The 56,951-nt window shown below is 36.4% G+C and carries 57 protein-coding genes and 2 tRNA genes (1 of these 59 running past the window's edge); 32 read left to right on the top strand and 27 right to left on the bottom strand.

Going from position 1 to position 56,951, the window contains the following annotated elements; all coding sequences use genetic code 11:
- From ACSVH9_RS09700 to ACSVH9_RS09685, 4 genes are all read left to right on the top strand, one after another.
- Positions 1 to 525, top strand: partial view of a hypothetical protein gene (locus tag ACSVH9_RS09700; protein ID WP_438063544.1) — the 3' end only. It extends 1,782 nt beyond the left edge of the window; 525 of the gene's 2,307 nt are visible here — the last part of the coding sequence; its start codon lies beyond the left edge, outside the window; the stop codon is at positions 523 to 525.
- A gap of 32 nt (positions 526 to 557) precedes the next feature.
- Positions 558 to 959: a methylmalonyl-CoA epimerase gene (gene mce / locus ACSVH9_RS09695; protein ID WP_438063543.1), complete on the top strand. Its 402-nt coding sequence runs from the start codon at positions 558 to 560 to the stop codon at positions 957 to 959.
- A gap of 138 nt (positions 960 to 1,097) precedes the next feature.
- Positions 1,098 to 1,171 (top strand) — tRNA-Ile (locus tag ACSVH9_RS09690).
- 138 nt (positions 1,172 to 1,309) lie between these two features.
- Positions 1,310 to 1,522: a hypothetical protein gene (locus ACSVH9_RS09685; protein WP_438063542.1), complete on the top strand. Its 213-nt coding sequence runs from the start codon at positions 1,310 to 1,312 to the stop codon at positions 1,520 to 1,522.
- Positions 1,523 to 1,574: 52 nt separating this feature from the next.
- Here the strand turns inward: ACSVH9_RS09685 and ACSVH9_RS09680 are convergent, their stop codons facing one another.
- A complete protein-coding gene (locus ACSVH9_RS09680; RefSeq protein ID WP_438063541.1) occupies positions 1,575 to 2,162 on the bottom strand; it encodes a riboflavin synthase in 588 nt (195 codons plus the stop codon).
- Between the two features lie 56 nt (positions 2,163 to 2,218).
- On the opposite strand from ACSVH9_RS09680, the gene pdxA reads away from it, so the two are divergent.
- The 6 genes from pdxA (at position 2,219) to accC (ending at position 7,238) form a co-directional block, all read left to right on the top strand.
- The gene (gene pdxA, locus ACSVH9_RS09675; protein WP_438063540.1) at positions 2,219 to 3,268 is read left to right on the top strand and encodes a 4-hydroxythreonine-4-phosphate dehydrogenase PdxA; all 1,050 of its coding nucleotides are present in this window, start codon (positions 2,219 to 2,221) and stop codon (positions 3,266 to 3,268) included.
- Positions 3,269 to 3,363: 95 nt separating this feature from the next.
- Positions 3,364 to 3,927 carry a YceD family protein gene (locus tag ACSVH9_RS09670; protein ID WP_438063539.1) on the top strand — a complete coding sequence of 188 codons (564 nt, stop codon included), beginning with the start codon at positions 3,364 to 3,366 and terminating at the stop codon, positions 3,925 to 3,927.
- A gap of 9 nt (positions 3,928 to 3,936) precedes the next feature.
- Complete coding sequence (gene rpmF, locus ACSVH9_RS09665; protein ID WP_159689777.1) at positions 3,937 to 4,131, top strand: 50S ribosomal protein L32; 195 nt, start codon at positions 3,937 to 3,939, stop codon at positions 4,129 to 4,131.
- A 173-nt stretch (positions 4,132 to 4,304) separates the two neighbouring features.
- Positions 4,305 to 5,303: a beta-ketoacyl-ACP synthase III gene (locus tag ACSVH9_RS09660; protein ID WP_438063538.1), complete on the top strand. Its 999-nt coding sequence runs from the start codon at positions 4,305 to 4,307 to the stop codon at positions 5,301 to 5,303.
- Between the two features lie 24 nt (positions 5,304 to 5,327).
- Positions 5,328 to 5,807, top strand: a complete 480-nt coding sequence (gene accB, locus ACSVH9_RS09655) for an acetyl-CoA carboxylase biotin carboxyl carrier protein (RefSeq protein ID WP_064715720.1) — start codon at positions 5,328 to 5,330, stop codon at positions 5,805 to 5,807.
- Positions 5,808 to 5,891: 84 nt separating this feature from the next.
- On the top strand, positions 5,892 to 7,238 hold the full coding sequence (gene accC, locus ACSVH9_RS09650) for an acetyl-CoA carboxylase biotin carboxylase subunit (RefSeq protein ID WP_438063537.1): 1,347 nt from the start codon (positions 5,892 to 5,894) through the stop codon (positions 7,236 to 7,238).
- 57 nt (positions 7,239 to 7,295) lie between these two features.
- On the opposite strand, the gene ACSVH9_RS09645 is transcribed toward accC, so the two are convergent.
- Positions 7,296 to 9,197 (bottom strand): alpha/beta fold hydrolase, encoded by a 1,902-nt coding sequence (locus ACSVH9_RS09645; protein ID WP_438063536.1) that lies wholly within the window; start codon positions 9,195 to 9,197, stop codon positions 7,296 to 7,298.
- 387 nt (positions 9,198 to 9,584) lie between these two features.
- Between ACSVH9_RS09645 and ACSVH9_RS09640 the strand changes: the two genes are divergently transcribed.
- From ACSVH9_RS09640 to ACSVH9_RS09625, 4 genes are all read left to right on the top strand, one after another.
- Positions 9,585 to 10,697 carry an NAD(P)/FAD-dependent oxidoreductase gene (locus ACSVH9_RS09640; protein WP_438063535.1) on the top strand — a complete coding sequence of 371 codons (1,113 nt, stop codon included), beginning with the start codon at positions 9,585 to 9,587 and terminating at the stop codon, positions 10,695 to 10,697.
- On the top strand, positions 10,697 to 11,446 hold the full coding sequence (gene mtgA, locus ACSVH9_RS09635) for a monofunctional biosynthetic peptidoglycan transglycosylase (protein WP_438063534.1): 750 nt from the start codon (positions 10,697 to 10,699) through the stop codon (positions 11,444 to 11,446). The genes ACSVH9_RS09640 and mtgA overlap by 1 nt, the downstream gene beginning before the upstream one ends.
- Positions 11,443 to 12,387 carry a lipid A deacylase LpxR family protein gene (locus ACSVH9_RS09630; RefSeq protein ID WP_438063533.1) on the top strand — a complete coding sequence of 315 codons (945 nt, stop codon included), beginning with the start codon at positions 11,443 to 11,445 and terminating at the stop codon, positions 12,385 to 12,387. The genes mtgA and ACSVH9_RS09630 overlap by 4 nt, the downstream gene beginning before the upstream one ends.
- A gap of 222 nt (positions 12,388 to 12,609) precedes the next feature.
- Entirely contained in the window at positions 12,610 to 13,032 is a 423-nt protein-coding gene (locus ACSVH9_RS09625; RefSeq protein ID WP_438063532.1) for a hypothetical protein, read from the top strand.
- A 171-nt stretch (positions 13,033 to 13,203) separates the two neighbouring features.
- Here ACSVH9_RS09625 and ACSVH9_RS09620 read toward each other — a convergent pair.
- A tRNA-Ala gene (locus tag ACSVH9_RS09620) sits at positions 13,204 to 13,277 on the bottom strand.
- Positions 13,278 to 13,406: 129 nt separating this feature from the next.
- Between ACSVH9_RS09620 and ACSVH9_RS09615 the strand changes: the two genes are divergently transcribed.
- The 4 genes from ACSVH9_RS09615 (at position 13,407) to ACSVH9_RS09600 (ending at position 15,662) form a co-directional block, all read left to right on the top strand.
- Positions 13,407 to 14,174: an enoyl-CoA hydratase/isomerase family protein gene (locus ACSVH9_RS09615; RefSeq protein ID WP_438063531.1), complete on the top strand. Its 768-nt coding sequence runs from the start codon at positions 13,407 to 13,409 to the stop codon at positions 14,172 to 14,174.
- 5 nt (positions 14,175 to 14,179) lie between these two features.
- Positions 14,180 to 14,353, top strand: a complete 174-nt coding sequence (locus ACSVH9_RS09610; RefSeq protein WP_438063530.1) for a hypothetical protein — start codon at positions 14,180 to 14,182, stop codon at positions 14,351 to 14,353.
- 33 nt (positions 14,354 to 14,386) lie between these two features.
- Positions 14,387 to 14,839 carry a 6-pyruvoyl trahydropterin synthase family protein gene (locus ACSVH9_RS09605; protein ID WP_438063529.1) on the top strand — a complete coding sequence of 151 codons (453 nt, stop codon included), beginning with the start codon at positions 14,387 to 14,389 and terminating at the stop codon, positions 14,837 to 14,839.
- A gap of 61 nt (positions 14,840 to 14,900) precedes the next feature.
- Positions 14,901 to 15,662: a UDP-2,3-diacylglucosamine diphosphatase gene (locus tag ACSVH9_RS09600; RefSeq protein ID WP_438063528.1), complete on the top strand. Its 762-nt coding sequence runs from the start codon at positions 14,901 to 14,903 to the stop codon at positions 15,660 to 15,662.
- A 67-nt stretch (positions 15,663 to 15,729) separates the two neighbouring features.
- Here the strand turns inward: ACSVH9_RS09600 and ACSVH9_RS09595 are convergent, their stop codons facing one another.
- The 6 genes from ACSVH9_RS09595 to ACSVH9_RS09570 form a co-directional block, all read right to left on the bottom strand.
- The gene (locus ACSVH9_RS09595; RefSeq protein WP_438063527.1) at positions 15,730 to 16,995 is read right to left on the bottom strand and encodes an MFS transporter; all 1,266 of its coding nucleotides are present in this window, start codon (positions 16,993 to 16,995) and stop codon (positions 15,730 to 15,732) included.
- 2 nt (positions 16,996 to 16,997) lie between these two features.
- A complete protein-coding gene (gene recJ, locus ACSVH9_RS09590) occupies positions 16,998 to 18,689 on the bottom strand; it encodes a single-stranded-DNA-specific exonuclease RecJ (protein WP_438063526.1) in 1,692 nt (563 codons plus the stop codon).
- A gap of 272 nt (positions 18,690 to 18,961) precedes the next feature.
- Positions 18,962 to 19,312, bottom strand: coding sequence for a HopJ type III effector protein (locus ACSVH9_RS09585; protein WP_438063525.1), 351 nt, complete (start codon positions 19,310 to 19,312; stop codon positions 18,962 to 18,964).
- Between the two features lie 14 nt (positions 19,313 to 19,326).
- The gene (locus ACSVH9_RS09580) at positions 19,327 to 20,382 is read right to left on the bottom strand and encodes a flavin monoamine oxidase family protein (protein ID WP_438063524.1); all 1,056 of its coding nucleotides are present in this window, start codon (positions 20,380 to 20,382) and stop codon (positions 19,327 to 19,329) included.
- Positions 20,383 to 21,102 carry a 16S rRNA (cytidine(1402)-2'-O)-methyltransferase gene (gene rsmI / locus ACSVH9_RS09575; RefSeq protein ID WP_438063523.1) on the bottom strand — a complete coding sequence of 240 codons (720 nt, stop codon included), beginning with the start codon at positions 21,100 to 21,102 and terminating at the stop codon, positions 20,383 to 20,385.
- Positions 21,103 to 21,190: 88 nt separating this feature from the next.
- Complete coding sequence (locus tag ACSVH9_RS09570; RefSeq protein WP_438063522.1) at positions 21,191 to 22,087, bottom strand: hypothetical protein; 897 nt, start codon at positions 22,085 to 22,087, stop codon at positions 21,191 to 21,193.
- A 102-nt stretch (positions 22,088 to 22,189) separates the two neighbouring features.
- Here ACSVH9_RS09570 and ACSVH9_RS09565 point away from each other — a divergent pair, with 102 nt between their 5' ends.
- Positions 22,190 to 22,783, top strand: a complete 594-nt coding sequence (locus ACSVH9_RS09565; protein ID WP_298296724.1) for a thymidine kinase — start codon at positions 22,190 to 22,192, stop codon at positions 22,781 to 22,783.
- A 49-nt stretch (positions 22,784 to 22,832) separates the two neighbouring features.
- Here the strand turns inward: ACSVH9_RS09565 and ACSVH9_RS09560 are convergent, their stop codons facing one another.
- The 5 genes from ACSVH9_RS09560 to ACSVH9_RS09540 form a co-directional block, all read right to left on the bottom strand.
- Complete coding sequence (locus ACSVH9_RS09560; protein WP_438063521.1) at positions 22,833 to 23,420, bottom strand: Uma2 family endonuclease; 588 nt, start codon at positions 23,418 to 23,420, stop codon at positions 22,833 to 22,835.
- 92 nt (positions 23,421 to 23,512) lie between these two features.
- Positions 23,513 to 24,976 (bottom strand): RNA polymerase factor sigma-54, encoded by a 1,464-nt coding sequence (gene rpoN, locus ACSVH9_RS09555; protein WP_438063520.1) that lies wholly within the window; start codon positions 24,974 to 24,976, stop codon positions 23,513 to 23,515.
- 95 nt (positions 24,977 to 25,071) lie between these two features.
- The gene (gene asnS, locus ACSVH9_RS09550) at positions 25,072 to 26,517 is read right to left on the bottom strand and encodes an asparagine--tRNA ligase (RefSeq protein WP_438063519.1); all 1,446 of its coding nucleotides are present in this window, start codon (positions 26,515 to 26,517) and stop codon (positions 25,072 to 25,074) included.
- A gap of 269 nt (positions 26,518 to 26,786) precedes the next feature.
- Positions 26,787 to 27,269, bottom strand: a complete 483-nt coding sequence (locus ACSVH9_RS09545; RefSeq protein ID WP_438063518.1) for a SixA phosphatase family protein — start codon at positions 27,267 to 27,269, stop codon at positions 26,787 to 26,789.
- A 10-nt stretch (positions 27,270 to 27,279) separates the two neighbouring features.
- Positions 27,280 to 29,700: an efflux RND transporter permease subunit gene (locus ACSVH9_RS09540; RefSeq protein ID WP_438063517.1), complete on the bottom strand. Its 2,421-nt coding sequence runs from the start codon at positions 29,698 to 29,700 to the stop codon at positions 27,280 to 27,282.
- 198 nt (positions 29,701 to 29,898) lie between these two features.
- Between ACSVH9_RS09540 and ACSVH9_RS09535 the strand changes: the two genes are divergently transcribed.
- Entirely contained in the window at positions 29,899 to 32,166 is a 2,268-nt protein-coding gene (locus ACSVH9_RS09535; protein WP_438063516.1) for a cation:proton antiporter domain-containing protein, read from the top strand.
- 1 nt (position 32,167) lies between these two features.
- Entirely contained in the window at positions 32,168 to 32,497 is a 330-nt protein-coding gene (locus ACSVH9_RS09530) for a DMT family transporter (protein WP_159689846.1), read from the top strand.
- 628 nt (positions 32,498 to 33,125) lie between these two features.
- Here the strand turns inward: ACSVH9_RS09530 and ACSVH9_RS09525 are convergent.
- From ACSVH9_RS09525 to ACSVH9_RS09510, 4 genes are all read right to left on the bottom strand, one after another.
- Positions 33,126 to 35,624 (bottom strand): DUF5686 family protein, encoded by a 2,499-nt coding sequence (locus ACSVH9_RS09525; RefSeq protein WP_438063515.1) that lies wholly within the window; start codon positions 35,622 to 35,624, stop codon positions 33,126 to 33,128.
- Positions 35,625 to 35,736: 112 nt separating this feature from the next.
- Positions 35,737 to 36,300, bottom strand: coding sequence for a ribosome recycling factor (frr, locus tag ACSVH9_RS09520; RefSeq protein ID WP_024981875.1), 564 nt, complete (start codon positions 36,298 to 36,300; stop codon positions 35,737 to 35,739).
- Between the two features lie 70 nt (positions 36,301 to 36,370).
- Positions 36,371 to 37,078, bottom strand: coding sequence for a UMP kinase (gene pyrH / locus ACSVH9_RS09515; protein WP_315143351.1), 708 nt, complete (start codon positions 37,076 to 37,078; stop codon positions 36,371 to 36,373).
- Positions 37,079 to 37,140: 62 nt separating this feature from the next.
- Entirely contained in the window at positions 37,141 to 37,923 is a 783-nt protein-coding gene (locus tag ACSVH9_RS09510; protein WP_438063514.1) for a patatin-like phospholipase family protein, read from the bottom strand.
- Between the two features lie 90 nt (positions 37,924 to 38,013).
- Between ACSVH9_RS09510 and ACSVH9_RS09505 the strand changes: the two genes are divergently transcribed.
- On the top strand, positions 38,014 to 38,622 hold the full coding sequence (locus ACSVH9_RS09505) for a thioredoxin family protein (protein ID WP_438063513.1): 609 nt from the start codon (positions 38,014 to 38,016) through the stop codon (positions 38,620 to 38,622).
- 365 nt (positions 38,623 to 38,987) lie between these two features.
- Here the strand turns inward: ACSVH9_RS09505 and truB are convergent, their stop codons facing one another.
- The 4 genes from truB to ACSVH9_RS09485 are packed head-to-tail and all read right to left on the bottom strand — an operon-like array spanning position 38,988 to position 41,692.
- Positions 38,988 to 39,677 (bottom strand): tRNA pseudouridine(55) synthase TruB, encoded by a 690-nt coding sequence (gene truB / locus ACSVH9_RS09500; RefSeq protein WP_438063512.1) that lies wholly within the window; start codon positions 39,675 to 39,677, stop codon positions 38,988 to 38,990.
- Complete coding sequence (locus ACSVH9_RS09495) at positions 39,677 to 40,471, bottom strand: undecaprenyl-diphosphate phosphatase (protein WP_159689878.1); 795 nt, start codon at positions 40,469 to 40,471, stop codon at positions 39,677 to 39,679. Before ACSVH9_RS09495 ends, truB begins: the two co-directional genes overlap by 1 nt.
- A 51-nt stretch (positions 40,472 to 40,522) precedes the next feature.
- Positions 40,523 to 40,765: a DUF3098 domain-containing protein gene (locus ACSVH9_RS09490; RefSeq protein ID WP_159689881.1), complete on the bottom strand. Its 243-nt coding sequence runs from the start codon at positions 40,763 to 40,765 to the stop codon at positions 40,523 to 40,525.
- A gap of 51 nt (positions 40,766 to 40,816) precedes the next feature.
- On the bottom strand, positions 40,817 to 41,692 hold the full coding sequence (locus ACSVH9_RS09485; protein ID WP_064715686.1) for a cell division protein FtsX: 876 nt from the start codon (positions 41,690 to 41,692) through the stop codon (positions 40,817 to 40,819).
- A gap of 137 nt (positions 41,693 to 41,829) precedes the next feature.
- Here ACSVH9_RS09485 and ACSVH9_RS09480 point away from each other — a divergent pair, with 137 nt between their 5' ends.
- The 6 genes from ACSVH9_RS09480 (at position 41,830) to ACSVH9_RS09455 (ending at position 48,702) form a co-directional block, all read left to right on the top strand.
- The gene (locus ACSVH9_RS09480; RefSeq protein ID WP_438063511.1) at positions 41,830 to 42,444 is read left to right on the top strand and encodes an outer membrane beta-barrel protein; all 615 of its coding nucleotides are present in this window, start codon (positions 41,830 to 41,832) and stop codon (positions 42,442 to 42,444) included.
- Positions 42,445 to 42,497: 53 nt separating this feature from the next.
- Entirely contained in the window at positions 42,498 to 45,557 is a 3,060-nt protein-coding gene (locus tag ACSVH9_RS09475; protein WP_438063510.1) for a leucine--tRNA ligase, read from the top strand.
- A 203-nt stretch (positions 45,558 to 45,760) separates the two neighbouring features.
- On the top strand, positions 45,761 to 46,606 hold the full coding sequence (locus ACSVH9_RS09470) for an alpha/beta fold hydrolase (RefSeq protein WP_438063509.1): 846 nt from the start codon (positions 45,761 to 45,763) through the stop codon (positions 46,604 to 46,606).
- 2 nt (positions 46,607 to 46,608) lie between these two features.
- Positions 46,609 to 47,082, top strand: a complete 474-nt coding sequence (locus ACSVH9_RS09465) for an RNA polymerase sigma factor (RefSeq protein WP_438063508.1) — start codon at positions 46,609 to 46,611, stop codon at positions 47,080 to 47,082.
- Positions 47,069 to 47,659, top strand: a complete 591-nt coding sequence (locus tag ACSVH9_RS09460; RefSeq protein ID WP_438063507.1) for a hypothetical protein — start codon at positions 47,069 to 47,071, stop codon at positions 47,657 to 47,659. The genes ACSVH9_RS09465 and ACSVH9_RS09460 overlap by 14 nt, the downstream gene beginning before the upstream one ends.
- Before the next feature lie 356 nt (positions 47,660 to 48,015).
- Positions 48,016 to 48,702, top strand: coding sequence for a zinc metallopeptidase (locus ACSVH9_RS09455; protein WP_438063506.1), 687 nt, complete (start codon positions 48,016 to 48,018; stop codon positions 48,700 to 48,702).
- A gap of 145 nt (positions 48,703 to 48,847) precedes the next feature.
- On the opposite strand, the gene ACSVH9_RS09450 is transcribed toward ACSVH9_RS09455, so the two are convergent.
- The 3 genes from ACSVH9_RS09450 to ACSVH9_RS09440 form a co-directional block, all read right to left on the bottom strand.
- On the bottom strand, positions 48,848 to 49,318 hold the full coding sequence (locus tag ACSVH9_RS09450; RefSeq protein ID WP_300977672.1) for an Lrp/AsnC family transcriptional regulator: 471 nt from the start codon (positions 49,316 to 49,318) through the stop codon (positions 48,848 to 48,850).
- 128 nt (positions 49,319 to 49,446) lie between these two features.
- Entirely contained in the window at positions 49,447 to 50,196 is a 750-nt protein-coding gene (locus tag ACSVH9_RS09445) for a uroporphyrinogen-III synthase (protein WP_438063505.1), read from the bottom strand.
- 12 nt (positions 50,197 to 50,208) lie between these two features.
- Complete coding sequence (locus ACSVH9_RS09440; RefSeq protein WP_438063504.1) at positions 50,209 to 50,880, bottom strand: DUF4271 domain-containing protein; 672 nt, start codon at positions 50,878 to 50,880, stop codon at positions 50,209 to 50,211.
- A gap of 103 nt (positions 50,881 to 50,983) precedes the next feature.
- Here ACSVH9_RS09440 and ACSVH9_RS09435 point away from each other — a divergent pair, with 103 nt between their 5' ends.
- The 3 genes from ACSVH9_RS09435 to ACSVH9_RS09425 are packed head-to-tail and all read left to right on the top strand — an operon-like array spanning position 50,984 to position 53,479.
- The gene (locus tag ACSVH9_RS09435) at positions 50,984 to 51,709 is read left to right on the top strand and encodes a polyprenol monophosphomannose synthase (protein ID WP_438063503.1); all 726 of its coding nucleotides are present in this window, start codon (positions 50,984 to 50,986) and stop codon (positions 51,707 to 51,709) included.
- 11 nt (positions 51,710 to 51,720) lie between these two features.
- Complete coding sequence (locus ACSVH9_RS09430) at positions 51,721 to 53,061, top strand: dihydroorotase (RefSeq protein ID WP_438063502.1); 1,341 nt, start codon at positions 51,721 to 51,723, stop codon at positions 53,059 to 53,061.
- A 1-nt stretch (position 53,062) separates the two neighbouring features.
- Entirely contained in the window at positions 53,063 to 53,479 is a 417-nt protein-coding gene (locus tag ACSVH9_RS09425; protein ID WP_438063501.1) for a DUF4296 domain-containing protein, read from the top strand.
- Between the two features lies 1 nt (position 53,480).
- Here ACSVH9_RS09425 and ACSVH9_RS09420 read toward each other — a convergent pair whose 3' ends face one another.
- Positions 53,481 to 54,473 carry an NAD-dependent epimerase/dehydratase family protein gene (locus ACSVH9_RS09420; RefSeq protein ID WP_438063500.1) on the bottom strand — a complete coding sequence of 331 codons (993 nt, stop codon included), beginning with the start codon at positions 54,471 to 54,473 and terminating at the stop codon, positions 53,481 to 53,483.
- 81 nt (positions 54,474 to 54,554) lie between these two features.
- Here ACSVH9_RS09420 and tyrS point away from each other — a divergent pair, with 81 nt between their 5' ends.
- Positions 54,555 to 55,847, top strand: coding sequence for a tyrosine--tRNA ligase (gene tyrS, locus ACSVH9_RS09415; protein ID WP_438063499.1), 1,293 nt, complete (start codon positions 54,555 to 54,557; stop codon positions 55,845 to 55,847).
- 54 nt (positions 55,848 to 55,901) lie between these two features.
- On the opposite strand, the gene ACSVH9_RS09410 is transcribed toward tyrS, so the two are convergent.
- Complete coding sequence (locus ACSVH9_RS09410; protein WP_438063498.1) at positions 55,902 to 56,882, bottom strand: acyl transferase; 981 nt, start codon at positions 56,880 to 56,882, stop codon at positions 55,902 to 55,904.
- Positions 56,883 to 56,951 lie beyond the last annotated feature (69 nt).

Here is a 56,951-nt window from a genome sequence, read left to right as displayed (position 1 = left end):
GATTGTGATCATGTGGCGTATCAAAAAAAGAAATATTCGCAACTAGATTTTCTGACCACTATCAAAACGATGCAAGATAAGCTTGAGGCTAAGGAAGAGGTGTATACCAATAGTTTGTTGTTAGGCAATGCCTTTTATAACATCACTCATTTTGGGAATGCTCGAATTTTTTATGAGTCCAAAATTGCAGGATATGGTTCTAGTCCCTATAGTTTTAGAGAGCCAATCAAAAAAATGATTACGGACTGTAGCCTAGCCAAAATGTATTATCAAAAAGCGTTTGAGGCAGCAAAAAATAAGGAACAGAAAGCCAAATGCTTATACATGATGGCCAAATGTGAGCGAAACGAATACTATAACAAGAAGTATAGCGCGATTACGAATGTTTGGGAAATTCCAGAAGAAGAAGTAAATTTTATCGCGTTTGATGGTTTTGTAAAATTGAAAACAAATTATTCAGATACCAAATACTATCAAGAGGTGATTGGCGAATGCGGATATTTCAGAACGTATGTCAATCAATAGTTGATATATTTGCGGTTTTAAAAGTGAGACAAATGAACAAAATAGAACACATAGGAATAGCAGTCAAAGATTTGCAAGCATCCAATTTACTTTTCGAAAAATTATTTGGTGCGCCCGCTTACAAAGAAGAAGAAGTAGCTTCTGAAGGAGTAAAAACTTCTTTTTTTCAAAACGGCCCTAATAAAATAGAATTATTAGAAGCGACTCATCCAGAAAGCCCAATTGCTAAATTCATTGAAAAAAAGGGTGAGGGCATTCATCACATAGCCTTTGATGTAACCGATATTGTAGCAGAAATAGCTAGATTAGAAAAAGAAGGATTTGTGGTGCTTAATTCAGTGCCAAAGAAAGGTGCCGACAATAAATTAGTCGCTTTTTTACATCCAAAATCCACCAATGGAGTCTTGATTGAGTTGTGTCAGGAAATTAGATAGTTTTTTTTGAATTTTTATATTGCTTCATTATCAGTAGATTCCATTTGGGAGGCTTGTGTATAATGATAAAATTCAAAATCCACGACCAAAATATTTGGTCTGAACAAAAAATAGTAGTAATATTGCAAACTCTAAACCGGTCCTATAGCTCAGCTGGTTAGAGCACCTGACTCATAATCAGGTGGTCCCTGGTTCGAGCCCAGGTGGGACCACAAGTAAGAAAACCCTTCTTGAAAACTTTCAGGAAGGGTTTTTTGGTAAAAAAAAGCGATTTTAATTTTTTTATGAATTAAAATATTGGTTATTTTGCCGAGAAATTAAGGCATTAGTTTGCTAATGCGTAGATAATTATGAAAGACAAATTAAAAAGAGTAGTGAGTTTGTTAGTGCTTCTTGTTAGTAGCACTTCGTTGTACGCTGCTGGTCCGCCAAGCCCAGGCAGAAGACCGCCACCGCCTCCAAAATTACCAATTGATGACTATATTGGTATAGTGGTTATCCTTTCGATTCTTTATGGCTTTTATGTCATCAGTTATAAATTAAAAACAAAAACTCCAAGATAGCTTGGAGTTTTTTATTTTATAGTTGTACTGGCTTTTAAATCATAATTGGGTTTTAGTTTAAAGAATGCAAGCGAGCTACATACTTTCCTATCACATCGAATTCTAGATTTACAACAGTGCCGACCTTAAAATTATGAAAATTAGTGTGCTCATAAGTATAAGGTATGATGGCAACACTAAATTTGTTTTTTTCTGAATTAATAACCGTTAAACTTACGCCGTTAACGGTTATAGATCCTTTTTCAATAGTAATATTGCTACGGTTAGGGTCGTATTCAAAAGTGTAATGCCAACTTCCATTTGTTTCATAGGCTTCAACACAAGTGGCAGTTTGATCCACGTGTCCTTGAACAATATGACCATCTAATCGATCGCCTAATTTCATGGCTCTTTCTAGATTGACTTCGTCATTTACATTCCAATTGCCAATATTGGTTTTGTTAATTGTTTCGCCTATTGCGGTAACCGTATATTTTGTTTCGTTTATAGCAACTACTGTAAGGCAAATACCATTGTGGGCTACGCTTTGGTCTATTTTTAGTTCGGGTGTGATGCTGGAGGAAAGTGTAAGATGCAAGTTGTTTTGCTCTTTTTTTATTTCTGTTACAATACCAAGGGTTTCTATAATTCCTGTAAACATTCTTATTTTATTTTACTAAATTTGTAGCTCAAAATTAGTAATAAAAAACGGAGCTCATGAATAAAACTGCAGAAAATATAATAGTTGGAATTTCGATAGGAGATTTAAACGGTATTGGAAGCGAAGTAGTCTTAAAAACTTTTGAGGATGCTCGAATGTTGGAATTTTGTACTCCTGTAATTTTTGCTAATGTGAAAATTGTTTCTTTTTTGAAGAAAGGCTTTGAGTCTACTTCAAGTATTCACGGGATTGATAAACTGGATCAAATAGTTTTAGGTAAAATTAATGTTTTTAACCTATGGCGTGAAGGTGTTGATTTGAATTTAGGAACAAATGACGATAAAGTTGGGGAATATGCTATTAAGTCATTTGTTGCAGCTACCAAAGCTTTAAAAGAAGGGATTGTAGATGTTTTGGTTACTGCCCCTATCAATAAATACAATATTCAATCGGAAAGTTTCAAATTCCCTGGTCATACAGATTATTTAGCACAAGAGTTAGAGGGCGATGCCTTAATGCTGATGGTTAGTGATAATTTACGTGTAGGTTTGCTTACAGATCATGTGCCATTGAATGAAGTAGCGGGACATTTGACTGAGGAATTGATCAAGAAGAAAATTGAAACCGTAAAACAAAGTTTAATCAGAGATTTTAGTATCAATAAGCCTAAAATTGCTGTTCTTGGGTTGAATCCACATTGTGGTGATGGTGGAGTGATTGGCTCAGAGGATGATGCTGTGCTTAAGCCAACCTTGAAAAAAATATTCGATAAAGGGACGCTGGTTTTTGGTCCTTTTCCTGCAGATAGTTTTTTTGGAAGCAATCATTATGAGAAATACGACGCTATTATTGCTACATATCATGACCAAGGGTTGATTCCTTTTAAAACATTGTCTTTTGGTCGAGGAGTGAATTATACCGCTGGATTAGATAAAGTAAGAACCTCAGCGGATCATGGAACTGCTTACGATATTGCTGGTAAGAACCAAGCGGATTTTACCTCTTTTAAAGAGGCTGTTTATTTAGCAATAGACATCTATAAATCAAGAATTCAGTACCAAGAAGTGAGCTCAAATCCACTAAAATTAAAAGAAAAACAGTTATAAACAAAAAAAGGTGAATAACATTATTAGATTTATAATAATTTTATATCTTTGCACCCCGATTCAGACAATTCAGAATAGGGAAAATTGTTGATGAAATGAACAAGAGAAAAGAATTCATAATTCCATTCGTGGGATTGAAGCTAGGGAAACATCAATTTGAATACCAAATCAATAATTCGTTCTTTGAGATCTTTGACTTTAGTGAGTTTGAAAAATCAAACATCAAAGTAAATGTAGTTTTAGAAAAAAAAGCGAATTTATTAGAATTAGATTTTAAACACAAAGGAACCGTTCAAGTACCTTGTGATTTAACAGGGGAAGAATTTGATTTACCGATAAAAGGTAAAATTAAATTAATTGTTCGTTTCGGAGAAACGTTTAATAATGACAACGAAGAGTTATTAATTTTGCCATTTGGAGAATTTGAGCTAGATATTGCACAGTACATCTATGAAATGATAGTGTTGTCAATTCCCTTAAAAAGAGTTCATCCTGGGGTAAAAGATGGTACTTTGCAATCAGAAGCTTTAGAAAAGCTTAAAACAATGACTGCAAAAAAAGAAGTAAAAGAGAAGAATAAAGAGAATAAGCAACAACAGAATCAAGAAAATATTGACCCTAGATGGGACAAATTAAAGCAACTATTAACGGATAAATAATATAGTAAAATGGCACATCCTAAAAGAAAAGTCTCGAAAACAAGAAGAGATAAGAGAAGAACACATTACAAAGCAACTGTAGCTCAAATCGCTACTTGTCCTATTACAGGAGAAGCACATTTATACCACAGAGCTTACTGGCATGAAGGTAAAATGTACTACAGAGGGCAAGTTGTTATAGATAAATCTGTAGCTGTTGCTTAATACGTTTTAGCAAAAAATAGTAGAACTCTCACTTTGTGGGAGTTTTTTTTATTGTTTATAATTTTCTCAAATAAGAAAAGCTAAAACAGTACTTTTAGAATAAATTTTGTAATTTTCAGGTCTTTTAAATTAAAAAATCAAGTAGTAATATTTGATAGTAATAGTCGTACACAATGAATGCAATTACCGCAGCAATTACCGCAGTAGGTGGGTATGTCCCGGACTTTGTGCTTTCAAACAAAGTATTGGAAACCATGGTTGATACTAATGATGAATGGATCACTACTCGTACTGGAATTAAAGAAAGAAGAATATTAAAGGAAGAAGGAAAAGGAACTTCATTTTTGGCCATTAAAGCCGCACAAGACTTAATAGCAAAAGCTAATATTAATCCACTAGAAATAGATATGGTGATTATGGCAACTGCCACACCAGATATGCCAGTAGCATCAACAGGTGTTTATGTTGCTACAGAAATTGGTGCAACCAATGCTTTTGCGTACGATTTACAAGCTGCTTGTTCTAGTTTCTTATACGGAATGTCTACTGCAGCAGCTTACATTCAATCAGGAAGATATAAAAAAGTATTGTTAATAGGAGCTGATAAAATGTCTTCTATTATCGATTATACAGACAGAGCCACTTGTATTATTTTTGGCGATGGCGCAGGAGCGGTTTTATTCGAGCCTAATTATGAAGGATATGGTTTGAAAGATGAATATTTAAGAAGCGATGGCGTAGGTCGTGATTTCTTAAAAATTCCTGCGGGAGGTTCTATTCTTAGAACATCGGCTCAAACGGTAGAAGAGAACATGCACAATATCATTCAAGACGGTAAAACAGTTTTTAAATATGCTGTAACCAATATGGCGGATGCAAGTGAATTGATTTTGCAAAGAAATAATTTGACCAATGAAAATGTTGCTTGGTTGGTGCCTCACCAGGCAAACAGAAGAATTATCGATGCAACGGCCAACAGAATGAACCTTGAAGAAGAAAAAGTGTTAGTTAATATCGAGCGTTATGGTAACACAACATCGGCGACTTTACCTTTAGTGCTTCATGATTTTGAAAAGAAACTAAAAAAAGGAGATAATATTATATTTGCTGCTTTCGGAGGAGGATTTACTTGGGGGTCAATTTATTTAAAATGGGCCTACGACACAAAATAAATTAAAACTAAAAACAAAACAATTATGGATTTAAAAGAAATTCAAAACCTAATCAAATTTGTAGCAAATTCTGGAGTTGCTGAGGTTAAGTTAGAGATGGATGATGTGAAAATCACTATTAGAACAACTTTAGAAGGTAATGTAACAGAAACTACTTATGTTCAGCAATTACCAACTCAAGCGGCAATTCAACCAGCAGTTATACCACAAATTGCTCCAGTTGTTGCAACACCAGAAGCAGCGCCAAAAGAGGATAATTCAAAATTTATTACAATCAAATCACCAATTATTGGTACTTTCTATAGAAAACCTGCTCCAGATAAACCAGTTTTTGCTGAAGTTGGAAGCACAATTGCTAAAGGTGATGTTCTTTGCGTAATTGAAGCAATGAAACTTTTCAATGAAATTGAATCAGAAGTTTCAGGAAAAATCGTGAAAATCTTAGTAGACGATATGTCTCCTGTAGAGTTTGACCAACCTTTATTTTTAGTAGATCCATCATAATTTTTAAAAATTCCAATAGACAAATCACAAAATCCAATACGTTGGAATTTGAAGATTGGAATTTGTAATTTTAAAAAAAACAAGATGTTTAAAAAAATATTAATAGCAAATAGAGGAGAGATTGCTCTTAGGGTTATTAGAACGTGTAGAGAAATGGGAATCAAAACAGTAGCGGTTTACTCTACTGCAGATGCTGAAAGTTTACACGTAAAATTTGCTGACGAAGCCGTTTGTATCGGACCTGCACCAAGTAATTTGTCATACCTTAAAATGTCAAATATTATTGCAGCAGCAGAAATTACTAATGCCGATGCCATTCACCCAGGATATGGATTCCTTTCTGAAAACGCTAAGTTTTCAAAAATTTGCCAAGAACACGGTATTAAATTTATTGGTGCAGCTCCTGAAATGATTGATCGTATGGGAGATAAAGCTTCTGCAAAAGCGACTATGATTGAAGCAGGAGTGCCTTGTGTACCAGGATCTGTTGGAATTCTTGAATCTTACGAACAAGCAGCGGCATTAGCCAAAGAATTTGGATATCCAGTGATGTTGAAAGCAACTGCTGGTGGTGGTGGAAAAGGGATGCGTGCTGTTTGGAAAGAAGAAGATTTATTGAAAGCTTGGGAAGGTGCTCGTCAAGAATCGGCAGCCGCTTTTGGTAATGACGGAATGTACTTAGAGAAATTAATCGAAGAGCCACGTCATATCGAAATTCAAGTAGTGGGAGATGCTTACGGTAAAGCATGTCACCTTTCTGAAAGAGATTGTTCTGTACAACGTCGTCACCAAAAATTAACAGAAGAGACGCCATCTCCGTTTATGACAGATGAGTTGCGTACTAAAATGGGTGAAGCTGCTGTAAAAGCTGCAGAATACATTAAATACGAAGGCGCTGGAACTGTTGAATTTTTAGTAGACAAACACCGTAATTTCTACTTTATGGAAATGAATACTCGTATCCAAGTAGAACACCCAATCACTGAACAAGTAGTAGATTATGACTTGATTCGTGAGCAAATATTAGTAGCGGCAGGTGTGCCAATTTCTGGAAAGAATTATTTCCCAAATTTACACGCTATCGAATGTCGTATCAATGCGGAAGATCCTTACAATGATTTCCGTCCTTCTCCAGGAAAAATTACTACCTTACATATGCCAGGCGGACACGGAGTTCGTTTAGATACTCACGTGTATTCTGGATATACTATTCCACCAAATTACGATTCGATGATTGCTAAGTTGATAACTACTGCGCAAACTCGTGAAGAAGCGATTAGCAAAATGCGTAGAGCTTTGGATGAATTCGTAATTGAAGGAATCAAAACTACTATTCCTTTCCACAGACAGTTAATGGATGATCCTCGTTATATAGCAGGAGATTACACGACTGCCTTTATGGATTCTTTTAAAATGAATGATCCAGAATAGATGGAAAATAATTACTATAAAAAAACCTCGCAATTTGCGAGGTTTTTTTGTGGGTTACTATAAGGTTTCTTTCAACCATTTATAGAATTCTTTTTGCCAAACTTGGGCATTTTGTGGCTTCAATACCCAATGGTTTTCTTCTGGAAAATACAAAAAGCGACTTTTGATACCTCTTAATTGTGCCGCCTGAAAGGCTTCTTGCGATTGGCCAATCGGTACTCTAAAATCAATACCTCCTTGAATAATCAAAATTGGGGTATTCCATTTGTCTACCAATGTGATTGGGTTAAAAGTAGTGTAGGATTTTTGCGCCACTTTATTGTCTTTTTCCCAGTATGCTCCTCCAAAATCCCAGTTGTTAAAGAAGACTTCTTCGGTGGTGCCAAACATACTCTGCGTATTGAAAACGCCATCGTGGGCAATAAATGTTTTGAAACGATTGTTGTGAATTCCAGCCAAATAAAACACGGAATAGCCACCGTAACTAGCGCCTACACATCCCAGACGTGATTTGTCTACATACGATTCTTTGGCGACGTCATCAATGGCAGATAAATAATCGTCCATCACTTGTCCGCCCCAGTCACCTGATATTTTTTCGTTCCATTCTTGTCCGTGGCCGTACATTCCTCTTCGGTTTGGAGCTACTACTACATAGCCTTGAGCTGCCATCAAAGAGAAATTCCAACGGAAGGAATAACTTTGTGTTAACGGAGATTGTGGCCCACCTTGGCAGTATAGCAACGTCGGGTATTTTTTTGTTGCATCGAAATTCGGAGGCAAAATCACCCAAACCAACATTTTTTTACCATCGGTTGTGGTAACATAGCGGCGTTCGGTTTTACTTAACGCTAAAGTGTTGTACGTTGCTGTATTGACATTAGACAATTGTTTCCAAGTGTTTTTCTTTAGATTATAAGAAAAAATTTCAGCAGCGTGATTCATATCGGTTCTCGTTACCAAAACTTGGTCGCCGGAAAAGCCAATAATATCGCTTACATCAAAATCACCATTGGTAATTTGGCGAACTGTTACTGCAATTCTAGTCATTCCGGGGAAGTTCACTGCAAACAATTGCTTGGTACCGTCTACTGCAGCTACAAAATAGACGTTCTTTCCGTCTAGACTCCACACAAACTGGTCTACACTTCCGTCCCAATTGGCAGTAAGGTTCATTTTGATGCCTTTGAAATCTACAATGATGTCGTTTTTATCGGCTTCATAACCATCACGCTTCATTTGCAACCAAGTCAAGTGACCTGCTGGAGAGAATTGAGGCGCCGTGTCGTACCCTAAATTGCCTTCGGTTCGGTTGATGGTTTTACCAGTTTCGAGTTGGTATTCGTAAATGTCGGTATTCGTAGAAATAGCATATTGTGTACCTGTTTTTTTCTTGCATACATACAAAATACTTTTGCTATCTGGTGACCAAATATAATCTTCGTCTCCACCAAAAGGTTTTTGTGGGCTATCGAAATTTTCACCTTTTAGGATATCGATTCCTGTGGCGCCTTCTTTGTTTTCCTTATAAAACACGTGGTTGAATTTACCTTCATTCCAAGTGTCCCAGTGGCGGTAATCGAGACCGTTGTAGATTTGTACATTCGATTTTTCTAGTTCAGGATAGAAATCTTTTCCGTGTACTTTGTCGATTTTTACTTCCTCGTTATAGACAAGATATTTACCATCTGGCGAAGTGTTTTTATCGTTTAGCAGTTCTTTGGTTTCTTTAATTTCGATGGCATTGCCGCCTTCGATGGGAAGCGAATACAACTTAGAGCTGGATTTGTTTTCAACCACAGAGGGTGTGCTAACTTTATAAATGACGTTTTTTCCGTCTTTTGAAAGGCCTAGAGGTGTTACGCGACCTAGTTTCCAGAGCAGCTCGGGAGTCAGTGTGTTTTGAGCCATTGTTGTCAAACTCATCATGGATAGGGTTAATAAAAGAATCTTTTTCATTGTTTTCAATTTTAAAACGTAAAAATAATCATTTAAATCGACTTGTTTTGGATAGTAGTCTCATTGCTCGCTTTAAAAACAAAATAGCTTGTAAAATAAATTAATTTGCCATGGATGCTACTGATGAAGCAGATTAGAACGGATTCTAATTAGTTTATATTTATTGTTAACCGTGCAAAATCTGTTTTATCCGCGTAATCGGTGTTCCATTTTGAATTTTATTGTTGACGCTATTTTAATTCTGTAAAGAGAATATCTTGTGGTGCACTTAGTTTTAGCCCAGATGGGAACGGCATCCTTTTCTATTTTTCTTTAAAATAGAAAAGATACAGTGGACAGCTGGAAATAGCTCCTAAAAAATAGTATTTTTATAAAAATTTTCGAAAGATGCATTTGAGTTATTGGGAAATAAAAAATTGGTTTACCGACGTAGATTACACGATTGTGGGAAGTGGGATTGTGGGTTTGCACGCCGCATTGCGGTTGAGAGAGCGATTTCCTGCTGCCAAAATATTGGTGTTAGAGAAAGGAATGTTGCCGCAAGGTGCTAGTGCCAAAAACGCTGGATTTGCTTGTTTCGGAAGTCTCTCGGAGATAGTCGAAGATTTAAAAACGCATACCGAAGAAGAGGTAATTGCTTTGGTGCAAAAGCGTTGGTCGGGTTTGCAATTGTTGCGCAAACGGATTCCTGATGCGGTTTTGGATTACAAACCTTTTGGCGGCTATGAATTGTTTTTGGAAGACGAAGAGAGTTTGTACACCGAGTGTGTCAATAAAATGCCTTTTGTCAATGAAATTCTGAATCCTATTTTTAGAGGAGGCGTTTTTACTAAGGAAGTGGACCGTTTTGGATTTAATGGGACAAAAGAATACTTGATTTTTAATCCTTTTGAAGGACAAATTGATACCGGAAATATGATGCAAGAGTTGTTGCGTCAAGCCGTAGCGGCCAATATTTTGATTCTGAATCAGCAAACGGTTACGGGGTTTGAGGATAAGGGTTCAGGTGTTGAAGTAGCTTTGGGTGATTTTAGTTTTACGACCCAAAAGTTATTGTTTGCAACCAACGGTTTTGCTGCTGAACTCACGAAAGGTCAAGTAAAACCCGCACGAGCTCAAGTGCTGATTACAGAACCTATTCCGAATTTGGACATTAAAGGAACTTTTCATTTGGACCGCGGGTATTATTATTTCAGAAATATTGGTGACCGAATTTTATTAGGCGGTGGACGAAACTTAGCTTTTGAAGAAGAAACCACTACCGAAATGGGGCAAACCGAAATTATTCAAAAAAGATTGGAACAATTATTAAAAGAAGTAATTTTGCCAAATCACGACATTGAAATTGCACACCGTTGGAGTGGAATTATGGGAATAGGCGCGAGCAAAAATCCTATAGTAACCAACCTGTCCCAAAATGTATATTGTGGCGTCCGTATGGGCGGAATGGGTGTGGCAATTGGCAGTTTAATAGGAACCGAATTAGCAGATTTAGTATAATGGCAACCAAAATTAACCCAAAAAAGACAACTTCAAAAAAACCGGTGAAGAAACAAGAATCTAGTTTTGGAAGTAAAGTGAAACGCTTTCTGTTCAAGGCGTTAATGTGGTTCTTTGGGCTTTCTGTTTTTTTTGTGGTGCTTTTTAAATTCGTTCCCGTTCCTTTTACACCGCTTATGGTGATTCGTTATTTTGAAAATGTTGCTGACGGAAAAGAGAATCATTTTAGTCACGATTGGGAACCCATCGAAAATATTTCTATGAATTTGCAAAAAGCCGTAATCGCTAGCGAAGACGGTACTTTTTTGACCCACAATGGTTTTGATTTTTTGGCGATGCAAAAAGCTTATAAAAGCAACGAAAGAGGACGAAAAATAAAAGGCGGAAGCACCATTTCGCAGCAAACCGCCAAAAATGTATTTTTGTGGCAAGGTAGAAGCTACTTGCGCAAGGGATTAGAAGCTTATTTTACCGTACTAATCGAAATGATTTGGGGTAAAAAACGCATTATGGAAGTCTATTTGAACAGTATAGAAATGGGCGATGGCGTGTATGGCGCCCATGCTGCGACCCAATATTGGTACCGAAAAGACGCCTCGAGTTTGACCAAAATGCAAGCCGCAGGAATTGCCGCTATTTTACCCAACCCGCGCAAATATAAAGCCACAAGTTCGTCTTCTTACATCAACAATCGAAAAGCAAAAATCGTTCGTGTAATGGGGCATGTAGGAACTATAGACTACAAATGAGACAGTTAAAACTCTTGTTTTTACTGCTGTTTGGGATGCCTTTTTTGGGTTTTGCCCAAACTTTCGACAGCAAGCAAGTGGGAGTAGAACTCGACAATGATTTGTATGCTTCTTTAAAAAATGACCGCTATTACACCAACGGAATTACGCTGTTTTATGCTTATTTAAATCAAAAACAATCCTCAATTTTATTAAAAAAGACTACCGAATTCCGATTAGGGCAATACATCTACACTCCCAGAACCCGATTGGCCAACGCCATTAAAGACAACGATCGCCCTTTTGCAGGGTATTTGTTTGGAGAGGTCAATCAAACCTTTTTTATGACCAACCATATCGTTTATCAAGGAACGGTACAAATAGGTTTTGTAGGCCCCAACTCGTATGCCGAAGAAATGCAAAACGGATTGCACGATGCCTTTTCGTTGCGCCATGTGCAAGGTTGGCAAAACCAAATCAAAAATACCTTCGCGCTGCAGACTCAATTTCGCTTTTCCCAAAAGCTTTTTCCAAACGTGACCACCCCTCATTTTGATGTTCATTTTCAAGGGCAAGCGACTTTAGGAACCGTACAAACCGCCCTTAATTCTGGTTTTTTTGCAAGAATAGGTTTGAAAAATTTGCAACCCATAGCTCATTCTAATTTTTATAGTGGCGGCGTATTAGGCACTTCCAAAACAGAGGAATTGTATTTTTTTATCCACCCTAGTTTGCAGTATCAAGCCTATGACGCAACGGTTCAAGGCAGCCTTTTTGGAACGCAAAGCCCGGTAGAATTAAACCTGATTCGTTGGCGCTGGCACACTGCGGTGGGCATCAAGTACCGTTACAATCATTTCAATTGTCAGTACACTTTTTTTTACCGCTCCAAAGAGGTCAATCATCCTGTCAATACAGGCTATTATTATGGCTCGATTGGGCTAACTTACAGCTTTAGGTAATTGATAAGGAGCAGAACGTTTCCTTTTCATCACAACGCCTCGTCCTGCTCTCCGCTATATCTTTGCTTTTTGAAAGAAAAAAGCAAAGGATGCCGCTGCGATCAGGGCTAGATAGGACTTTTTGTTTTTCAGAAGCACGATTTTAAGTTTAAATCTTTTTTTTTATAATAGTAAAATTGATTAATTTTATGTTTCTAAAACCTAAAAATCAACACTTTAACTATGAAAAATTTCATTTTCACATTCGTCTTATTACTGTGTTCTGCCATATCATCAAAAGCACAAATTTCTTTAAATGATGTGAATAAGGCAACAGCAGTTGGTAGCAAAGCAGCGCTATCCTCATTTGATGTAAGTGGTATTAGTTCTCAAATTTTGGGCACTTTAAAACCAAAACTCAACTTAACACCTGAACAAGTGCCTCAAGTAACTTCAATTGTTACCGAACTCTTGAATAAAAAGAAAAATGCATTGCCAATGATGGCTTCCAACAAAGCAGGATACAACTCTGTAATGTCTGGCATACAGAGTGCTTTCCCTTCAAAAATGAAAACTGTTTTAAAAGCTCAGCAATACGCAACTTTACTTGGATTAATGCCTAAGTCTCCAAGTTCAACAAATATTTTGTCGAAGTTATTGTTTTAGCTATTTATCTGGTTTCTGATTACAATAACCATTTATAAATGCTGTTGTGAGTATGAAGAACTAGTAGCAAATTTGTCTATAACTATTGGTGTTTTTTACGTTTACTACTTCTAGTTTTTCTAAAAAATCAATAAAAAAGCCTTAAAAACATAAGTTTCTAAGGCTTTTTTGTGGAGAAGATGGGGCTCGAACCCACGACCTCTTGACTGCCAGTCAAGCACTCTAGCCAACTGAGCTACATCCCCATGACTATGTCGCAAATATAGTATTTTAATTAATGAATACGCAAATTTATACTTCACAAAAAAAGCTTTAGCTGCAAAAAAAGAAGTGGGTTATGGAAATAATTTTAACTTTACGCTAAAATAAAAAGCATGTCACAAATGATTGCCTCAGGTACACTTACCACAACGATTGCCAATGGTATTGCAACACTTACCTTTGGTCACCCCGCCAGCAATTCTTTTCCTAAAGCCCTTTTGCAGCAACTCACAACCGCGATTCAGGAAGTAAGTGCTAATGATGCCGTTCAGGTGTTGGTACTGCAGAGTGAAGGTACAGGTGTTTTTTGTGCAGGTGCGTCTTTTGATGAGCTTTTGGCGGTGAGTACCGAAGCAGAAGGAGCGATTTTCTTCTCAGGATTTGCGCATGTAATCAATGCGATGAGAGCTTGTCCAAAAGTGATTATTGGTCGCATTCAAGGAAAAGCCATTGGAGGTGGAGTTGGTATTGCTGCTGCTTGTGATTATACCTTGGCTACTCGTCAGGCTAGTATCAAATTATCAGAACTCGCCATCGGAATTGGTCCTTTTGTGATTGAGCCAGCAGTGAGTCGTAAAATAGGAAAAATGGCAATGTCCCAAATGACTATGGAGGCTCAAGAATGGAAATCGGCTGAGTGGGCACAGCAACAAGGTTTGTATGCCGCTATTTTTGAAACCCTTCCAGATTTGGACGCAGCCGTGCAACAAATGGCTACACAACTAGCTAGCTACAATCCGCAAGCTTTACTCGAAATCAAGAAAGTATTTTGGGAAGGCACCGACCATTGGGCAACTTTATTGCTGGAACGTGCCGCGATTTCTGGACAATTGGTGCTTTCTGATTTTACCAAAAACGCTTTACTTCAATTTAAAAAATAACGACAATGACCCCTTTTTCTTTACTTCAAAAAGTAGATGTAGCCAAAAAAATAGCCCAAGCTCCTGATAAGAGTTACGAAATAGGAGTGGTAATTGGCTCGTATTTGCCTTTCGTGGTTTTGGTTGGATTTGCTTATTGGATGTATTACCGAGCAAAAAAAAGAGACGAAAACCGCTAAAATTCCTTAAATTTGCTGCCAAATTCAATACAGATGAGTAATATCAGAATCACCAAAAAATTTAGTTTCGAAACCGGTCATGCTTTATATGGTTATGATGGGAAATGCAAAAATGTACACGGACACAGTTACAAATTATCAGTAACTGTTATCGGCTCTCCTATAACCAATCGATCGAACGTAAAATTAGGAATGGTGATTGATTTTACCGATTTGAAAAAAATTGTCAAAGAAGAAGTAGTAGATCAATTTGACCACGCTACAGTTTTCAACCAAACGACTCCTCATATTGAATTGGCAAAAGAATTAAAAGACCGTGGACATCACGTAATTTTGGTCGATTATCAGCCTACCAGCGAGAACATGATTGTTGATTTTGCGGCAAGAATCAAAAGCCGATTGCCAGAGGGAATTAACTTATTCTCTTTAAAATTACAAGAAACCGAATCTTCTTTCGCAGAATGGTTTGCCAGCGATAATGTATAGTAGATAACTATATTACAAGTTTTATCCCAAAGTTTCTGGACCAAATTCCAAATTAAATTGCATGACTTCAATCTCCAAAAAAATATATTTCGCTTCCGATCAGCATTTTGGTGCGCCTACGCCTGAGTTGAGTTTTCCTAGAGAACAAAAATTTGTAGCTTGGCTAGACGAAGTGAAGAAAGATGCAGAAGCCATTTTTTTATTGGGTGATTTATTCGATTTTTGGTTCGAATACAAAACCGTGGTTCCCAAAGGATTTGTTCGCGTTTTAGGTAAATTGGCCGAGATTCGCGATAGCGGTATTCCGATTTATTTTTTCGTCGGAAATCATGATTTATGGATGAACGATTACTTTGAAAAAGAACTGAATATTCCCGTTTTTCATGACAATCAAGAATATACTTTTCATGGAAAAACCTTTTTAGTAGGACACGGAGACGGAAAAGGACCTGGAGATTTGGGCTACAAACGCATGAAAAAAGTGTTTACCAATCCGTTCTCTAAATGGCTGTTTCGTTGGTTGCATCCTGATCTTGGTGTTGGACTAGCACAATACCTTTCGGTAAAAAACAAGTTAATTTCTGGAGCCGAAGATGTTACTTTTTTAGGCGAAGACAACGAATGGTTGATTCAATATGCTAAACGAAAACTAGAAACCAAGCATTATAACTATTTGGTTTTTGGACACCGTCATTTGCCAATGAAATACACCGTTGGAGAAAACGCTGAATACGTCAATCTAGGCGATTGGATTAGTTATTTTACTTACGGCGTTTTTGATGGAACTACTTTCGAAATCAAAAAGTGGGAGGGAACCAATTAAGAAATTACCACTTGTTAAGGCTTCTAATAATCCAAAGATTTTACTTTTTTTGATTCTGTTTTAATTGCTATTTTTCGTGAGCTTCTAAATCTTTTTGTAAATCCAGCTTTCTAAAAGTAGGGGATACGAATCCAGTTACCAATACCGTAAGCAAGGTCATACTTCCTCCAAAAACTACGGCTGTTACGGTTCCCATTAGTTTTGCCGTAACACCACTTTCAAAAGCACCCAATTCGTTCGACGAACCCACAAAAATGGAGTTCACTGCGGAAACGCGTCCGCGCATATCATCAGGTGTTTTGAGTTGTAAAATCGTTTGGCGAATCACCACTGAGATACCATCAAAAATGCCACTAAAGAACAACGCAACTACCGAAAGCCAATACAAAGTAGAAAGTCCAAAGACGATAATACAAACCCCAAATCCAAAAATAGCAATCAAGAGTTTCATTCCAGCATTTTTGTTCATAGGCACATAAGCCGATACAAACATCGTTATAAAAGCACCCACAGCTGGCGCCGCTCTTAAAACGCCAAATCCTTCAGGACCAACTTTTAAAATATCTTGGGCAAAAATAGGCAACAAGGCTACCGCTCCGCCAAACAAAACCGCAAACATATCGAGTGACAATGAAGATAAGATAGCGGGATTGTTGAATACAAATCGCACACCCGCTTTCAAACTTTCTTTAACGGGTTCCCCAATTTTTTTATTCAAAATAGGTTTCGATTCAATTTGAGTCAAAGCGATGATTGAAAAAATTGAAAAAGCAATTACAATGCATAACGACCAATGCACACCAATCCAATGGATAGAAAAGCCTGCAACCGCTGGACCTACTACAGAACCTACTTGCCAAACAGAAGAACTCCAAGTGGCAGCGTTAGAATAGGCTTTTTTGGGAACAATTAGCGACAAAAGTGAAAAAATGGTCGGCCCTAAAAAGGAGCGTACAATTCCTCCTAGAAAAACCATGAAGTAAATGGCATACAAAACGGTATCCATATTCCAACCTGAAACTACAGGAGGCCAAGTCAACAAAAACAAACCAATACTAATTACTGAAAAACCGGCGATACATTTAAAGAGCAAACTTTTTTTCTCTTTTTGGTCAACAATATGACCCGCAAATAATGCCATTGCTACGGCTGGAATAATTTCCATAAGGCCAATAATTCCTAGCGATAAAGGATTTTTGGTTAAGCTATATACTTGCCATTCAATAATGATAAATTGCATGGACCAAGCAAAAACCATAGCAAATCGTAACAGTAAAAAAGTATTGAATTCTCTATAACGCAAGGCAGCGTAAGGGTCGTTTTTTGTTTTCATTTTTAGTTTCTAATGTCTTTCAATCGCAATTGTAATTCTATTTTGTCGTTCCATTCATTTTCGTCTATGCAATAAGCGGCTTCGAAAAGTTGTTTGTTTTTTACTATTTCGTGTTTGCTTCCCAATCCAAAACCAATAGCAGGAATTCCTTCCGAACTATTTTGGCGCACAAAAAGTTTCAGATGTTCTTCTTCTTTTCCCATCGGTTTTCCATAACCCGTATCAAATACATTTTTTGTCGCAAAAACAGGGGTCATATTTTGAGGACCACAAGGTTCAAATTGTTTTAAAATGCGTGTAAATTTAGGGGTAATTTCTTCAAAATGGACAACAGCATCGATAGAAAGTTCGGGTTGAAGTAATTCGGGGGCAATGGTTTCTTGTACTACTTTTTCAAAGGCTTCCTTAAAAGCTGCATAATTTTCTGGTTTCAAAGTCATGCCGGCGGCGTACATGTGGCCTCCAAATTGTTCCAAATGTGCTGCGCAAGCTTCGAGTGCATTGTACACATCAAATCCTTTTACGGAACGGGCTGATGCGGCATATTTGTCGCCACTTTTGGTAAACACCAAGGTAGGGCGATAGTAGGTTTCTATCAATCGAGAAGCGACAATTCCAATCACCCCTTTGTGCCAAGTTTCCTGAAAAACCACTGTGGTAAATCGGTTTTGTTCGCCGTTTTCTTCAATTTGCGTCAGCGCTTCTTTGGTGATTTGTTGGTCCAAATCTTTGCGTTCGGCATTATAGGCTTCAATTTCAGAGGCAAATTGCTGGGCTTGTTCAAAATCAAATTCGGTCAACAATTCTACGGCATGATTTCCGTGTTTGATGCGACCTGCAGCGTTAATTCTCGGCGCAATTATAAAAACCACATCCGTAATATCGAGCGTTTTTTTCTTGAGTTGATGCGTCATCGCCTTAATTCCAGGACGCGGATTGCTATTAATCACCTGTAATCCAAAATGTGCCAAAACCCTATTCTCACCCGTCATCGGAACAATATCAGCAGCAATTGCGGTAGCCACCAAGTCCAGATACGGAATCAAATCATCTATGGTTTGGTTACGGTTAGCTGCCAATGCTTGAATGAGTTTAAAACCAATGCCACAACCACACAATTCGTCGTACGGATACTCACAATCAGTTCGTTTCGGGTCTAAAATTGCTACGGCATCAGGTAAGTTGTCACCAGGACGGTGGTGGTCGCCAATAATAAAATCGATATTCTTTTCTTTGGCATACGCCACGTGATTAATAGATTTTATCCCACAATCTAGCGCTATAATTAGTGAAAAACCGTTGTCATCGGCAAAATCAATTCCTTTAAACGACACTCCGTAACCCTCATCATAACGGTCCGGAATATAAGTCGCAACATTTGGGTAAAAACTTCTCAAATAGCCCGAAACCAAAGAAACAGCCGTTGTTCCATCCACATCATAATCTCCAAAAACCAAAATATTTTCCTCATTTTCTATCGCTTTTTCAAGCCTTTCCACCGCTTTGTCCATATCTTTCATCAAGTAGGGATTATGCAAATCGTTTAGTGAGGGACGAAAAAATTGTCGGGCTTCCTCGAATGAAGAGATGCCTCTTTGCAGTAATAATGCGGCAATCGTTCTAGAAACTTGTAAGGCTGTCGCTAATTCATTTATTTTTTCTTCTTCGGGTTTGGGTTTGAGTGTCCAACGCATTGTATTTTAGGTTTTATAACTTGTTAATTAGGCGTATAATTTATTTTTTTAGGAACCAAAGCAAAAGGCTTTTTCAGGAAACACGGGGCCCGCTATCCGCTATATCTTTGTTTTTTTAAAGAAAAAAACAAAGGATGCCGCTGCTATCGGGGTTAAAGAGCCACAAATTGCCTTTTTGTTGGCATTTTAAAATGGTCTTTAGATATATTTAGAACTATTTTTGTTATCTATAAATAACATTTTTTTCTAAAATCGTTATCTGTAAATAACAATTATTGTTGTTTCAATGTCAAAGGCTCTCCATAAAAAGCGATGCCATCCCAACCTGTTTTCATAAAATTGCGAATGTTTTGATGGTCTGTACCTTCTGGATTTTTCAAGACGTCTTCAGTATAATAGGCTCCAAAACAAGCTAATGTTGCTTCTGGAGACAATTGCTGTAATTCAGCAAAAGCAAACAATTTACAAGAGCCGTTATTTTCGTTGGTAGCATTATGTTGTAAGCCGTTTTCGAAAGCTGTTGGTTCAAAATCATAATGCGCTTCAATAACCGCGATAGTTTCTTGAAAGGTAATCGCGTTTGGGGTGTTTTTTAATTTTTCTAAAAAAGCAGTTATAGTCATGATTAAATTGATTTTTAATTAAAATAAGTACTACAATAGTGTGCCGCTTGAATGGCTCCTTCCATATAACCGGGATGTACGGGGGCCGTTTCTGAGCCAGAAATAAAAAAGCGGTTGTCAAAAAATGGTTGTTTATAGATAGTGTGCCCGTTGTTTTGGTGTGCCATAATTAAAGAAGCGTAAGGTGCAAATGTGTAGGGTTCCTCTCTCCAAACTTTTTCGAAATAATGGGTAGCATTTTTTACTTCTTCTCCCAAAATACGTTGCAATTGGTTTTCTATTTTTTGTTTTCGTTCTTCAGGAGTTAATGTTGAGGCACCTCCATTTAAAAAACCTTTTAATGCATAAAAAGAGCTGTCAATTGTGCTGTGGTCATACATTTCTTGTACCCAATTCACGTGGCTAAAAACCGTCCCTGAATATCCTTTTTCTTTCCAAAACGGATGTTTGTAGACTAAGCCAAATTTTATAGATTCACCCATCCAAGTATGCGTTTTTTGAGCGATTGCTGTCAAATCAATTGGCAATTCTGGTTCAAAATGCACGGTACTCACCAATAAATTAGGTGGTAAAGTACTCACAACATAATCGGCTTCAATTTGTTTACCACTAGCCGTCTCAATGATAATTTTTAATTGGTCATATTTGATTTGACACACCTTTTCATTAAGCTGTATCGAACCCGAATCAAGATTGTTCTCTAAAGCCGCAATTAGTTGGTAGGTTCCACCATCAATTCGGTAAGAAGGTGCTTCGTAATCAGGAATAGAAAAACGTTGCGGCTCGTGGGCATTAGATGTTTCAAAAAAAGAAATACCAGAAGTATATTGTTTAGTATATGAAATAGTAAGTTCCTGTAATAAATTCAAGAGTTTATGATGGGTATCGTTACACCAAGTGGCTCCCATTTCAATGCTCCCTATTTTGTCTACATACCGCGTATCTATTCTTCCACCAATACGGTTATTAGCCTCAAGTAGTACAGACTTTATGCCTTTTTTCTTGAGCAAATACGCTAGCGTAAGACCACACAAACCAGCTCCAATGATATGAACTGTAGGTTGTTTCATTTAGTCGATAGTATTTTCTGAAAATTTACTTTTTTTGGTTTCTTTGGTTATGGGTTTTCCCCCAACCACCACTACAATTTCGCCCCTAGGTGCGGTTTTTTCAAAGTGAGCCAGCACTTCTTTTACCGTTCCGCGTACGTTTTCTTCATGCATTTTAGATAATTCTCTTGAAACACAAACGGGACGGTCTTCACCAAAATAAGTAATAAATTCACTTAAAGTCTTTACTAATTTGTGTGGAGAAACATAAAGAATCATCGTTCTCGTTTCTTCGGCCAAAGCCAAATAGCGAGTTTGTCTTCCTTTTTTATCAGGTAAAAAACCTTCAAAAACAAATTTATCATTGGGCAAACCACTATTGACTAAAGCAGGGACAAATGCAGTTGCGCCTGGCAGACATTCTACCGCAATGCCATTTTCAATACAAGCTCTAGTAATCAAAAAACCAGGGTCCGAGATGGCGGGCGTTCCAGCATCCGAAATCAAAGCGATGGTTTCGCCTCCTTGCAATCGACTAATTATGTTTTCGATGGTTTTGTGCTCATTATGCATGTGATGGCTGTGCATGTGCGTGCTAATCTCAAAATGCTTGAGCAATTTGCCACTGGTTCGGGTGTCCTCGGCCAAAATCAAATCAGCTTCTTTGAGAATGCGAATCGCTCGAAACGTCATGTCTTCGAGGTTGCCAATTGGAGTAGGTACGATATATAGTTTAGACATATTTTAAAAAGTTAAAACACGAAATCCGCAATAAAACGAAGTTCGTGTTTGATGATGGGGTAGTGATTTATACAGAGAGTAGAATCAGTTATAAGAATTTCTTCTCTACAATTTCCATGAATCGATTGGCATAATCGTCTTTTCCTTCCCAGTTGTTATAATCTGGTTTTACCATTTCGTCAATAAACGTTTTGGTTTCATAAAAGTTATTAAAACTATTCAACTGACTCAACACGCGATTATAGTCTTCATTGCTATTGCCAAAAAGATGTTTTACAAAACCTATGCGGTCATTTAGGTCAATGGCAATTCCTTTGGCTAATTTTTCATTTAATGATTTTGCTTTATTTTCTTTTTCTTCGGTAAGCGTTTCTACTTTGTCAAAGGCCAAATCGAATGAGGTATTTGTTGGATTGGTTTTTAGAGTCTCAACAGCGTCTACTTTTACGAATTGTGCTTCGGAATAGTTTCCGCCTAATAGCTCTTCAAATGAAATTTGAACGGCTTCATTTTTCTTTTGTTCAATTGCTATGCTTGGTTGCGTTGCCGTTTCATTTATGACTTCTGATTCATCAATTGATGGAGCAAAAGAGATAGGAGTTTTTTCTTCAATTTCGTTGGTTGCTGTTTCGCTAGTAATCGCTTCCAAAATACTTTCTTCGGGAGCAATAGTATCTAGCAATTGGTCTACAATTGAAACCGTTTTAATGGCAGTTTCTTGCTCAGTTTCTATTACAGCTTCAGTTGTTGGGATTTCAGTTTTTATTTCAGGTAAATCAAAAGCTTTTTCAATTTCTGCTTCAATTGCAGCCTGACCTATAGTTGGTTTGATATCCCCTAGGTTTTCTTCGACAAACTTTAAAATCGCCAGTTTTTCGTATAGTTTTTGGGTTTCTAAGAACAGCACATTCACATCCGATTTGTTTTTAAGTTGTAGAATTCTGTGCGCAATGCTAACTAAATCAGCCTCCAATCTTTTTTTCATAACTTTTGGTATTATAGTGAGTAGGGTGTGTCTTTTTTAATAAATTTGTTGCCATTACAAAGTAATAAAAACTATTCATTTTTAAAGGTAGAAAAATACAAAATGTTTCTCGAAAATACAGTAAATCATAAAGAACAATTTGGTTGGATAGAAGTCATATGTGGCTCCATGTTTTCGGGTAAAACAGAAGAACTCATTCGCAGGCTTAAACGAGCTCAGTTTGCCAAACAACGAATTGAAATTTTCAAACCGACTATCGATACGCGTTATCACGAGGAAATGGTGGTATCGCACGATGAGAATGAAATCCGTTCTACACCCGTTCCTGCTGCTGCCAATATTGCACTTTTGGCGCAAGGATGTGACGTTATTGGCATTGACGAAGCTCAATTTTTTGATGACGAAATTGTTACGGTCTGTAATGATTTAGCCAATCAAGGAATTCGCGTAATTGTGGCTGGGTTGGATATGGATTTTAAAGGGAATCCTTTCGGACCGATGCCTGCATTGATGGCTACTGCGGAATATGTTACCAAAGTACATGCAGTGTGCACTCGAACAGGAAATTTAGCAAATTACAGTTTCAGAAAAACAGATAATGACAAACTCGTTATGCTTGGGGAAACCGAGGAATATGAACCCTTAAGTCGAGCCGCTTTTTATCACGCGATGCACGACGATAAAGAAAAGAAATAATCTAAAAATATAAAACCCTTTCTAGTACATACTTGAAAGGGTTATTTTTTTAATTGAATATTTCGGCTAATTGAAAATCTAAGTCGGGAAATAATTTACTTTGAATCGAATCTTCTTCAATTAATGGATGCATTCCTATGAATTGATTTTCTTTCAGGACATAAATAAAAAGGGTTTTATCTGCTGGGTTTACAATCCAATATTCTTGAACGCCGGCTTCTTCATACAAGTCAAATTTATACTTCATTTCTTTGTTGGAATTTCCTGGTGATAAAATTTCAATGACCAAATCAGGAGCTCCAATGGCCCCTCTTTCATCAATTTTTGTTTCGTCACAAATCACACACAAATCTGGTTGTACAACTGTAAAAATTTCTTGGTCTAGAGTCGACTTTTTTTTATCTATTAGCCTTACATCAAAAGGAGCAGCAAATAAATTGCATTGATGAGGTTTGAAAAAATTATACAAAATTCCAGCAAGTTCCATTGAGATTCTTTGATGGTTAGTGCTAGGAGCTGGACTCATTTTGAAAATTTTTCCTTTAATCAATTCCAATTTCTCTTGAAATTGCCAAGTTAGATAATCAGCATAAGAGTAGGTCTTATTAAGGTCTAATTCGTTAATATCCGTTATCATAATTCTTTGTTTTGGGTAAAGTTACAAAAAAAGAGTTGCTTTGTTTATTAATAGTGAATGAAGCCTCACAAGGGTTGAAGTATAACAAACTACTACATTTTCTTTCTCATTCTTGCCACTGGAATATCAAGTTGTTCTCGATATTTTGCAATTGTTCTTCTCGCAATTGGATAGCCTTTTTCTTTTAAAATTTCAGCCAATTGGTCATCGGGAAGTGGTTTGTGTTTGTCTTCTTCTTCGATAGTGTTTTTTAGAATTTTCTTGATTTCTAAAGTTGAAACTTCTTCACCTTGGTCGTTCATCATTGCTTCGGAGAAAAATTCTTTAATCAATTTGGTACCGTAGGGTGTTTCTACATATTTGCTATTGGCCACCCTAGAAATTGTCGAAATATCAAGACCAACCAAATCTGCAATGTCTTTCAAAATCATTGGTTTTAACTTGGTTTCATCGCCATCTAGGAAAAATTCTTCTTGGTAATGCATAATGGCATTCATCGTCACAAAAAGTGTTTCTTGACGTTGACGAATGGCATCAATAAACCATTTCGCCGAATCTAATTTTTGTTTGATAAACTGTACCGCTTCTTTTTGTTGTGCCGATTTGTCTCTTGAGTCTTTGTACGTTTGCATCATTTCTTGATAGTCCTTAGAAACGTGCAATGATGGAGCATTTCGCCCATTCAACGTTAATTCCAATTCACCATCCACAATTCTGATGGCAAAATCAGGAACAATATTTTCGGTGACTTTACTATTGCCTGCAAAAGAGCCTCCTGGTTTTGGGTTCAGTCGCTCAATTTCGTATATCGCTTTTTTTAATTGCTCGTTAGAGACACTGTATTTTTGCATCAATTTATCGTAGTGCTTTTTGGTAAAAGCATCAAACTGATTTTCGATAATATCAATGGCTAATTCAATATATTCTGTAGGTGTTTTATGTTTGAGTTGTAGGAGCAAACATTCTTGCAAATCTCTTGCGCCAACTCCTGTGGGTTCCAATTCGTGAATAACGTGAAGAAGTCTATCTACATTTTTTTCATCGGTATAGATTCCTTGTGTAAAGGCTAAATCATCTACAATATCAGGAATGCTTCTTCGAATGTAACCCATATCATCAATACTTCCCACTAAGAATTCTGCGATTTCTCGGTCTTCTTCGTTGAGAATAAAAGTATTGAGTTGGTTGATTAAGTCTTGATGAAAACTGATAGGAGCAGCATAGGGACTTTCGCGGTCTTCATCGTCGTCGCTATAATTATTGACTTGCGTTTTGTAATCTGGGATGTCGTCACTACTTAAGTAATCATCAATATTGATGTCATCAGCTTCTATTCTATCTGATTCTGCATCATCATAATCGTCGTAGTCTTCAGATTCAAATTCGTCTTTCTCGTAGTCGTCTTCTTTGCCTGCTTCTAGAGCCGGATTTTCGTTCATTTCTTCTAACAAACGTTGTTCAAATGCTTGCGTAGGCAATTGAATTAACTTCATCAACTGAATTTGTTGTGGAGATAATTTCTGTGATAATTTTAAATTTAAAAATTGCTTTAGCATTTTTTTTAATAGTTTAAAGGTTTAAGGTTTAAAGGTTTAAAGTTGTTGTGTTGTAGGTAACAACTTTAAACCATTTTAAACAACAGTAAACTTTTTTAAAATTCCGCATTCATTGGTGTTCTTGGGAAAGGAATCACGTCACGAATATTCGTCATTCCAGTTACAAACAATACCAATCTTTCGAAACCAAGACCAAAACCAGAGTGTACTGCAGAACCAAAACGTCTAGTATCTAAGTACCACCACAATTCTTCTTCGTCTATACCTAAGGTTTTCATTTTTTCTACCAAAACATCGTAGCGTTCCTCTCTTTGTGAACCTCCTACGATTTCTCCAATACCAGGGAAAAGAATATCCATTGCACGAACTGTTTCTTTTCCAGGTTCTGTATTGTCGTTCAAACGCATATAAAATGCTTTGATATTGGCTGGATAATCAAACAAAATCACTGGACATTTAAAGTGTTTTTCCACCAAATAACGTTCGTGTTCTGATTGTAAATCCGCTCCCCACTCGTTGATGATATATTGGAATTTTTTCTTCTTGTTCGGAGTTGAATTTCTCAAAATGTCAATTGCTTCCGTATACGAAACGCGTTTGAAATTATTTTCCAATACAAAGTTCAATTTCTCCAACAAAGCCATTTCACTTCTTTCGGCTTGTGGTTTTGATTTTTCTTCTTCTAACAAACGCCCTTCTAGGAATTTCAAATCCTCTGGACATTTATCCATTACATATTTAATCACAAATTGAATGAAATCCTCAGCCAAATCCATATTGTCTTCCAAATCATTGAAAGCCACCTCTGGCTCAATCATCCAAAATTCTGCCAAGTGACGAGAAGTATTTGAGTTTTCAGCTCTAAACGTAGGACCAAAAGTATAAATCTGACCCAACGCCATTGCAAACGTTTCACCTTCTAATTGTCCAGAAACCGTCAAGTTGGTCTCTTTACCAAAGAAATCTTTTTTGTAATCTACTTTACCTTCCTCAGTTCTTGGTGTGTTGTCAAAAGGCAAAGCGGTCACTTTAAACATTTCACCCGCACCTTCTGCATCCGAACCAGTAATAATTGGCGTGTTCACATACACAAAACCTTTCTCTTGAAAATACGTGTGCACTGCGTGAGCTAAAACCGAACGCACACGCATAATCGCGCCAAAAGCATTTGTTCTTACTCTCAAATGCGCATTCTCACGCAAGAATTCCAAAGAGTGTTTCTTAGGTTGCATTGGGAATTTCTCCGCATCTGAGTCGCCAAGAATTTCCAATTGCTGTACCTGAATTTCATATTTTTGACCCGCACCTTGGCTTTCTACTAACGAGCCAATAACCGAAATAGCAGCGCCAGTTGTAATGCGTTTTAGTGTCTCATCTGGTGTATTTTCAAAATCAACCACACACTGAATATTATTAATAGTAGAACCGTCATTCAGCGCAATAAACTGATTATTTCTAAACGTTCTCACCCATCCTTTTGCATTCACTTCCTGAAGCGTCGTTGTACTGTTTAATAAGTCTTTAACTTTTGTGTGTTTCATCTTAATTTTAGATTTTTAGATTTAAATACGCGCTCAAAACAAAAATCGGTGCTTTAAGCGTTATGCAAATATAATTGTTTTGTGTTTATTTTTTAGGAGCTATTTCCCGCTTTTCGTTACAATCTTGTTCAATAAATACTATTTTTCTAAGCCAAAAAAGGAGCTTCCGCTGGTCGCTCTTTTTCGTCAAGAAAAATTAGTCTTTATTTTCACAAGGATTTCCACTACAATCAGGGCTAGGGCAGTAGGAAAACCAGTCATTTCTTGGTTTACAACCCTTGCAGCAATTGGTGACTTACCTCATTTCCGCTAATGGTAATGAGGTATAAATTTCCAAAAACAGTATCATCAATTGGCGCATACACCTTTTGATTGATGATTTTATTTGCCAAATCAGGCGTCGTATTGCTATGACCTACAATCAAAATAGCTTGACCTTTGTGTTCATTTTTGAGTTTTTCAATGTCGAGAGTTTTTGGGTCATATTTTATAATCTCCAAATTTTTGCTTGTAGCTGTCGGAGTTGCGGTTTGCACTGTTCTCAAATAATCAGTGCTGTACACTGCTTTTAGCGGAACTTGAGTTAAAACTGTTTTCCAATGTTCGGCACGCTCCAAACCCGCTTTAGACAAATCAGGATTTTTAGAGTTGTCTACTTTTTCGGCGTGGCGAATCAAGTAAATTGTAGTCGTTTGGCCAAAAGCACCAAGCGTTAAGAACATTAAAACAAAAACGTATAGTATCTTTTTCATAAACAGCTATTTATTTTTTATCGTTGGTTAGCGAGTCAATCTCTTCATCAGAACGCTCGATGATGTCAATCTTGGGTTCAATAAATTCTTGTTCATTGGCCAAAGTTTTGTTCAAAGTCAACACCAAAGCGGGGAGTAACATCAAATTCGACAACATACCAAATAATAACGTCAACGAAATCAGTCCGCCTAAAGCAATAGTACCGCCAAAACTAGACAGCATAAACACCGAAAATCCAAAAAACAACACAATCGAAGTATAAAACATACTCAATCCCGATTCGTTAAACGTTGCATACACTGATTTTTTGATTTTCCAGTTGTTCTTCTTCAATTCTTCGCGGTATTGCGACAAGAATCGGAGGGTATCATCTACCGATAGTCCAAAGGCAATCCCAAAAACCAAAATAGTCGAAGGTTTTAAAGGAATATCCAAAAAGCCCATTAAACCAGCCGTTAAGAATAAAGGCAATAAATTAGGGATGATAGAAACCAATATCATTTTGAATGAACGGAACATAAATCCAATCAAAAGCGCCGTTAAGAAAAAGGCAAAAATCAGCGACGAGAGCAAGTTGTCAAGCAAGTAGCCCGTCCCTTTTTGAAATACCAAAGCCTTTCCAGTTATGATAACATTGTAGCGTTCTTTTGGAAATAGTTTATCCGCTTTCTTTCTAATTTCGGCCTCGATTTTAGCAATTTGGTCACCGCTTTCATCACGCATAAAGGTGGTGATTCGGGCATATTGACCAGTGCTATCCACGTAGCTTTTCATTAAGTTTTCTTTGCTATTGGCTGTAGCATTTTTGGCATAGGAAAGGATAAAAGCTTGTTCTTGGGACGTTGGCAATTCATAATAGTCAGGATTGCCATTATAATAAGCTTGTTTAGAATACTTCACCAAATTCACAATCGAAATAGGCTTCGATAATTCGGGGATTTCCTCAATCGCAGTTTCTAGTTCTTCCATACGTTTTAGAGTAGATAGTTTCATCACTCCTTTTTTACGTTTGGTGTCAATCATTATTTCGAGAGGCATCACACCATCAAATTCTTTTTCAAAGAAAACAATATCTTGAAAGAATGCTTCTTTTTTAGGCATATCTTCAATCAAACTTCCCGAAATGCGCATTTCATAAATACCAATAATACTGAATATTAGTAACGCTATTGAAGCGACATAAATTGAGAAACGATTGGTTTTGATGGTTTTCAGAATCCAATCCATAAATTTTTTCACGGAACCTCTGTCCAAATGTTTGAGATGTCTTTCTTTAGGAGGATTCAAGTAACTGTGAAAAATTGGAATCAATATTAAACTTAAGAAAAACAAAGCCATAATATTGATTGAGGTTACCACGCCAAATTCCAACAGTAAATTATTATTGGAAGCGACAAAAGTGGCAAAACCAATGGCTGTGGTCAAGTTGGTCATCAAAGTAGCCATTCCAATTTTGGTGGTAACTCTTTGCAGGGCTTTGGCTTTGTTGCGGTGTACTTTAAATTCCTGATGGTACTTGTTGGTCAAGAAAATACAATTCGGAATCCCAATTACAATAATCAACGAAGGAACTAATGCCGTCAAAATGGTAATTTCATAGTTGAATAAGCCCAGAAAACCAAACGACCACATCACACCAATAACAACAATTACGATAGAAATTAAGGTAGCTTTGAAACTTCTAAAAAAGAAGAAAAACAATAATGAGGTAATCAATAACGAAGCGCCAATAAAAATACTAATCTCGTCGGTAATCGTTTTGGCATTCAGAGTTCGAATGTAAGGCATCCCTGAAACGCGAAGGTCAATTTTGGTTTCCTTTTCAAAAGTGGTTATCGCAGGGATTAATTTTTCTAAAACAAAGGTTTTGCGAGCCTTAGTGTTCACGATTTTTTTGTCCATATAAATCGCGGAGCGAACACTTCCAGACCTTTTGTTGAACAATAATCCTTCATAAAAAGGAAGGTCATTGAACAACTCTTTTTTGATAGTTTGCAGGTATTTTGAATCAAGAGCCTTTGATTCGTCAACAAAAGGAACCAATTCGAATGTTTCTAAAGCTTCGTTTTTTTGCAGTTTTTTCAAATCATTTAGCGAAACGACTAAGTCTACCTCCTGATTTTTTTTGATGGTATTCATCAATTTACTCCAAGCAGCATAGGCTTTTGGCGTAAAAAAAGTGGAGTCTTTAACTCCTATAATTATCAAATTCCCTTCTTCTCCAAATTTATTCAAAAAGGCATTGTATTCTACATTCGCAATGTTGTCATCGGGCAACATATTCGCTTCGGTAAACGTAAAATGAATATTTTTCCATTGTAGCGCCAAAAAGACCGTTATCGCTGCAATGATAGAGAGCATTAAAATTCTATTTCTAAGGACAATACGGGCAATGAGTTCCCAAAATCCCAAACTAAACCATTTAATCATTTTCTGAATTTAAAAGGCTGCAAAGGTAACGAAACCGCTATTAAAAAAGGAGGAAATACAGGGTTAGATGGCAGTTTTTTTAAAAGCTTTGTGAAATTCTTTAAATTTTGGTTAATATTCTCACTCTTGATATAATTGTTATATTTGATTTTCTCATCTTTGTTAAATGAGCATTTCATTACTTTCTAAAACATATAAATGAAGAATTACAAAAATACCTTGTTTTATCTAGCGGTTACTGGAGGTTTCTCCGCCTTAATGTATTGGATTATACAAAACGGAAAATTACTAGAAGGGACGGATGTTAAAAAAACAACAGTTGGGTCAAAAGACGCTTGGCTGGATTTTATTGCTTCAATGCAACATAGTTTTCAAGAACCTTTAGCCATACTTTTGGCTCAAATTATTACCATAATTATTGTTGCTAGAATCTTTGGTTGGATTTTCAAAAAAATAGGACAACCTTCTGTAATTGGTGAAATCATTGCGGGTATCGCGTTAGGACCATCCTTGTTAGGAACCTATTTGCCTGAGTTCTCGGGGATTTTATTTCCTGTAGAATCTTTAGGGAATCTAAAATTCCTAAGCCAAATCGGATTAATACTTTTTATGTATGTCATTGGGATGGAATTAGACCTGAAAGTACTAAAAAACAAAGCCAACGATGCCGTAGTGATTAGTCACGCTAGTATTATTTTTCCGTTTACACTCGGAATTGGTTTGGCGTATTTCGTGTATGACCAATTTGCTCCTGATGGAGTAAAATTCCTTTCGTTTAGCTTATTTATGGGAATTGCAATGAGTATAACAGCATTTCCTGTTTTGGCAAGAATCGTTCAAGAGCGCGGTATTCATAAAACCAAATTGGGTGCCATCGTAATCACTTGCGCCGCCGCCGATGATATTACGGCTTGGTGTATTTTGGCTACGGTAATCGCCATTGTAAAAGCGGGCTCTTTTGTAAGTTCTTTGTATGTCATTTCTTTGGCAATCGGATTTGTGCTGATTATGCTTATGATTGTAAAGCCTTTCCTTAAACGAATTGGAGATTTATACGGAACTAAAGAAGCGATTAGCAAACCCGTTGTAGCTATCTTTTTTGTCACACTTATTATTGCGTCTTATGCTACAGAAGTAATCGGAATTCACGCGCTTTTTGGAGCTTTTATGACTGGTGTGATTATGCCCGATGTAGCTAAATTCAGAATCGTTTTTATTGAAAAAGTAGAGGACGTATCCGTTATTTTACTTTTGCCTTTATTCTTTGTATTCACAGGTTTACGTACCGAAATTGGTCTAATCAACGACCCTTATTTATGGCAAGTAACGGGTTTTATCATCTTGGTAGCTGTAGTAGGGAAGTTTTTTGGTAGCGCTTTGGCGGCCAAATTTGTGGGCCAAAATTGGAGAGATAGTTTAACCATCGGCGCACTGATGAACACGCGAGGCTTGATGGAATTAATCGTACTGAATATTGGTTTAGAGTTGGGAGTGTTGACTCCAGCGGTGTTTACAATGATGGTAATTATGGCATTGGTCACTACTTTTATGACGGGACCAGCCCTTAACTTAATCAATTTTATCTTCAAGACTAAAGACGATGTTGAGGTAGAAGAATTGGAACAATCCAAAGTATATCGCGTTTTGATTTCTTTTGGCAACAACGAAAAAGGAAGGTCACTGCTGCGTTTGGCCAACAGTTTAGTTCGTAAACAAAAAGACGCTTCGGTTACCGCTATGCATTTGTCTGTTAGTAACGAAATGCATCCTTTTGCTTTAGAGGACAAAGAAACAGCGGCATTTTTACCTATTCAAGAGGAATCAAAAATCTTAAAACAAGAAGTAACCACCATCTTCAAAGCGACGGTCGACATCGAAACAGAAATCACCGATATCGCCAATCAAGGGGAATATGACCTCTTGTTAGTAGGACTCGGGAAATCTATTTTTGAGGGAACTTTGCTCGGAAAAGTGATTGGTTTTACGACTAGAATTATTAATCCAGAGCGATTAATGGATAAATTCACTGGAAAAGAAGGCTTGTTTGCCAATTCTCCTTTTGACGAAAGAACCCGCCAAATTTTGCTCAAAGCCAAGATGCCCGTTGGAATCTTAATTGACAAAGATTTACAAAAAGTAAACACCATTTTTATCCCAATCTTCAGCTCCGAAGACGCCTTCTTGATTGATTACGCTCAAAAACTCATCCATAACAACAAGTCCAAAGTAGTAGTTTTGGATGTCAACGGACATATCAAATCGAATTTTGTAATCGGTAGCGCCATAAGTTCATTGGAGCATAAATTCCCAAACAACATCACATTGTATGGCGAAAAAATCATCAAAAAAGAGTTCTTAGCCGAGCAAGATTTAATGATGATAAGTCTTGAAAGCTGGAAAGCACTTGTCGATTCCAGAAGCGTTTGGTTGAGCGGAGTCCCTTCGGTATTAATCATAAAACCATAGTATGAACTGGATTTTGTTACTAATTGCTGGCCTTTTCGAAGTAGGATTTACCACTTGTTTAGGCAAAGCCAAAGAAACACAAGGCACCGAAGCGACGTACTGGTTCCTCGGTTTTTTGGCCTGTCTCACCATTAGTATGTCCTTAGTTTACAAAGTCACACAAACACTTCCTATCGGAACCGCTTATGCTGTTTGGACAGGCATAGGTGCTGCAGGAACCGTTCTCGTTGGACTCTTAGTCTTCAAAGAACCCGCTACTTTTTGGCGTATTTTCTTCCTGCTTACCCTAATAGCCTCCATTATCGGACTAAAAATGGTTTCCGAACATTGAGTTAAATTTGGGCGTGTCACCATAAAAAAAAGAGAGCTACTCAACTAACTATTGAGTGGCTCTCTTTTTTTTATGGTGTCGGGCTCTACGCTATATCTCTAGGGGCGAACCCCGCCCCTAGAGGATGCCGCTTCTATCCCTCACGCACAATGTCGTTAAATTAAGGAATAATCAAATAATCTGATTGCTGATTTTTGAATAACGATTTTTGATTTCTGATGTGTAAACCATTGAAAAAAAAAGGCTTTTTTATTTATTAGCACAAAATCTAAAATGCTTCGCCAATTAGCTAACGCTCGGGTCAAGAATCGTTAATCTTCAATTAAAAATCTCCGCTTAATTCTATCTGTTACATCATTTATTGAAACTCAATTTTGCTGGTTTAGTTGTCATTCCGACGGAGGAGGAATCGCACAAATTACTCACATTATGTGATTCCTCCTCCGTCGGAATGACAAAAAGCCTTTAATAGTAGAATTAAGCTAAAATCTCTTAACTTAATGGCATTGTCCTCACGCAGAATTTTGCGAACTTTGCGTTTTTCCCTTTGCGAGCCTTGCGGTTAAAAGTAATTGCAAAATATAAGTCAAAGGTGAATTGTCAAAGCACCACTTTCTTGTAATCTGAGTTAGAATCCCAAATTCAAAATAAAGCTAATTTTCACCGCAATATTATCTTGAAATTTTGCCAATTGATTCGGCCCATAACGGTAAAAACCACTTAGCCCAATACCCTTATAAATTTGGTTCAACTCGATTCCTGATTCAAAATAGCCATCACGTAGGGTTTTGTAGTTAATGCCAACGTGCTGCTCTGGTTTTTCCATATCACCCAATCCCATTCGGCTCACCACTACCAAGTTGGGTTTCACTTTTTTCAACAAATGAATGCGATTAAAACTGTGCTTGAACTGAAAATAAGCAAACTTACTCGAGAAAAACTCATTAAAAAACATCGTTTCAAAACTGTTTTTACCCGCAAAAGTCACACGCTGAATAATCGTTTCTTTATTCAAATTATTCGGCGAGGTATTGTACAAATGCGTCAAAGGCAAGTCGCCAATAGTATAGCCTGCTTCAAAGAGCAAACTTGTTTTTTGACCGTTCAAGTAATTCTTTTGATATTCGGTTCTAAAATCGATTTTGCTAAACTCAAAATCATTGTTGCCCACATTGGGCAATGATTTGGTAAACTGAAACGTAAATTTGGGATATCTTTTTTCGGTTTCAATTCTTCCGGTTGGCGTTTGCATATAATCACTAAACGGATTCCAACGCAAGGAAACCATAGCCGTAGTCAAATTGTATTTCGTAAAAAGTTTGCCGTCTAGATTGTAGGCATAATTAAACTTTGGCTCCACAAAAGTGTTCGAGAGTTCCCAAATACTTTCCGTTTTTGGAATAAACTTGGTTTCTACGCCCGTTTTCCACGTTTGATAATGGTAAAAAGTACTAATGTTGATAGGTCTTGGGTCGTAAATTTTGAACGCTCTTCGGTCAACTGTCCAAGTGGTGCTCGCTATTTCTCGCACATCATCCGTAAATGAAACGCCCCACCAAGTATTCGAGAACTTATTGATTCGGGTGCCAATGCCTAAACTGTATTTAAAAGTCCCGTCTTTTGTGCCGTAAGCGCTATAGCCTTCTATTTTCCATTTTTTAGAAAAGCTATCATTGGTAATACCGCCAACACCTAGACGAAAACCTTCGTAATTGTTGAAACTCACAAACTTCCTTAAATCAAAATCAATCACACTAATGGGCACATAGCCATTGATGATTTTTCGACCAAAGAGCAGTTTGCTTTCAATGCCATTTTTTATCGAAATGCTATCTACGGCTGCATAGGTTTTCTGACTGCGCAAATCCAATTTTTCTTTTCTATACGCTTCCCAAAAGGCATCCGTTTGATTGATAGCGTCTTCTTGAATGTCAATAGCTATCGTTGGTTGTTTGATTTTGACAGCTTTGTTGTATTCTATATCAAAATTGTAGCTTTTAGAAATTAAATAACTAATATCGGTAGCTTCCTTTTTTCGCGGTTTGAATCCTTGTTCAACATCGCCATCAAACTGTATGGTTCCACCAAGAATTTTAATGTCATCATCGCTTTTTCCTTTCACAATTTGGAACGTCTTGGCCGATGGGAACCAAATTTTTTCCTCGGGCAAATACACAAATTCGTGAGTCCCGCTGATGTCCAACACGCCTTTTATGCGCATAATAGCTTTAGCAATCGCATAGGAAGTTGTGTCTATATATAAAACGCCTTCTAGTCCTGCTGCATTTTTCTTTTTCTTGTTTTTGAAATAAATCATATAGCTAGTACTGCCGTCAATGGCTACCGAATCCAGTAGTTTGTAATTGTAATGTTCTGGCGCGTCATCGGCTATGGGGCTATTGTATTTGGTTTCGAACAACTCATATTTGGGTTCGTAAATCGAAAAAGATTGCAAATTGAACGCTATGATTTCATAAATAGGTTGCTTGAAGCCAGCCATTTTGGTTCCTATAATTACTTCTTTTAAGTAGCTGTTTTGGTACTGAAAAAGCGATACTTTCTCCGTTTGAAACAAATGCTGCTTGCTAATGATTTCTTTAAACTTGTAGTTAGATGAATCTACTTTTACAAGTTCTCTACCATACGTTTTGTCTACAAAAACCGAATCAATTTTGCCGTTAATAGAGTCTGGATTGGCGGTAACTAGGAGTTTATTATAGGATTTAAACGAAAAGCTATTGTTTTTTTGCTGCGGATTATTGACGGATTTGGCCCCTATAGCTTTTCGAATAATTTGCAAAGCCTCATTTTCTTTAGGAATCAAGACTTCATTCAAATCGTTTGACTTTTCTTGTAAGGCCACGACATAAAACGTTTTGTTGGGCGTGATGATTTGTTGGAAGGGCGTGTAACCCAAATAAGAAGCCGTAAAATCCAAAATAGGATTGGGACTCAAGAGCTGGAATTTTCCATCTACATCCGAGATGGTTTGTACACCCGTGTTGCTGCTAATGCTCGCAAAAGGCAAGGGTTGATTGGTCTTCGCGTCTTTCACCAAACCATTCCATTGGAATTGAGCCTGAAGGGAGAACGTAAAAAGTAGCAACAACCAACTCAATTGCTTCATAAGCGTGTATTTTGAACCCAAGCGATTTTTGTATTAGATTGACAAAAATAGCATAAAAAAACCGTCTCCAAGATACTTTTGGAGACGGTTTTGTATATGTTTGTTGCGAAAGTTACACTTTCATAATTTCGGCTTCCTTAACGGCTAGCAATTCATCGATTTTTTTGATGAAAGTGTTGGTTAAGTTTTGTACTTGTTCTTCTGCACTTTTACAAATGTCTTCAGAGGTGCCGTCTTTTTCTAATTTTTTGATATCCGTATTGGCATCTTTACGAGCGTTACGAATTCCAATTTTGGCATCTTCGGCTTCGGCTTTGGCTTGTTTGGCCAATTCTCTACGACGGTCTTCTGTCAAAGGCGGAACACTAATGATGATTACGTCTCCATTGTTCATTGGGTTAAACCCTAAATTAGCCACCATAATTGCTTTTTCTATAGGGTGCAACATGCTTTTTTCAAAAGGTTGCAAAGTAATAGTTCTCGCATCTGGTACACTAATTTTCGACACTTGCGAAAGCGGTGATGCAGACCCGTAATAATCTACAAAAACACTTCCTAGCATTGCTGGAGAAGCTTTCCCCGCGCGGATATTCAAAAATGATTTTTCTAAATGCGCAATAGAACCATTCATGGATTCTTCTGTACTATCTAATATAAATTCAATTTCTTCAGTCATAATCTTATGTTTGTTGTTTGTTGTTGGTGGTTCGCAGTCAACTATAAACTACAAACCTTTAACCATAAACTTATATATTAACTACTGTTCCTATGTTTTCGCCTTCACAGATTTTCAATAAATTACCTTCTTTGTTCATATCAAAAACTACAATTGGCAATTTGTTTTCTTGACTCAAAGTAAATGCTGTGGTGTCCATAACATTCAATCCTTTGCTTAATACATCTTCAAATGTAATGTAGTCAAATTTTACAGCAGAAGCATTTTTTTCTGGATCAGAATCATACACACCATCTACGCGTGTTCCTTTTAAAATGACATCTGCGCTTACTTCGATACCTCTCAAAACGGCTGCAGTATCGGTTGTAAAATAGGGATTTCCTGTTCCAGCTCCAAAAATCACAATACGTCCTTTCTCTAAGTGACGATCGGCTCTTCTTTTGATATAAGGTTCTGCGATAGATTCCATTTTTAAAGCAGTCATCAAACGGGTTTTCATTCCGTTATCTTCTAATGCTCCTTGTAATGCCATTCCGTTGATTACAGTGGCTAGCATTCCCATATAATCACCTTGAACGCGATCCATTCCAGAACTTGCACCAGCAACACCTCTAAAAATGTTTCCTCCACCAATTACAATGGCTATTTCTACTCCTTTAGCATGCACTTTCTTAATTTCATGGGCATACTCAGCTAATCTTTTAGGATCAATTCCGTAGTTTAAATCGCCCATTAGCGCTTCACCACTTAATTTTAGAAGGATTCTTTTGTATTTCATTTGTCTGTTGAATTGTTTGGTGCAAATATAGCGATATTCTATTTTTTGTGAAATAGTGAGCCTTAAATATATAAATTAAGTTTTTCGTAACTTTTTTTTGCCGATTCGTAGCCAATTTTAAAAATGGCATCCATCTTACTTTTACTCGTTTCAAAGGTACTATAAGCACATAATTCCTCGGGTTCAATCAACCAATGACAATTATTGAATTTACTTAAACTTGAGTTAGCCGTTAGCAAATCAAAGGCTCTACTAGTAACTGACTTTATCGATGTCAAATCTTTGGCTTGAATTTTTTGCATAGGACTTACATATACACCTATCAAAAAGGCACATTTATCTTGAATTAATTCGGTTGGAAAATGATTCAAGATGCCGCCATCACTGTATAATTCGCCATTGATTTCATAGGGAGAAATGACTCCTGGAAAAGCACTTGAAGCTAAAATGGCGTCTATTGTTTTAGTATTGGCATCAAAAATAGTCAAATTTCCTTTTACCATATTGGTTGCAGTTATGTGAATGGGGATTTTCAAATCACCCAAAACGCTATCTTCGAAAATATCTATAAAATATTCTTTGAAGGATTCTGGGTCAATTAGCCCTGCTTTCGAAAAAGTAAAATGCTTCCAGTGGAAAAAGTAAATGGATTTAAAAAAATCCAGAATTTCTTTGGGTGTTTTTCCGCTTCCATATAAAGCAGCTACAATTGATCCAGCACTTGAACCAGAAATTTGCGTTGGATAAATGTTTTGTTCATTTAAAAACTGTAGAACTCCTGCATGGGCAATCCCTTTAGAACCGCCTCCTGATAATACCAAACCTATAGGTTTTGATTGTTGCATTATGAATGTGTATTTTGTTCTGATTTAGGTGATTTTTATCACAATAGTTTTGAACGGATATGTTTAATTTTGTCTAAAAATAATAATAAAATGAAAACATCAATTGCAAAAGCATTATTTCATAGTCATCCTTATACGAATTACAGAAAAATAGTTTCTGATTTACTAAAAGAAGGAAAATCATCTGGAAACGAACAAAGTGAAGATCTAACGCATTACAGCGCTCTAAACGAAACAAGAATGAATCGTTTAGATAAAACAATAAAAATTGATCCAGTCATTGCTGAACAACTAAAGGGATTGCAAAATGAATATATTTGGTTGGTTTTAGCCGAAGGATGGTGCGGTGATGCTGCCCAATTATTGCCAATTATGAACAAAATGGCTTTAGAAACCGATAAAATTGATTTAAAAATTGTCTTTAGAGATGAAAATGACGATTTAATGCAGCATTTTTTAACGAATGGAGGAAAAGCTATCCCTAAGTTGATTATTATTGATAAAGCTACTTCTGAGGTGGTTGGCGATTGGGGACCAAGACCAAAAGGAGCCAAAGATTTAATTTTGAATTACAAAAAAGAGCACGGTGTGGTTGATGAAACAGCCAAATCAGAGCTGCAATTATGGTATTTACATGATAAAGGAATAAGTACTCAAGAGGAAATTTTGGGTTTAATTACTGAATCTGTAGAGGTTTAATTAGTATTGTAAATTACTTTATGTCAAATAATTAACAAATATTTCTTATTTGTCAACTACTTCATTGTGGAATTTAATTAGTAAATTAGCAATGAATAACCCGATCTATCAAATTTAGTTTACTTTTTTTTGGTGTTTGAAATAGTGCTTATCATTCAAAAACACACACCTATGAAAAAGCTATTTGAAAAGTTTTATGACTTCTTTTCTTCAATGTTGTTTGGAGGAAAGACAACAATTCATTACTAACTTCGGTTTCGCCCCAGCTGTTAAAAGCTAAAAGTATGATTTAAAAGTACTTTGAATTTTAAGGAAAACACATCGCAAGTTCTAGAATAAGAAATTGTCATGTGTTTTTTTATGGTTTATCCTAAATGTTCTTCAAAAGTAGCTGGTGTTACAGCATTTTGAACATCATAATCTCCAATCTTGGTTCTTCGCAGAGCTGTTAAATGTGCTCCAGATTGCAAAGCTTGTCCAAAATCAAAGGCTAGAGATCGGATGTAAGTGCCTTTGCTGCAAACTACTCTAAAATCAACTTCTGGTAATGCAATTCTGGTGATTTCAAATTCGTGAATGGTGGTTTTTCTGCTTGCAATTTCAATAGTTTCTCCTGCTCTCGCGTGCTCGTACAAGCGTACACCATCTTTTTTTATGGCAGAAAAAATTGGTGGTTTTTGGTCAATCTCTCCTAGAAATTGTTCTACTGTTTCGTGTATCAACGCCTCAGTGATGTGTGTAGTTGAAAAGTGTTGGTCTACTTCGGTTTCTAAATCGTAGGATGGAGTAGTGGCTCCAATATGAAAAGTGCCTGTATATTCTTTGGCTTGCCCTTGTAATTCTGTTATGCGTTTGGTGAATTTACCAGTACAAATTAATAATAAACCAGAAGCCAATGGGTCTAAGGTTCCTGCATGACCAATCTTAAATTTTTTTGGCAATCCCACTTTGTTAATCAATAAATACTTCAACTTATTTACCGCTTGAAAAGAAGTAAAATGCAAGGGTTTATCGATTAAAAGAACTTGTCCTTCTAAATAGTCTTCGGGTGTCATTAAATGATGGTCAGAGGATGAATGAAAAAATGAATAATAAGCAAGACAATCCCTGCCAATATACGATAGTAACCAAATACTTTGAAACCATTTTTAGTCAAGAAACCAATGAAGGTTTTAATTGCCAATAAGGCTACTATGAAAGCCACGATATTACCAATAATCAAATAGTTTATTTGGTCGTCGCTCAAAACAAATCCGTCTTTATAATAGTCGTAACATTTTTTGACTGTAGCGCCCAACATCGTAGGAACAGCTAAGAAAAAAGAAAATTCAGCAGCAGAAGTACGGGATAATTTTTGCGACATTCCACCCACAATACTCGCTCCGCTTCTAGAAACTCCGGGAATCATTGCTAAACATTGAAACAAACCAATTTTGAAGGCTTGTTGATAGGTGATTTCTTTTTCGTTTTCTGTAGTAGTGTGATTGAACCACTCGTCCACTTTTAATAAAATAAAACCACCAATTAGCAATGACACTGCTACGGTAACTGGGTTTTCTAGTAAGCCATCAATAAAATCGCTTAATAGCAATCCCAAAACGACTGCAGGGATAAAAGCTACCAATAATTTGAAATAGAAATCTAAGGATTGGAAAAAGCGTTTGAAGTACAATATCACTACTGATAAAATCGCTCCCAATTGAATCACAATAGTGAATAATTTGGTAAAATCGTCATGCGCAATTCCAAAAAAAGACGAAGCAATAATCATATGCCCAGTCGAAGAAACAGGCAAAAATTCAGTAATTCCTTCAATGATTGCAAGGATGATTGCTTGTAGTGTATTCATTTTTATGTTTGTAAAATGGAGAAAAGCCAGTAACTATTTACTAATGACTAATTACTGTTTTTTAGGATTTTTAAGAATAGCATAAATAGTGATTCCAAAACCAATCAAAACGGTTGTTGGAGCCAAACGAATTCTTCTGAAGTCAAAAATAGCTTCACTAAAAACAGCAGGGTCATCACTACCACCGCCAGACATTAACAGAAACCCAAGGGCAATTACCGCAATACCTATTAATAGGATGATGTAGTTGGTTTTTTCAAAAAGGAATTCTTTTTTTATTTCGTTGTTTTTCATTTTATGGCAACTTAATGAATTATCGAATAGTTGTAACTGAATATTGAAGGACTAATATAAATCGTCTGTTCTTAGGTTCAAGAAACGTTGAGTAGCAAAGTACGTGCTCAACCAAGTGATTAAAACACCAAGACCAAATACGCCCAAAAGAATCACAGCAATGATTAATTTGTCTTCTAAAATTCCTAAATCTGGAAAGTTAGTTTCGATATAAATCAATAAAGAAATCAAAGCCACGATAGCCAAACCAGCTCCAATCATTCCTAATTTTATGCTTTTGATGACAAAAGGTTTACGGATAAAGGATTTGGTAGCGCCCACCATTTGCATTGTTTTGATGATAAAACGATTGGAATGAATCGACAAACGTAAGGAACTATTAATCAATAACACAGCGATTACCGTTAGAAAACCACTGATGATTAAAATCCACATACTGACTTTCTTGATGTTATCGTTAACCAAATTCACCAATTGTTTGTCATAAACGATATCAGAAATCATTGGGTTTTTACGGAAATGACTTTCAATTCTAGCGATGCTATCACGAACCACATAATCTGCTTTTAGGTTGATGTCGTAGGAATTTTGAAGTGGATTTTCTCCCAAGAAAGTAAGGAAATCTTCTCCAATAATGTCCGTGTGTTCTTTGGCTGCTTTTTCCTTGGAAACGTATACAAACTGTTTCGGGAATTTTGCAGCTTTTAATTCTTTTTCAAATGCCTGAAAAGTACTGTCAGTAGCTTCTTTTTTGAAGAAAACAGTCATCGCAATTTTTTCTCTAAAATCATCGGCTAATTTTTTAGAATTCACGATGAAAAGTCCCAATGTTCCCAATAGGAATAACACCAAAAAAACACTCAATACTACCGAAAAATAAGAGGAAATTAACCTGCGTTTTTGAAATTTGTCGAAGTTAGAACTCATAGCATACTTTAATTATGGCGTAAAAATAACAAACAAATTCTTTATTTGAAGTTAATAACGCCCAAACTTTCAACTTTCGTACAATAAATGTAAATTTGCGGCTCTAAAACCTCGAATCTTAATTTTTTTTTCAAACGATGATTAAAAAGATATTTAGCCTTTTTCTTTTTTTAATATATTTTAATGCTTCTTCTCAGGAAATTTCTTTTGGACCAGTAATAGGAGCTAATTTTTATGATATCGAAATTGTTGGTCCCATAATTGGGGGGGCAGGTGGAAGTTATTTTAACTTCGGAGGTTTCATGGATTATAAATTAAATGAAAGATTTGGTTTAAAATCACAAATCATATATGCTAATTCACAAGAAAACGAACATAGTAATTTTGAACCGTATAACACGGGAATTATTTTTGAGTCTTCTAAAATTAAAAATCTTCATTTGCATTTGCTTGGTAAATTTGATGTAAGAGGAGCGTATAATAAAGGTTTTTATTTAGTTGGAGGATTTAGAATAACTAAAGTTTTAGATGCTAAATCAGGTTTAAATCAAGATTTAGAATATTTCTACAAAAAAACAAACTTAGGTTTGTCAGTTGGCTTTGGAACAGTTTTTTTAAAGAATTTCAGTGCTGAATTTGTAGGGGATTACAGTTTGACTAAAACAATTGCCATTCCAGACAACAAATCTAAAAATTTTGGATTTTATTTTAATTTATCCTACAATTTAGCACCCTTAACTATTAAGAAATAATTTTAAACCCTTTAAGAACTTAATGTCTTTTGTAAAGGGAAATATATTAAAAGATGAAATACAATCCGAACGAAATCGAAGCCAAATGGCAACAATATTGGGCTGAAAACAAGACTTTTGCGGCGCAAAACAACTCTGATAAACCGAAATATTATGTTTTGGACATGTTTCCTTATCCATCAGGAGCGGGACTACACGTTGGACATCCTCTAGGGTACATCGCATCAGATGTGTATTCGCGTTTCAAAAGACATCAAGGTTTTAATGTGTTGCATCCAATGGGTTATGATAGTTTTGGATTACCTGCTGAACAATATGCGATACAAACGGGACAGCGTCCAGAAGATACTACACGTGTCAATATTGACGGAGGTTTAGATAAAGAGGGAAATGCAATTGCGGGTTATCGAAAACAATTGGATAAAATAGGTTTTTCATTCGATTGGGACAGAGAAGTGAGAACTTCCAATCCTGATTATTACAAACATACACAATGGATTTTTATCCAATTGTTCAATTCTTGGTACAATAACGAAACCGACAAAGCCGAAGATATTTCGACTTTGATAGCTATATTCGAAAAAGAAGGAAATGCTACTGTAAATGCTGTTTGTGATGACAATATCATTAGTTTTTCAGCAAGCGAATGGAACGCATTTTCATCTGATGAGCAACAAAAAATCTTATTACAATACCGATTGACCTATTTGGCGGAAACCGAAGTAAACTGGTGTCCTGGATTGGGAACGGTTTTGGCGAATGACGAAATTGTGAATGGCGTTTCGGAGCGTGGTGGTTATCCTGTTATTCGCAAGAAAATGACACAATGGAGTATGCGAATTTCTGCCTACGCCGAGCGTTTGTTGCAAGGATTAAACGAAATTGATTGGAGTGAAAGTATCAAAGAAAGTCAGAGAAACTGGATTGGAAAATCGGTGGGAGCGATGGTAACTTTCAATGTGCAAAATCACGAAGCAAGTATTGACGTATTTACAACCAGACCTGATACTATTTTCGGAGTAACGTTTATGACCTTGGCTCCAGAACATGAATTAGTTGCTCAAATCACAACTCCTGAACAAAAAGAAGCGGTAGATGCTTATATTGAAAAAACAGCAAAACGTTCCGAAAGAGAGCGTATGGCCGATGTGAAAACTATCTCGGGAGTGTTCACTGGTGCTTATGCAGAACATCCGTTCACCAAAGAACCAATTCCGGTTTGGATTGGCGATTATGTGTTGGCGGGTTACGGAACTGGAGCAGTAATGGCGGTACCTTGTGGAGACGAAAGAGATTATGCTTTTGCGAATTTCTTCAAAGGGCAAAACGGAATGCCAGCTATCAAAAATATTTTTGACCAAGACATTTCAGAAGCAGCTTATGGTGCCAAAGAAGGGTTTCAATTAATCGATTCTGATTTCTTGAACGGTTTAGGTTATAAAGAAGCGACTCAAAAAGTTATTGCTGAACTTGAAGCGATAGGTCAAGGTAAAGGAAAAATCAATTACCGTTTGCGTGATGCGGTTTTCTCCCGTCAACGCTATTGGGGTGAGCCTTTTCCTGTATATTATGTGAACGGATTGCCACAAATGATTGATGCCAAACATTTGCCAATCGTTTTACCAGAAGTAGAGAAATATTTACCAACCGAAGACGGATTGCCTCCGTTAGGAAATGCAACGACTTGGGCTTGGGATACTGTAAATAACAAAGTAGTTTCTAATGAGCTTATCTCCCCTCTTTCGGAGGGGTCGGGGGAGGCTACCATTTTTCCTTTAGAATTGAATACGATGCCAGGTTGGGCGGGAAGTTCTTGGTATTGGATGCGTTATATGGATGCGCAAAACGACACCGAGTTTGCTTCTGCCGATGCTTTGAAATATTGGGAAAGCGTGGATTTATACATTGGTGGAAGCGAACACGCGACAGGTCACTTGTTGTATTCTCGTTTTTGGAACAAATTCTTAAAAGACAAAGGTTTTGCGCCAACAGAAGAACCTTTCAAAAAACTGATTAATCAGGGGATGATTTTGGGAACGAGTGCTTTTATACAAGAAGTTAGAATTGAATCGTTTAGTATTTCAATTACAGATGTGAATGGAACAAATCAAGACATAAATAATACAGTAGATGATGATTTAGTCTATGTTTCAAAATCTCATAATATAGGGTCAAATGCAAATGATACATTAGGATTACTTAGAATGTTTATACTAAAGAAGTTTTGCGTAAATAATGAGATAAAATCTTATAGCGAGGCTGATATTTTTATACCGGCCTTTAATATAAGGAATATTCACGTCGATGTTAATTTTATAAATGCTTCTGATGAATTAGATATTGAAAAATTCAAAGCTTGGAGAGAAGATTATGCTGATGCAGAGTTTATTTTAGACGAGAACGGAAAATTTATCGTTGGTCGCGAAGTCGAAAAAATGTCGAAATCTAAATACAATGTAGTCACTCCAGACGATATTTGTGCAGAATACGGAGCGGATACCCTACGTTTGTATGAAATGTTCTTAGGGCCATTGGAGCAAGCCAAACCTTGGAATACGGCTGGAATTTCCGGAGTTTTTGGTTTCTTGAAAAAATTATGGCGTTTGTATTTTGATGAAAACGGTTTGATTGTAAACAACGACGAACCTACAAAAGACAACTTAAAATCATTACACAAAACCATCAAAAAAGTGGCAGAAGACATTGAAGGATTCTCTTTCAACACGTCAGTGTCTCAGTTTATGATTTGTGTAAATGAATTGTCTGCTCAAAACTGTCATTCTCGTGCCATTTTAGAGCCTTTGGCGGTTGTGATTTCGCCTTATGCGCCTCATATTGCCGAGGAATTATGGTCGTTGCTAGGTCACGAAGGTTCTATTGCAACTGTTCCGTTTCCAGTTTTTGACGCTCAACATTTGGTTGAAAGCGAGAAAGAATATCCAGTTTCTTTCAACGGAAAAATGCGTTTCACCATCAAATTGCCTTTGGATTTAACCAAAGAACAAATCGAGGAAATCGTAATGCAAGACGAAAGAACGTTGCATCAATTGGATGGAAAAACAGCAAATAAAATTATTGTTGTTCCTGGAAGGGTTATCAATTTTGTGATATAAAAAATCAACTTATAAATATTTAAAATCCAAATTTATCCTTAAATATAGGGGTGGATTTGGATTTTTTTTTTGTGTTTAAAACGCTTGCAAACACTGGGATTTGAAATTTTTTTATTGCTTTTTTTTTAAAATTTGTAACATTTTAATAGTTCACGTATCCAAAGGGCGGTACCGATTAAATAAACAACTTAAAACTATTTAAAATGAAAAAGTATATTGTAATTATCGCCCTTCTATTTTCTGCCTTATGTGTAAATGTTTTTGCTCAGACAAAATCATATCCTTTCGAAGTAATTAAAACTGGAAAAGGAAAACAAGCTATTCTATTTATTCCTGGATTTGCTTCTTCTGGAGAAGTATGGAATGAAACCAAAACAGCTTTCGAAAAAAATTTCACTTGTTATACGCTTACAATGGCTGGTTTTGCTGGCGCAAAACCACATCCAAGTCCTTCTTTTGAAAATTGGAAAGCAGGAATCGCGACTTACATTAAAACAAATAAAATTGAAAAACCAATTGTAATTGGTCACAGTATGGGTGGGGGATTGGCTCTGGCCTTAGCAGCAGATTATCCAGATTTAATTGGGAAAATTGTGGTGGTAGATGCGCTTCCGTGTTTGGCAGCTTTGAACAATGTTTCTTTTAAATCAAAAGAAAATAATGATTGTTCGCCAATGGTTGCACAAATGACAGCAATGAACGAAACGCAGTTTTATGAAATGCAAAAACAAGCGATGCCGAGACTCTTGCAAGATGCTTCAAAACTAGAAATGGTTATTGATTGGAGTGTAAAATCAGATAGAAAAACTTTTGCTCAAATGTATTGCGATTTCTTTAATACCGATTTGAGAGAAAGAATTTCGACTGTAAAATGTCCATCGCTAATTTTATTAGAATCTAATTTTATAAATTTAAAACCTGCAATCGAAGAACAATATAAAAACTTGAAAACAGCCAATTTTCAATATGCCAATAAAGGATTGCATTTTATTATGTACGACGATAAAGACTGGTATTTGATGCAATTAAACAATTTTATAAAATCGTAATAATGGAGTTTGAAGAAGTCTATAAAGCCTATTGGGACAGAATATTCAGGCTTTGTATGGGTTTTGTCAATGATTATGATGTCGCACAAGATTTAGCCCAAGAAACTTTTATAATTGTTTGGCAAAAGCTAGAAACTTTTAGAAATGAATCGAGTATTGGGACTTGGATTTTTAGAATTGCTTCTAATAATTGTTTAAGGCAGCTTGAAAAAGAAAAACGTTTTCAAAAATCAGATTTGCCAATTCATTTGACAGAAGAAAAACAAAAGTCCCTAGAACCACAAATTCAGTTTTTGTACAAATGTATTGCTGAGTTGCCAGAAACGGAACGTATTATTATTTCATTGGAATTAGAAGAGGTAAAGCAAGCAGAAATTGCCAAAATCGTTGGGCTTTCTGAAGCGAATGTTAGAGTGAAAATTCACAGAATAAAAGAAAAATTGACTCAAAAATTTAAAGAAAATGGACAGCAATAATATAGATTTTAAAGATTTATGGAAAAAACAAGCCGTAAGTCAGCCTGATATGGAAGATTTATTGTCGAGATTAAAAAAATTTAAAAAGGCAAATTTGAGAAGTCTATGGAGAACGAATCTACTTCTTTTTGCAACAATTGCTTTTATTCTGTTTGTGTGGTACTATTATCAGCCACAATTCGTTTCAAGTAAAATTGGAATCGTTCTGGCAATTGCCGCTATGGCGATGTATGTCTTAGTTTATAATCGCTCGCTAAACGATTTTAAAAATAGTGATACCACTCATACGAATCACGACTATTTGCAGCAACTTATAGCAATTAAAAAGAAACAACAATTCATGCAGTCTACAATATTGACCTGTTATTTTGTTTTGCTTTTTGTGGGTATATGTTTGTATATGTATGAATACGTTTCAAGAATGACTGTTTTTTATGCTGTGGTTACTTATGGTGTTACATTGCTTTGGATAGGATTTAACTGGTTTTATATTCGTCCGAAACAAATTAAAAAACAAGAAGATAAGATAAATAGTCTAATTGAAAAATTTGAAGAAGTAGACAAACAACTGTTGTAAATTTCAATTTGTAACTATTCAGGTTGTCGTGCTTTCAATTGGCTCCAGCTTTAGCTGGAGTTATTGGGATGGATTGTGTTGGCTTTAGCCAAATAAAAGCAGCTGATTTTGGCTAAAGCCTTTAAATATTTAAAATTTCACCCCTCGAACTAAAGTTGGAGGCAATTAATGTCCCAAAAAACTGAATAGTTACTTTAATTTTAGTTTTGAAAAAAATCCAAATTCCAATTTCACGATTGGAGTTTGGATTTTTTTATAGAATATTTAACTCGTGTCAAAATGGCATTTTTGGAGTTTGGTTCGTAAATTGTTGTCAATAACAGGAACTAAAAAAAGATAAACTAAAAAACAAAAATATGGGAAGTGGTTATTTGATTTTGGCTGGAGCCATTATGCTTTTCAGCTGGTTAGTGAGTTCAAGATTGAAGAGTAAATTTGAACACTATTCTAAATTACAATTGCAAAACGGTATGTCCGGTGCAGAGATTGCTCAAAAAATGCTCGCAGATAATGGGATTTATGATGTTCGTGTCATTTCGACTCCAGGACAATTAACAGACCATTACAATCCAGTAGATAAAACGGTCAATTTGAGTGAGGCGGTATACAATCAGCGTAATGCGGCAGCTGCTGCTGTAGCGGCGCACGAATGTGGTCATGCTGTACAACATGCTGTGGGGTACGAATGGTTGCAAATGCGTTCTAAGTTGGTACCTGTTGTAAGTGTTGCTTCTGGATTTGTGCAATGGATTTTGTTGGCAGGAATTCTAATGATTAAAACCTTTCCGAGCTTGTTGCTGATTGGGATTGTGATTTTTGCAGCCACCACTTTGTTTTCAATTGTTACTTTGCCAGTAGAATATGATGCTAGCAATCGCGCCTTGGCTTGGTTGAAAAATAAGAACATGCTCAATCGTGCCGAGTATGATGGAGCCGAAGATTCCTTAAAATGGGCAGCTAGAACCTATGTAGTAGCGGCTTTAGGGTCTATAGCGACTTTGTTGTACTATGTTTCTATCTATTTGGGCGGTAGAAGGGAGTAAAAGAAAAATTCCAAAACAGAACATTTAAATTCCAATCTCGAAGTCTTGAGGTTGGATTTTTTTTTACTTGAATTTGGAATTTGGAATTTGAAATTTGGGATTTGGAATTTGGGATTTGGAATTTGGAATTTGGAATTTGAGATTTTTAGAGTTGTATTTGTCGTTCTATTTGTTGCTCTAGCGAAATAAACGTTTCGGTTCTAGAAACACCTTCTATAGTCTGGATTTTTGAATTCAAAAGCTGCATTAAGTGTTCATTGTCTCGGCAAATGATTTTAATCAAAATGGACCAGTTACCAGTGGTGTAATGGCATTCGAGTACTTCTGGAATTTTTTTTAAATCTTTTACCGCTTCTGAATTTCGGGCAGCTTTATCGAGATAAACACCTACAAAAGCCATCGTATTGTAGCCTAATACTTTGTGGCTGACAGTGAACTTAGAACCAGAAATCACTCCGGATTGTTCGAGTTTTCGCAAGCGTTGATGGATAGCGGCTCCCGAAATCCCAATTTTGTTGGCGATTTGCAAAATGGGTTTTCTAGCATCTTCCATAAGGTAGCGCAAAATTTCTTTGTCGATTCCGTCAATTTCAACTATAAGAGAATTGATTTTCATGTTATAATTTTTAACTAAAATAATGATTTTAGTTTAGATTTGAAATTAAAATCAAATTTGAGGGTATAAAAAAATCCAAATTCCGTTTTAATTGGAATTTGGATTTTGTATTTTGGAATTAAGATGTATTATTTTCCTTTGTTAACCTCTGCGATGTATTTTTCTAAAGCCATAGTCATTGAAGGTGTTCCTGGAGTTGGTGCCATAATGTCTACTCGCAACCCACAATCTAAAGCTTCTTTTTGAGTAGTGCTCCCGAAAACAGCAATTCTTGTATTGTTTTGCTCAAAATCTGGGAAGTTTTTGTATAATGATTTGATTCCAGTTGGACTGAAAAAAGCCAAAACATCGTAATAAACATCGGCCAAATCAGATAAGTCACTCATTACAGTTTTGTAAAAAGTAGCTGGAGTCCAATCTACTTTCAGTGCGTTCAATGTTACAGGAATATCTGCATTCAATTGATCTGATGCGGGTAATAAGAATTTTTCGTCTTTGTATTTTTTGATAAGCGGAGATAAATCGGCGAAATCTTTTGGTCCAACGTAGATTTTACGTTTTCTGTACACTACATATTTTTGAAGGTAAAAAGCAATGGCTTCTGATTGACAAAAATATTTTAAATCTTCGGGAACTTTGTATCGCATTTCTTCGGCCACTCTAAAAAAGTGATCTACCGCATTACGACTGGTTAAAATAATGGCGCTGTAATTGTGTAGGTCGATTTTTTGCAATCGAATTTCTTTTGCGCTGACTCCTTCTACATGAATAAAAGGCCTGAAATCAATTTTTACTTTATGCTTTTGTTGCAACTCAAAGTAAGGAGAGTTCTCTACTTTAGGTTCTGGTTGTGACACCAAAATTGTTTTCACTTTCATAGTTGATATTGTCTAAGTATTCCCTTTTGTAAACCAATAATACATAAAATAATAGGGTGCTATTTCAAGTGCGCAAAGATATAAAATAAAATAAAACAATTTACCCATAATTAAACTTTGGTAGTTTTTTATTGTGAGCAAATAAGTGAAGAGGTTTATTATCAATGCGATAGTGAAGATTGGTAAAAAAATGTTTTTTGAAAAGGTGTCAAAATAATATAGAATTAAATCGATAGGTAAGATAATTAGCCCAATGTAAGTACGATAGGTGACTTTTTTAAGATTGAACTGCTCCATAAATTCTTCGATTTTGAACGCAGTAGCAATAATCTTCTCAATCAAGAATTTAGCCAAAATAAAATAGGTGATAAAAGTAAATAATTGAATGAACAGCATCCAATCCGATTTTGAAGCACGACCATAATAGCTCAAAAATAGTTGAAGAAAAAAAGAGAATGAAATGATTTGGACCACAAAAAGCGCTATGGTAAAACCACTCATTAAATGGCTACTATCGCGATACATTTTGATGTACTTGTCCGAATAAATTAATTTGGTAAAATCATTAAATCGATTTTCAAAGACCGATTTGGTCAAAGCAATTAATATTAAAGAAAGGACAAAAAGTGCTGTTGCCCAGTCTTTGTTCTCTATTATTCTCGGGTGAAGTACAGGATCCATCATAGCCAACAAAATTACTAATTTTTTGTTTGAATCTTTTTATTATAGATTTATTATGAATCAAATGCTATAAAAAGTTTACTTTTGCCTTGAAATTGCTACAAATATGAACGATAGTATTGTTATAATTCCAACCTATAACGAAATTGAGAATGTCGAAAAAATCATTCGAGCTACACTTTCTCAGCACAAATCTTTTCATATTCTAATTATAGATGATAATTCACCCGATCACACTGCTGACAAGGTGACTTTGCTTCAAGAAGAATATCCAGGAAGATTATTTTTAGAAAAAAGAAAAGAAAAATCAGGTCTTGGAACGGCATATGTTCACGGATTCAAGTGGGCGTTACAACACAAGTATCAGTTCATTTTTGAAATGGATGCTGATTTCTCTCATAATCCAAATGATTTAGAAAAATTATACGATGCTTGTCATTTTGGCGGAGCAGATTTAGCCATTGGTTCTCGATATGTAACGGGAGTGAATGTGGTCAACTGGCCTTTGAGTCGTGTTTTGATGTCGTATTTTGCTTCTGTTTACGTTAGAATGATCACTGGAATGAAAATTCACGATGCTACAGCGGGTTTTGTTTGTTACAAAAGAGAAGTTTTAGAAAGCATTGATATTGATAGAATAAAGTTTGTAGGCTATGCTTTTCAAATTGAAATGAAATACAGAACGTACTGCAATAAATTTGAAATCACCGAAGTTCCAATTATTTTTACGGATCGAACCAAAGGGGTTTCCAAAATGAGTAACTCCATTATTATAGAAGCTGTTTTTGGAGTAATTTCACTCCGACTCCGACAATTAATCAAAAGACTTTAAAAACATAAAAGATGAATAAGATTTTAATAAAGAATGCTAAGATTGTAAATGAGGGGACCATTTTTGAAGGCGATTTATTAATTGAAAATGATTTGATTGTAGAAATTGCAGAAACAATTAGTCCAAAGTCATCCGATTGTAAAATTATTGATGCCGAAGGAAACTATTTGATTCCTGGTGCTATCGATGATCAGGTGCACTTTAGAGAGCCAGGTCTTATCCACAAAGGCGATATTGAATCTGAATCTAGAGCAGCTGTAGCTGGTGGAATAACTTCATTCATAGAGCAACCCAACACTGTTCCAAATGCTGTAACTCAAGAATTATTAGAACAAAAATACCAAATTGCAGCGGAGTCTTCTTTTGCCAACTATTCATTTATGATGGGGGGAACCAACGATAATTTGGAGGAAATCTTAAAGACAAATCCGCGAAATGTTGCTGGACTTAAACTCTTTTTGGGTTCTTCAACTGGAGATATGTTGGTAGATAGTACCGCTTCATTAGAGAAAATCTTCTCAAGTACCAAATTGCTAATCGCTGTACATTGTGAAGATGAAAGTACTGTGAAATCGAATTTAGCCAAATATAAAGAACAATACGGTGATGATATTCCAGTGGAGTGCCATCCGTTAATTCGTACTGAAGAGGCTTGTTATTTATCGTCATCTCGAACTGTAGAATTGGCCAAGAAAACTGGAGCAAGATTACACGTTTTTCACATCTCTACTGCTAAGGAGTTAGATTTGTTTACCAATAAAATTCCATTGTCTGAGAAAATGATTACTGCTGAAGTATGTATTCACCACTTATGGTTTTCGGACGAAGATTATAAAACCAAAGGAAACTTTATCAAATGGAATCCAGCAGTTAAAACAGCCAATGACCGCGAAGCTTTATGGAAAGCGGTAAATGATGGAAGAATTGATGTAATTGCTACAGATCACGCTCCTCATACATTAGAGGAAAAAAGCCAAGTGTATACCAAAGCCCCTTCTGGCGGACCGTTGGTACAACACGCAGTAGTGGCTATGTTTGAAGCCTATCATCAAGGAAAAATCACTATCGAAAAAATTGTGGAGAAAATGTGCCACAATCCTGCATCCCTTTTCAAAATTGAGAAAAGAGGTTTTATTAAAGTGGGGTATTATGCCGATTTAGCCATTGTGAATGCAGGCTTGCCATGGAGTGTAAAAAAAGAAAATATTTTAGCTAAATGTGGTTGGTCTCCTTTTGAAGGTTATACCTTCAAATCTAGAATTACCCACACTTTTGTAAACGGTCAATTGGTGTACCAAGGATTTAAAGTAAGTCCAAAGAAAGCTGGTAAACGATTATTATTTGATAGATAAAATGAAAAAAGGAATCCTATTTTTTGCACTCTTAGTTTCATTCGTTGGATGTCGAAAAGAAGAAACAGTCAAAACTCCCAAAAAGTTGATTGACAAAGCGGTTATGGTCAATGTTTTTTATGATTTGGCCTTGCTGGAGGCTTCAAAATACCAAATGATGTCTAAAACGGAGTACCAAAAAATTTCGCCTAAAGAATTCATTTTTAAAAAATACAAAATCGATAGTGCTCAGTTTTCGCAGAGTAATATTTATTATGCCTCTTCTATTGAGGAGTATAAAGCTATGTTTGAGCAGGTGCAGAAACGACTGCAAGCCAATAGTGATAAAATGGACACCATTATAAAACGTAAGCAAGAAAAATTAAAGTTAAACTCCAAAACCCATTCAAAAAGTAGAGCCGAAAAATTAGCACAATAACTTAAAACGTAGGTGCAATCTCTTGAATGTAAGTTTTTATGTTCGTAAAAGTAGGCTCTAATTGGGAAACGATTTTCTGGTTGCTGTAAGGTATTGCAGAATGCGAAGCTTTGGCAGTTACACGACTAAAAGTACGTTTTTTGATGGATAAGAATGCTAAAAGCGCATCTATTTTCCAAGCAATAGTAGTAAGTAAAGGACTGGCATATCGTGTCGGTCTTTTTACTTTTAAGGCATCAGCGATAGTAAAAAAAACATCTTTGAAGACTAAATTTTCGGCAATCAAAGTGAATCTTTCGTTGCAACAATCGCTTTTCATTAAGCGGTACATAGTAGTTATGACATCTGGAATAGCGATGAAAGCCGTAGTTCCTAAAGTATGGTAAGACAATCCTTTTTTTATAGTAGTAAACAAAGTCCCACTTCCTTGCGATGGAAAGCCTGGACCTAAAATCACACCTGGATTTACAATAATCACCTTCAGTCCTTCTTGCTGACCGCGCCAAATTTCCATTTCGGCACCGTATTTTGAAATAGCATAATCGCTATGCGGTTTTTCTGGATTCCATTCGGTGGTTTCGGTGATTTCTGTTTCGTGAGGGGCTAAGTCGCCCAATGCGGCAATCGAACTCACAAAACATAATTTTTCAGTTTTTTTTGCCAAACAAAAATTGACAATATTGGCGGTTCCTTCGATATTCGTTTTTCGGATGGCGTCTTCGTCTTTGGGGTCAAAGGAAATCAAAGCAGCACAATGATACACTTGTTTTATGTTTTGGAATGCCATCTCAAGAGAAGGAATATCCAAAATATCTCCTGGTATCCATTCAATTGCACCAAACAAATGCTCTTTTTGGTAATGGCTAAATAGCGCTTTGGTTTTAGCACAATTTGCTTCTGTTCGATAGATTGCTCGAACTTGTTCTCCATTTTCTATCAAATGAAGTAATAAATGTGCGCCAACTAAGCCAGTTCCTCCTGTTACTAATATCATATGGGCAAATATACTATTTTGACTCATAACTCAAATTGTCATTGCCATCGAAATTGTTATCTTTGTCAAAATTGAAAAAAAATGAAGAATTTTATTGAAGAAGTGACTTGGAGAGGAATGCTCCACGATGTTATGCCAGGCACCGAAGAACATTTGTTGGAGCAAATGCGTGTGGCATATGTGGGTATTGACCCAACTGCCGATTCATTGCATATTGGTCATTTAGTAGGCGTGATGCTATTGAAACATTTTCAGTTAGCTGGACATAAACCATTGGCTTTGGTTGGTGGTGCCACTGGAATGATTGGAGACCCATCTGGGAAATCAAATGAGAGAAATTTATTAGACGAAGCCACTTTACGTCATAATCAAGAAGCGATAAAAGGTCAATTGGCTCGTTTCTTAGATTTTACTTCGAATGCTGACAATGCTGCCGAATTGGTGAACAACTATGACTGGATGAAAGAATTTTCGTTTCTGGATTTCATTCGCGATATCGGAAAGCACATTACAGTGAATTATATGATGGCGAAAGATTCGGTAAAAAAACGTTTGTCCTCAGAAGCAGCCGAGGGAATGTCTTTCACGGAGTTTACCTATCAGTTGGTGCAAGGCTATGATTTCTTGCATTTATACAAAGCCAAAGGTTGTACCCTACAAATGGGAGGAAGTGACCAATGGGGAAATATAACCACAGGAACCGAGTTGGTTCGAAGAAAAGAAGGAGGGAAAGCTTATGCTCTAACTTGTCCTTTGATTACTAAAGCTGATGGAACTAAGTTTGGAAAATCCGAAGGAGGAAATATCTGGTTGGATGCCGCTAGAACTTCTCCATATAAATTCTACCAATATTGGTTGAATACTTCTGATGTTGACGCCGAGAAATACATCAAGATTTTTACATTTTTGACTAAAGAAGCCATCGAGGAGTTGACGTTGCAACATAGAGAAGCACCGCATTTGCGTTTGTTACAAAAGAAATTAGCCGAGGAAATCACGATTATGGTGCATTCTAAGGAAGATTTAGAAAATGCGATTAAAGCTTCTGGAATTTTGTTTGGAAATGCCACGGCTGATGACTTAAAACAATTAGATGAAGCCACATTCTTAGAAGTTTTTGATGGTGTTCCTCAGGCAGAAATTGCAAAAAATGAAGTGGAAGTTGGCTTGGATATCATTACAGTTTTGAATGAAAAAACTGGTTTCTTTAAATCGAATGGTGAAGCGAGAAGAGCTTTGACGGCCAATTCTATTTCGGTTAATAGAGAAAAAGTAAAAGAAGATTTTGTCTTGACAGCCAATGATTTAATCAACGATAGATTCGTTTTGTTACAAAGTGGTAAGAAAAATTATTTTGTGATTAGAGTGGTGTAACACCCAAAATTTATACATTAAAAAGTCTGCAATTTTTATTGCGGACTTTTTTGTTTACACTACCATCAAATTACACCCACGAATATCCGAATTGTCAAAACGACCTAGCACTTCAAAAGTACCGTTAGCGTATTTTTTACCCAAATCTTGAGTAGCAATAAAAGAGCAGGAATTGCGATTGGCCAAATCAATTACGTTGATTCCTCCAGTCTTTCCGTTGGTTATATAGCTTAAAGCATCTTCGGTATCTCGAATAAGTATTTGCATCCAAGAAGGGCATTCAAATATGCCTTCTCCAAGCGAATATGCTTGTGAGAGTAATTCGGTCATCCCGTATTCTGAATGAATGCTAGAAACTCCAAAACCAGCGCATAATTGTTGGTGTAATTCTTCGCGTATCATTTCTTTGCGCTTGCCTTTCATACCGCCCGTTTCCATAATGATGGTGTTTTGGAGCTGGAATTTTCTTTTTTCAATCAAGTCCAATAAGGCATAGGTAACACCAATTAAAATCACATTTTGTCCCTGACTATCCAATTCGATTAACTTTTCTATTAGTTCTTCGTGATTGTTGAGGTAAAAGCCACTTTCGGGTTGATTGGATAACTGAATCAAATCTTCGACCATATAAATCAAAGAGGAGCCTTCGCGTTCTAAATAAGAAGGTAAAAGCGCTAAAACGACATAATTTTCAATATTGCCATAAAATTGAGAAAATCCTCTACGATAACTTTCTTCATAAAGGGAAACATCAGTAACAAGGTGTTGGCTGGTGGTCATACCTGTAGTTCCACTGCTTGTAAAAATAGCTTGAGGAGCTTCGTTATTGCTCACAACTGTATGGCTTTTGAAAAACTGAATGGGTAAAAACGGAATTTGTTGCAATGTTTTTACCTTTTGCACATTAGTATGTAGTAAATCACAAAATTCTTGATAAACCAAGTTGTTTTCGTATTGGTAACGAAACGTTTTTAAAGCGATTTTTTCAAATTGCTTTTGGTTGGAAATCGAAAAAAGATCAGAATTTGAGACCAATGCAGTATTTTTTTGGCAAAGGTATACTTTTTTGCTCTTTTATGAGTTTATAATCAAAGTGGAGTAGAC

Source organism: Flavobacterium sp. RSSB_23 (assembly GCF_051547145.1).
Classification (GTDB): Bacteria; Bacteroidota; Bacteroidia; order Flavobacteriales; family Flavobacteriaceae; genus Flavobacterium.
Note: the sequence above shows the minus strand (reverse complement) of the source record. Positions and strands in the feature narration are given on the sequence as shown.

Coding starts and splice junctions, on each gene's coding strand:
- mce (WP_438063543.1), top strand. CDS start 558: ATGAACAAAATAGAACACATAGGAATAGCAGTCAAAGATTTGCAAGCA.
- ACSVH9_RS09685 (WP_438063542.1), top strand. CDS start 1,310: ATGAAAGACAAATTAAAAAGAGTAGTGAGTTTGTTAGTGCTTCTTGTT.
- ACSVH9_RS09680 (WP_438063541.1), bottom strand. CDS start 2,162: ATGTTTACAGGAATTATAGAAACCCTTGGTATTGTAACAGAAATAAAA.
- pdxA (WP_438063540.1), top strand. CDS start 2,219: ATGAATAAAACTGCAGAAAATATAATAGTTGGAATTTCGATAGGAGAT.
- ACSVH9_RS09670 (WP_438063539.1), top strand. CDS start 3,364: ATGAACAAGAGAAAAGAATTCATAATTCCATTCGTGGGATTGAAGCTA.
- rpmF (WP_159689777.1), top strand. CDS start 3,937: ATGGCACATCCTAAAAGAAAAGTCTCGAAAACAAGAAGAGATAAGAGA.
- ACSVH9_RS09660 (WP_438063538.1), top strand. CDS start 4,305: ATGAATGCAATTACCGCAGCAATTACCGCAGTAGGTGGGTATGTCCCG.
- accB (WP_064715720.1), top strand. CDS start 5,328: ATGGATTTAAAAGAAATTCAAAACCTAATCAAATTTGTAGCAAATTCT.
- accC (WP_438063537.1), top strand. CDS start 5,892: ATGTTTAAAAAAATATTAATAGCAAATAGAGGAGAGATTGCTCTTAGG.
- ACSVH9_RS09645 (WP_438063536.1), bottom strand. CDS start 9,197: ATGAAAAAGATTCTTTTATTAACCCTATCCATGATGAGTTTGACAACA.
- ACSVH9_RS09640 (WP_438063535.1), top strand. CDS start 9,585: ATGCATTTGAGTTATTGGGAAATAAAAAATTGGTTTACCGACGTAGAT.
- mtgA (WP_438063534.1), top strand. CDS start 10,697: ATGGCAACCAAAATTAACCCAAAAAAGACAACTTCAAAAAAACCGGTG.
- ACSVH9_RS09630 (WP_438063533.1), top strand. CDS start 11,443: ATGAGACAGTTAAAACTCTTGTTTTTACTGCTGTTTGGGATGCCTTTT.
- ACSVH9_RS09625 (WP_438063532.1), top strand. CDS start 12,610: ATGAAAAATTTCATTTTCACATTCGTCTTATTACTGTGTTCTGCCATA.
- ACSVH9_RS09615 (WP_438063531.1), top strand. CDS start 13,407: ATGTCACAAATGATTGCCTCAGGTACACTTACCACAACGATTGCCAAT.
- ACSVH9_RS09610 (WP_438063530.1), top strand. CDS start 14,180: ATGACCCCTTTTTCTTTACTTCAAAAAGTAGATGTAGCCAAAAAAATA.
- ACSVH9_RS09605 (WP_438063529.1), top strand. CDS start 14,387: ATGAGTAATATCAGAATCACCAAAAAATTTAGTTTCGAAACCGGTCAT.
- ACSVH9_RS09600 (WP_438063528.1), top strand. CDS start 14,901: ATGACTTCAATCTCCAAAAAAATATATTTCGCTTCCGATCAGCATTTT.
- ACSVH9_RS09595 (WP_438063527.1), bottom strand. CDS start 16,995: ATGAAAACAAAAAACGACCCTTACGCTGCCTTGCGTTATAGAGAATTC.
- recJ (WP_438063526.1), bottom strand. CDS start 18,689: ATGCGTTGGACACTCAAACCCAAACCCGAAGAAGAAAAAATAAATGAA.
- ACSVH9_RS09585 (WP_438063525.1), bottom strand. CDS start 19,312: ATGACTATAACTGCTTTTTTAGAAAAATTAAAAAACACCCCAAACGCG.
- ACSVH9_RS09580 (WP_438063524.1), bottom strand. CDS start 20,382: ATGAAACAACCTACAGTTCATATCATTGGAGCTGGTTTGTGTGGTCTT.
- rsmI (WP_438063523.1), bottom strand. CDS start 21,102: ATGTCTAAACTATATATCGTACCTACTCCAATTGGCAACCTCGAAGAC.
- ACSVH9_RS09570 (WP_438063522.1), bottom strand. CDS start 22,087: ATGAAAAAAAGATTGGAGGCTGATTTAGTTAGCATTGCGCACAGAATT.
- ACSVH9_RS09565 (WP_298296724.1), top strand. CDS start 22,190: ATGTTTCTCGAAAATACAGTAAATCATAAAGAACAATTTGGTTGGATA.
- ACSVH9_RS09560 (WP_438063521.1), bottom strand. CDS start 23,420: ATGATAACGGATATTAACGAATTAGACCTTAATAAGACCTACTCTTAT.
- rpoN (WP_438063520.1), bottom strand. CDS start 24,976: ATGCTAAAGCAATTTTTAAATTTAAAATTATCACAGAAATTATCTCCA.
- asnS (WP_438063519.1), bottom strand. CDS start 26,517: ATGAAACACACAAAAGTTAAAGACTTATTAAACAGTACAACGACGCTT.
- ACSVH9_RS09545 (WP_438063518.1), bottom strand. CDS start 27,269: ATGAAAAAGATACTATACGTTTTTGTTTTAATGTTCTTAACGCTTGGT.
- ACSVH9_RS09540 (WP_438063517.1), bottom strand. CDS start 29,700: ATGATTAAATGGTTTAGTTTGGGATTTTGGGAACTCATTGCCCGTATT.
- ACSVH9_RS09535 (WP_438063516.1), top strand. CDS start 29,899: ATGAAGAATTACAAAAATACCTTGTTTTATCTAGCGGTTACTGGAGGT.
- ACSVH9_RS09530 (WP_159689846.1), top strand. CDS start 32,168: ATGAACTGGATTTTGTTACTAATTGCTGGCCTTTTCGAAGTAGGATTT.
- ACSVH9_RS09525 (WP_438063515.1), bottom strand. CDS start 35,624: ATGAAGCAATTGAGTTGGTTGTTGCTACTTTTTACGTTCTCCCTTCAG.
- frr (WP_024981875.1), bottom strand. CDS start 36,300: ATGACTGAAGAAATTGAATTTATATTAGATAGTACAGAAGAATCCATG.
- pyrH (WP_315143351.1), bottom strand. CDS start 37,078: ATGAAATACAAAAGAATCCTTCTAAAATTAAGTGGTGAAGCGCTAATG.
- ACSVH9_RS09510 (WP_438063514.1), bottom strand. CDS start 37,923: ATGCAACAATCAAAACCTATAGGTTTGGTATTATCAGGAGGCGGTTCT.
- ACSVH9_RS09505 (WP_438063513.1), top strand. CDS start 38,014: ATGAAAACATCAATTGCAAAAGCATTATTTCATAGTCATCCTTATACG.
- truB (WP_438063512.1), bottom strand. CDS start 39,677: ATGACACCCGAAGACTATTTAGAAGGACAAGTTCTTTTAATCGATAAA.
- ACSVH9_RS09495 (WP_159689878.1), bottom strand. CDS start 40,471: ATGAATACACTACAAGCAATCATCCTTGCAATCATTGAAGGAATTACT.
- ACSVH9_RS09490 (WP_159689881.1), bottom strand. CDS start 40,765: ATGAAAAACAACGAAATAAAAAAAGAATTCCTTTTTGAAAAAACCAAC.
- ACSVH9_RS09485 (WP_064715686.1), bottom strand. CDS start 41,692: ATGAGTTCTAACTTCGACAAATTTCAAAAACGCAGGTTAATTTCCTCT.
- ACSVH9_RS09480 (WP_438063511.1), top strand. CDS start 41,830: ATGATTAAAAAGATATTTAGCCTTTTTCTTTTTTTAATATATTTTAAT.
- ACSVH9_RS09475 (WP_438063510.1), top strand. CDS start 42,498: ATGAAATACAATCCGAACGAAATCGAAGCCAAATGGCAACAATATTGG.
- ACSVH9_RS09470 (WP_438063509.1), top strand. CDS start 45,761: ATGAAAAAGTATATTGTAATTATCGCCCTTCTATTTTCTGCCTTATGT.
- ACSVH9_RS09465 (WP_438063508.1), top strand. CDS start 46,609: ATGGAGTTTGAAGAAGTCTATAAAGCCTATTGGGACAGAATATTCAGG.
- ACSVH9_RS09460 (WP_438063507.1), top strand. CDS start 47,069: ATGGACAGCAATAATATAGATTTTAAAGATTTATGGAAAAAACAAGCC.
- ACSVH9_RS09455 (WP_438063506.1), top strand. CDS start 48,016: ATGGGAAGTGGTTATTTGATTTTGGCTGGAGCCATTATGCTTTTCAGC.
- ACSVH9_RS09450 (WP_300977672.1), bottom strand. CDS start 49,318: ATGAAAATCAATTCTCTTATAGTTGAAATTGACGGAATCGACAAAGAA.
- ACSVH9_RS09445 (WP_438063505.1), bottom strand. CDS start 50,196: ATGAAAGTGAAAACAATTTTGGTGTCACAACCAGAACCTAAAGTAGAG.
- ACSVH9_RS09440 (WP_438063504.1), bottom strand. CDS start 50,880: ATGATGGATCCTGTACTTCACCCGAGAATAATAGAGAACAAAGACTGG.
- ACSVH9_RS09435 (WP_438063503.1), top strand. CDS start 50,984: ATGAACGATAGTATTGTTATAATTCCAACCTATAACGAAATTGAGAAT.
- ACSVH9_RS09430 (WP_438063502.1), top strand. CDS start 51,721: ATGAATAAGATTTTAATAAAGAATGCTAAGATTGTAAATGAGGGGACC.
- ACSVH9_RS09425 (WP_438063501.1), top strand. CDS start 53,063: ATGAAAAAAGGAATCCTATTTTTTGCACTCTTAGTTTCATTCGTTGGA.
- ACSVH9_RS09420 (WP_438063500.1), bottom strand. CDS start 54,473: ATGATATTAGTAACAGGAGGAACTGGCTTAGTTGGCGCACATTTATTA.
- tyrS (WP_438063499.1), top strand. CDS start 54,555: ATGAAGAATTTTATTGAAGAAGTGACTTGGAGAGGAATGCTCCACGAT.